Source organism: Senegalimassilia anaerobia JC110, assembly GCF_000236865.1.
Lineage (GTDB): Bacteria > Actinomycetota > Coriobacteriia > Coriobacteriales > Eggerthellaceae > Senegalimassilia > Senegalimassilia anaerobia.
This window is the reverse complement of sequence record NZ_HE611014.1, coordinates 1-57,671: the sequence shown is the minus strand read 5'-3', so window position 1 is coordinate 57,671 and position 57,671 is coordinate 1. Positions and strand designations below refer to the sequence as shown.

Sequence of the window (57,671 nt, the reverse complement as noted above, 5' to 3'; positions counted from 1 at the left end):
GGTTCGTCCGGTCTTCTGGCGGTGCTTGTGGCGCCTGCTGCCGAGACGAAAAAGCCACACAACCGACTGCTCGGTTGCGTGGCGAAAAGGTGGCTGGCGCCCAGAAAAATCCACGCGTTTTTAAACAGGGGCAAGGTACTACAACAGGGGAGATGCCGTCAAGACAAGCCGAGGAAAAAGCGAGTCTCTGCCCGCCGCACCTCCCTAGAAAAAATGACCGAAATTGGAGAAAATCAGGCGGAGTCTATTCCCTGGGAATAGACCTCCACGAAACGCTCTTTCATCGCTCTTCTCCTTCCTTGCCGTATCTTTATTCAAATATGCTAGGTCTCATCAAATGCGGAAATCGCCTCTTGACGGATCAGCCGATGAGCTTGAAAAGAAGGCTCGCAAGCCCCCATCCGAAGCAAAGCCCGACGAACGCGGCTATTACGGTTCTCGCGGCGAGTTTGCCCCACCACAGCCTTCCGGTCTTTCGGTTCCGCTCGTTTGCCACGTCGGGATCATCCCCGCGCATGAACGCCTCGACCGCGCGGTAGGTGAATAGCTCGTCCCTAACGCATGCGCTTTCCTCGCGTACATGACAGGGAAAACGCTACCGAAGGCAGTTTACGGAATTGTTTCAAACGCGATAACGCTCGTGTCGTGGCGTTAATTGCGTGCTACGCGGCGGGGAGAAGGGGCGGGCGCGAGGGTTCCAGCATCCATGACGTTCGGTTGAATGGCTGGCTCGCGCCGTTCGCGGCTCTGAGGGGCGCAAGGACGTGGTTCCCGAGGTTGCGGAAGAGGTTGAGGTCTAACCTTCGATACGGCTAACATCCTTGTTGGCTTTGCTTAATCTCGATGGGAGGGGAATGAGATGGGAAAAACAGGTGTTTTCGGAAAAAGCGCAGGTGCCGTAATCGCGATTGCGGTGGCGATGTGCGCGCTAGGCGCCGGTCTGGTGGGATGTGCCACGCAAAATTCCGGTAACGTGACGAGCGAGCAGGACGAGAACAGCGCCGTTGAGAAGGCGACCATCGCAACGCGCACGGTCACGTTCCCTGCTTTATTCTTCCAGGATACGGTAGCTGAGGATGTGCAAGCAAACCTTCAGGAGTGGGGCTGCACCGACATCGTCGCCAACGAGGACGGCTCTTATACCGCGACGATGCCTATAGATAAGTACAACGAGCTTGTGGACTCCTGGCATGATTCGACGGCAAAGCAGCTTGACGAGATGCCCAACAGCGAAACCTGGTCAACCATCACCGCCGTTGACTACGATGAACAGTTCTCCAAAGTGACCCTGACCACCAGCAACAGCCAGGTCGGGCTCAGCGAGGCTTTCGCCCCGTTGCAGGCGGGGCTGATCGCCTGCATATATCAGCAGTTCGCGGGGCAGCCGGTCAGCTGCGTTGTGAGCATCGTCGACCAGAGCGGCGCGGAACTTGCTAGCACGACCTATCCAGACGCGCTCGACCAAGACCAGCGCGATTCGCTCACGGCAAATTAGCAGGGAGACCATAATGAACCGATCGAAGATAATACTTGCCGCTGCCCTGGCCTGCGCTTTGGCCGCATGCGCAGCCATGTTTGCCGGCTGCGCTGAGCAGAACGGCCAAGATCAGCCCCGGTATGCGGACGAGGCGTTCATGCAATCGCTCGCAAAAGGCTACGAGGCGCGCGATGCCCTGGTGGAAAAGTCCACCAAGACTGACAAGTCTACCGAGTATTATGAGAAGCTGGTCGACGCCGAGCTGAATCAGGTAGAGAAGTATCAGAGCTTGCAGTTTGAGGACAGCAAGCTGCAGGAAAATGCTATCGCATACATCAATTCGCTGAAAGATCAGCGCGAAGCCGCGGAGTTGTGCGCGACAGATAACGAAAAGTTTCAGCAGGATTGGCAGAAAGCTTACGACAAGCGCACCACGCTGCTAAAAACGTTCGTGGACGAGTACGGGCTTACGGTGTCATCCTCATGCCAAGACAGCTTAGATAAATTGGTCAGCCACGGCAAGAAGGTGGAGCGCGACAATAACGAGAAGGCGGCAGTAGAATCGCTGGCAGGCACGATAAACCTTGAGTTTACCGAACAATACTCGACCTTCACGGGCCAAGCAACCGTCTCGAACAACACCGGATACGATTTCGACTACATCAACTTCAAGGTCGAGCTGTTCGATGCGAACGGCGTCAAAGTGGAGACGACGGGCCTGTACGCAAACCATTGGCTGAACGGCGAGACTATCGTGCTCAATTGTTACACGTCGCAGAAGGAGGCTCCGGCGACGGTGAAGATCGTAGCCGATGGCTACGAGATTGCCGATGCGTCATAGGTAAATCGGGAAAGCGATAGAAGGACGACTGTTTTGAGGCCGTGGATTAACTCCGCGGCCTCTGCGTTTGAGGCTGATTTGCATGCCAAAAAACGTTCCGCCCGCTGGTTGCTACGAGCTATTGCGACAAAGGCGTTGATTCGTGAGTAGAGCTTACTTCATCGTGCAGAACTGCTTAGCTTGCTCTTCGATTGTTTGACGCGATGGCTCCAGCGTATCGTGCAACAAAAAAGCCGCCCGATGGGCGGCTTGAACATTTGGTCGCGGGGGCAGGATTTGAACCTACGGCCTCCGGGTTATGAGCCCGGCGAGCTACCAGACTGCTCCACCCCGCAATATGCGACCCGCTTTTCGCGGAACTGAATGTTTCGGAAAAGCTGCGAGAAAGAACTATACGCGCCATCCAGTCTCAATGCAAGCAAATGATTTCCTGTCACAGAACCTTCACAAATGGATGGTGCTTCAGAGTAATGTCGCGCAACGCTAAAAGGGTCCCTATAGGCAAGGCTACGGCGAAGATATGGGAACCTTAACAGGCGATCTGCGGCATCTCTGCAGGCGATTCGGCGGAACCCCATAGGTGACGCAACGGCAATGCCACGAGGATCCTATGGGCAAACCCACGGCAAGCCTTATGAGCGACGCTTGTGCAAGTGCCCCGTCTACCGCTCGGGGAAAATTAGCGCCGCTGCCTTTGACACGAAACCGTTACCTCCTTACAATGCACCACTGGTTCGCGCAAATTCTGCTAGCGCAATCATTCTGCTATGGGCTTTCTGCCCGCATCCGACGCATTCTGCAAGGCGTCGATTTCGCCGCGCTTTGACGCGGCTTGCATTGTTTTCCGTTTCGAATGGCGTTTTGGGCGTGTTCTGCCTTGTCGTCCCCGCAGGCCTGTGGGCCCGTGCGTGCGCATGCGCGACGGAGGATCGAATGCGAACGATTCATCTTTATATATAGAAAGGGACTTCCTTGGATTTCCTCAACAGCAAAAAGGGCTTGGCCCTGGTCGGCGTGCTGGTCGGCCTCGGAATGGCGCTTCTGGCCTTCTCCGGCAACCCCGCCAACATGGCCATGTGCGCCGCGTGCTTCATCCGCGACATGGCGGGCTCCATGAAGCTGCAGACCACCGAGACGGTGCAGTACTTCCGTCCCGAGATCGTCGGCCTGGTCGTCGGCTCGTTCCTGATCGCCCTGGCCACGCGCGAGTACCGCTCTACGGCGGGTTCTTCTCCCATGACCCGATTCGTCCTGGGCTTCATCATGATGATCGGCGCCCTCATCTTCCTGGGCTGCCCGCTTCGCATGGTGCTGCGCATGGCCGCCGGCGACCTGAACGCCTGGGTCGGCCTCATCGGCTTCGTCCTGGGCGTCGCCACGGGCACGTTCTTCCTGAAGAAGGGCTACTCCCTGGGCCGCGAGCATGACACGAACAAGACGGCCGGCGCCGTCCTGCCCGTGCTGCTGATCATCGGCCTGTGCATCAGCGTCTTCGCCGGCGTGTTCGCCGTCAGCCAGGCCGGCCCGGGCTCCAAGCACGCTCCCGTGCTCATCGCCCTGGTGACCGCCCTTGTCATCGGCGCCCTGGCGCAGAAGGTCCGCATCTGCTTCGCCGGCTCCGTCCGCAACATCTTCCTCATGCGCGACTTCGACCTGATGCTCCCCATCGCCGGCCTGTTCGTGGTCATGGTGGTGTTCAACCTGGCCACCGGCGGCTTCAAGCTCAGCTTCGCTGGTCAGCCCATCGCCCACTCCCAGCACCTGTGGAACATCCTGGGCTTGTACGCCGTGGGCTTCGGCGCCACACTGGCCGGTGGCTGCCCGCTGCGCCAGATGACGCTGGCCGGCCAGGGCTCCTGCGACGCCGCCGTCACCTTCGTCGGCATGCTCATCGGCGCCGCCTTCGCCCACAACTTCGGCCTGGCGGGCGCTGCCGCCTCCGCCGCAACCGCCGAGAAGGCCGCCGTCCTGGGCGGCCCGAGCGTTGCGGGCCAGATCGTGCTCGTGTGCTGCATCGCGGTGCTGTTCGTCATCGCCATCGTGAACGTGCGCAAGCAGAAGACCGCCGCGTAGCGTATAAGCTGCAAGCGTATTTCCCCAGTTCATTTACCGAAAGGACTTCCAATGATCGAAGTTGACGCCCGAGGGCTCTCTTGCCCCGAACCGGTCATCCTGACCATGAACGCCATGAAGAAGGGCGGCTCCGAGCCCATCAAGGTGACGGTGAGCAACACCGTGGCGCGCGACAACATCTGTTCGCTGGCGAAGAAGCGCAAGCGCACGGCGACGGCGCAGCGCGTCGGCGACGATTTCGTGATCGAGATCGCCTAACCCATGGCGCGGCGGAAGGTGAAGACGGCGGTGGCGTCGTTCCATACCACCACTGACGCGCTCGCCTTCAAGCAGGCGGCCGCAGGCGAGGGCCTTCGCGGCCGCCTTGCGCCCATCCCGCGGCAGCTTTCGGCGGGATGCGGTATGGCATGGCTCGAGCCCGAGGCTGCGGCGGAGCTGCTGGATTCGCTGGCGCAGCGCAGCGGCATCGAGCTCGAGCAGGCCGTCGTACTCGAGCTGTGAGCCTCACGTGCCTATATAACGCGCCGAAAGGGCGTGCCTTCGCATATGCGGGGCCACGCCCTTTTGCGTTTGCGGCTTTTGCGCCGGAGGGCGGGTTCGCCCTGAGCGGCTGTCGCTTTCCGGGCGCTGTTTCGCGCCGCTCGGCCTTCGGGTTGGACGCAGGCTTCCCGATGGGGGCGGTGGCTCGGTGGCCGTGGCGCGTTCTCCCTTCGCCGCTTTCGCCCGGCCGTCGAGCTTGCCCCGCCGTGGCGCCGCCCGCCGTGGCGCGCCTGCGGCGGTTGGCGTACAATCGCTCGAAACGGCGGCAAGCCGCGTTCGCAATCATGAAGAAGGGGGCATCATGCAGATTATCACCGATCAGGTTTACGAATTCTCCAAGGACAACAAGCCTTGCGCCACGGCCAAGCCCGGCGAGGTGCTGCAGTTCAACACGCAGGACTGCTTCAGCAACCGCATTCCCGATGAGAACACCACCATGGCCGACCTTGATTACACGTACGGTTTCGCCAATCCCGCCGCGGGCCCCGTCTACATCGAGGGCGCCGAGCCCGGCGACGTGCTCGTGGTCGACATCTACGAGGTGAAGGTGGCCGACGAGGGCACCATCGCCACCGACGATCACTGCGGCCCGCTGTTCGAGACCACCGGCTACCGCACCAAGAAGATCCCCATCAAGGACGGCATGGCCACGTTCAACCAGGTCAGCTTCCCGATCAACCCCATGATCGGCGTCATCGGCACCGCGCCGTCCGGCCCCGACGTCATCGACGGCTTCGTGGGCAGCCACGGCGGCAACATGGACAACAAGAAGATCACCAAGGGCACGCGCCTGTACTTCCCCGTGCGCGTTCCCGGCGCGCTTCTGCAGATGGGCGACGTGCACGCCACCATGGGCGACGCCGAGCTGTGCGGCACCGGCATCGAGATCCCCGCTGAGATCACCGTTCGCGTGCAGCTGGTGAAGGGTTTCGAGCTGAACTGGCCGGTGCTCGAGACCTTCGGCCCCAACGGCAAGTGGTACGTGAACTGCAGCGGCACCCATTACGAGCAGGCGCTCATGAACGGCTCGAAGGAGCTGCAGCGTCTGCTGATGCGCGTTACCGGTTGGGATGCCGTGGAGACCTATATGTATATGTCCGTCCAAAGCGACGTCGAGGTGAGCCAGGGCTGCGAGCCGTGCGAGGTCGACGTGTCGCTGCGCATCGGGACGCCGAAGCTGTCGGAGTTCCCCGTTCTGATTCCTCAGCCGTAAATCCCTCAGCCGTAGGCACCGGCTGGTCTGATCGCGGGCTGCAACGATCGTTTACGGCGCCGGGGTGCTTCCGGTCAAGTGGCAAGGCCTGGCCGGATCACGCCGCGCAACGAGCGAAACACTATGCGTTCGCGCAACCGTTTATCGCCATAAATCTGCCGTTCGCCTTAGTTAGCAGAGGCTAAAATACACGGCAGTTCCGGTGTCGTCGATTTCGATATCTTATGCAAAATGCCCGGTTTCCCCAGGGAATCGGGCATTTTTCGTATCTCGTGAGCGCGTAGGGCCGCCTTTCGGCCCCAAAATCATGCACGGCATTGCTAGGAATTGCTATATTCACTCTACTCATGCGCTTTAACGTGCTAAAGTACGGGCTATTGCGTAGAGCCGGGAATCGCGCTTCTGGCCCTGCGCAATGCTTGTTTTCCCCGCAAGAAAGAAAGGAAAGGGAAATGGCAGAGCAAAAAGCTCCGGCGAAGGGTAACGCCGGGGACAACATCGAGCAGTTCGGCTACAAGCAAGAGCTGCGCCGCGGGATGGGCCTTTGGGACGTGGTGATGTACGGCGTCCTGTTCATGGTCATCATCGCCCCGCAATCCATCTTCGGCTCCATCCAGCTGAACAGCCACGGCATGACGCCGCTGGTCTACATCATCGGCTTCGTGGCCATCATGTTCACCGCTATGAGCTACATGCGCATGTCCGGCCGCTTCCCGATCGCCGGCTCCGTGTACTCCTACGTGCAGCGCGGCATCAACCCGCACGTCGGCTTCATCGCCGGCTGGCTGATCCTGTTGGACTACATCCTGGTTCCGTCCTTGCTCATCGTCATGGTCATGAACTGGGGCACCGCTCTGATCCCCAACAGCCCGGCATGGCTGTGGGCCGTGGTCTTCATCGCCTTCAACACGTTCGTGAACATCCGCGGCATCCAGATGAGCCGTGGCGTTGACTGGGTCATCTTCGTCATTGAGGTCCTGGCCGTCATCGCGTTCATCGCGCTCGGCTGCAACTTCATCATGGGCGGCGGCGGCGCCGGCGCCTTCGTCCTCGACCCGATTTATCAGGAAGGTCAGGTCGACGCCCACTTCATCGCCGCCGGCATCTCGCTGGCAGCGCTTTCCTTCCTGGGCTTCGACGGCATGTCCACGCTGGCCGAGGAAACCCACGAGCCCGAGAAGAACATCGGCCGCGGCATCCTGATCGCCCTGTGCGCCATCATCGTCGTGTTCGTCGCTCAGACCTACATCGCCGCCATCGTGCAGCCCGACTGGGCCAACACCGATCCTGACATGGGCTTCTTCGACTCCGTCATGCTGGTGGGCGGCCCGGTCTTCTACAAGATCATGCTGGTCATCAACATCATCGCCATCGGCATCGCCAACATCATGAACGCCCAGATGGCCTCCTCGCGCCTGCTGTACTCCATGGGCCGCGACGGCGTTATCCCGAAGGCGTTCGGCAAGGTCCACCCGAAGTACCAGACCCCCTGGTTCTCCGCCGTGTTCCTGGGCGTGGTCACCCTGTGCCTGTCCATCCCCATGGGCGACAAGATGACCCAGCTGGCCGGCTTGGTGAACTTCGGCGCCCTGGCTTCGTTCATCCTGTTGAACTTCGCCGTGTTCCTGTTCTTCTTCATCCGCGAGAAGAAGCGCAACACCTTCGGCGACATCGTGAAGTACCTGATCTGCCCCTGGATCGGCATCGCCATCCTGGTGTACGTGTTCACCGGCTTCGAGGCGATGACCTATATCGTCGGCGTCGTGTGGCTGATCCTCGGCCTGATCGTCGGCGCCGTGAAGTCCAAGGGCTTCAAGGAAGTGCCCGAGGCGTTCAAGCACCTGGAGGTGTAGCCGGCGAAAGCCCTCGCTTTGCGCGAACGGGGCGGTTCGCCTCCTCTCATCGCGATCGCGAAACGTTACAACATGGCAACGCCGTTTGCGCGAACGGCGTTTGCGGAAGCCCTGCGGCGATTGCCGCGGGGCTTCTTGCTATACTGGGGATAAAGCCTGATGGGGAAGGGTCCGCGGCGCTTGTACGCTGAGTTGCCTCAGCGGCCTGCGGAACACGTGCTGCACGCGGGGATACGCGCGCGGTTGCCGGGGATGCGCGGCGTTCGATGTTCGTCGCAATGCGCTACGTCGCCTTGCCTTCCTAGGTTCGACCGGTGAGAGAAGGGGGTTGCAATGCTCTACGATGCCGTTATGGTCCCGTTCGACGGGTCCGATTCCGCTTGTGCAGCGCTTGACGAGGCCGTGCGCTTCGCGAAGGAGGACGCCGGACTTGCGCTGCACGTCGTCCAGATCGTCGACCTGGAGCGAACCGCCGTGGCCAAGCTCGAGGCTCGCGGCGTGGATTTGATCGAAAGCGTCGTCCCCATGGGTATGCAAGAAGCCATGGAGGAGGCAACGGAGGAAGCGTCCGAGCGCCTGCATGCGCAGGTCGATGGGGTGATCCGCCCGCTTATGAACGAGAAACGCGTCTGCCTGCTGCCCGAGGTGCATCCGGGCGACCAGATCGTGAAGTACGCGCAGGAGAACGGCTGCGGGCTCATCATCATGGGCAGCCGCGGTCTGGGCGCTCTGCGCGGCATGCTGGGTAGCGTGAGCAGCTACGTGCTGCGAGAGGCCCAGGTTCCCGTGCTGGTGGTGAAGGCCCCCGAGAACGAGGAGTAGGCGGCGACGCTGCGCATCGGGCGACTCTTAGGCAAGGACGCCGCAGCGGTTGAGCGCATGCCCATGCGGCTCTCGAGGGCCGCAACGCTAGGATGCGAGCCTGTGGAGAAACGGCGAATGCCCGCTCGTTCGCCCGAAAAGTTGCATTTGCCCCTTGCGAAACGACAGGCTCTTCGGTATAGTTCATATTCGCGCTTCGCAAGAAGCCGTGTGCCAACGTGGCTCAGCTGGTAGAGCAGCGCTCTCGTAAAGCGCAGGTCACCGGTTCGAATCCGGTCGTTGGCTCCACGAATGTACGCGGGCCGGGCAGAAATGTCCGGCCCGCTTTCTTTTTTCTCAAAATCGCTCCCAAACAAAAAGCGCGGCGCCGGCTCCCATGCGTTTTCCTCGCACAGGGCCGGCGCCGCGCTTTCGCGTTCGCTTGCAGCAGGGGCGCTTCCGCGCCCGCCCGCATTCCAACGATCTGCCGCTACTTGGCTCCCAGCTTGTCGCACATGAAGGCGTTGGCGGCTTTCTCGGGCGCATCATCGAGCGGGGTCAGCTCGATCAGGGGCTGCCCGGTTCGCTTGGCGTTTCGCTCAAGTGCGCGAGCAAGCAGCCAGTCCGCGATCTGCGGGTTCTTTGCCAGAAGCGGGCCGTGCAGGTACGTGCCCAGCACGTTCTTGTAGCGCACGCCGTCCTGCTTGGTCTCCTCGTTGTTGCCCAAGCCCGTGTTGGAGACCACGGTGCCGAACGGCTCCACGCCCTCGTCAAGGTACGTGCGGCCTGCGTGGTTCTCGTAACCCACCACGGGTTCGTCGGCCAAGGGGCTGCGAAGGGCGATGTTGCTTACCAGTCGGTCGCCCGAGGTGCCGGGGCGTCCCGTGGTCATGCCCACCAAGCCCAGGCCGGGCACCTTCTCTCCGTCCACCAGCCACTCGCGGCCCAGCATCTGGTAGCTGCCGCAAATGGCAAGCAGCGGGCCCATGTCCTGTACGTATGCGTCAAGCTGGTCGCGCATGGCCACGATGTCGGCACTGGCCAGCTTCTGCTCGCGGTCGGGGCTGCCGCCCATCATGATCAGGTCGACGCCGGAAAGGTCGATGGCGTCGCCGTGGTTCACGCGGCGGATCTCCACGGGGATGCCGCGCCATGCCAGGCGCTGCTGCAGCACGCGCACGTTGCCGCCGTCGCCGTACAGGTTCAGCAGGTCGGGGAACAGGTGCGCGATGACCACGGGGTTTTGGCCGTTCGCCACATCTTCGCCGGCCGGCGCGCCGTCGGCGCCTTGGTTTCCGAAATCGCGCGGCGCGGGCGCCTCTCCCGTGGCGGGCTCGACTTCGCCGCCTGCGGCCACGGCTGCGTCCAGCGCGGCCTTGCACCCCGGCAGCGACGTGTAGTTCGCGATGATGTACGCGCTCACCTCGCGCGGCTGCTGCGCGATGCGATGCAGCAGGTCGTTGGCGTTGTCAACGGTTTGGGCGTCTATGCCGGCATACTTCAGGCGCACGGCCATGTCGCGCCCGCGGATGCCGCCGGCGTATGCCGTCAGCGGGCCCGCCTGCGCCAGCTCCTCGAAGTCGATGTCCCACAGCCACGACACGTCGCGCCCGTCGGCCTCCTTGTCATTGATGAAGAAGGCCACCACCTTCGGCGCTTGGTCCTGCGCCACGATCTTGAGGTTCTGGTTGAAGCCGGTGGGGTTCTTCGCCAGGTTCAGCAGGACGCGGCGGCCAGCAAGGTCGTAGGTCTGCAGGCGCCCGTTTTGCGGGTCGAACGCGTCGATGGCCTTCTGCAACGCCTCGTTCGTGCATCCCAGCAGGCTTGCGGCAACGCTCACGGCGGCAAGGTTGTACACCATATAGGCGCCGCTGAAGCGTGCCGTCACCGAGAACGCCCCTTCGCGCCCGGCATCGCCGGCGCCGGGCTTGGCAAGCGAGAACGCCAGCCCGTCGGCTCCCAGCTGCACGTTTTCGGCGGCGAAATCCAGCGCGGGGCGCGCGAAACCGCAGTTCGGGCAGCGCCATTCGCCCAGCTGCCCGTATTGGCGCCAGTCGTATTCGAACATGGTGGAGCAGCGCTGGCACATGGTGGCGTCGGAGACGGTGTTTTGCGCTAGGCCCATGCTCTCGGCCACGCCGAAGGCGATGGAGCGCGTGCCCTCGCGACCCGGCAGCTGCCCGGCGCGGTCGGCGATGGATGCGCACAGCGGGTCGTCGGCGTTATAGACCAGCACGGTTTCAGGCGAGCTGCCCAGCGCCTTGACGATGCTGTCCTGGATGCGGTCGATCTCGCCGCAGCGATCAAGCTGGTCGCGGAACAGGTTGAGCAGCACCACGTAGTTGGCGCGCAGCTGCGGCAGGATCTTCGCCAGCCACAGCTCGTCGCACTCGAACACGCCCCAGTCGGCCTTGCCGGCGTGCAGCAGCGCCGTGGACACGCCCGAATCCAGGTTCGCGCCCGTGCGGTTGCAGACGACCCGCTGGCCCGACGCTTCAAGCACGTCGGCAAGCAGGTTGGAAACGGTGGTCTTGCCGTTGGTCCCCACCACGCACACGCTACCGCGATCGAGCTTGCCGCGCAGATGCGCGATAAGCTGCGGGTCCACGTACAGGGCCATTTTGCCCGGGAAGTTCGCGGCGGGGCGGCGGAACACGTTTTTCAAGCCCCAAGTGGAGACGCCGCTGACGGCGCGGGCGGCGGTGAATCTCAATCCCATGGTTTCCTCGCTTACCTTCGTAAATGCATGCGCCCAGTATATCCCGCGCTCGGGCGGCCGCCGCGCATTGCAGCCTTTCAACGTTAAAACACGAGAAACTTTCCCCATGGTTCCGCATGGGGAAATCGGGTTTTGCTATAGTGGATTTTTGCGCGATTGCATAAGGATTTCGCGCGCTTTGGAGAAAGAAGGACCCGTGGAAAACAATGTAACCAAGGCGGTGGGATATGGATACTAGCCAGATCATTTCCGTCGCCATCTTCGTGGTGGCCATGATCGCCATCATGACCGAGAAGGTGCATCGCGCGCTTGTCGCCATCACCGGCGCCATGCTGCTGCTCATCCTGCACATCATGCCGTTCGAGACGGCTATCGGGCACATCGACTTCAATACGCTCGGCGTGCTGTTCGGCATGATGCTGTTCGTGGCCGTGGTGAAGCAGTCGGGCGTGTTCGAATTTTTGGCCATCAAGTGCGCGCGCGTGGCGAAGGGCAACCCCTGGACCATCATGGTGCTGTTCGTGCTGCTCACGGCCGTGCTGTCCGCCTTCTTGGACAACGTCACCACCGTGCTGCTCATCGGCCCCATGACCATCACCGTGTGCCGCCTGCTCGACATCGACCCGGTGCCGTTCTTCATGACGCAGATCCTGGCGTCCAACATCGGCGGCACGGCAACGCTCATCGGCGACCCGCCCAACATCATGATCGGCTCTGCCGCGGGTTACACCTTCGCCGACTTCATCGCCTATGATGCGCCTGCGGTCGTCATCATCCTGGCTGCCGTCATCGGCCTGTTCTACGTCATGTACGGCCGCAAGATCTCCGCCAACGAGGAGCACCGCAAGGCCATCATGGAGCTTGACGAGAACGATTACATCAAGGATGCGCGCCTGCTCAAGATCAGCGTCGCCATGGTCGTCCTCGTGGTCGTCGGCTTCATGACCCACGGCGCGCTCGGCCTGGAGTCCTGCGTCATCGCCCTTGCCGCCGCCGGCCTGATCCTGCTCATCTCCGGTGAGAGCATCGAAGAGGCGCTGCACGGCGTCGAATGGACCACGCTGTGCTTTTTCGCCGGCCTGTTCATCATCGTCGGCGCCATGTCCGAAACGGGCGTCATCGGCATGCTGGCACAGGGCCTTATCGACGTCACGGGCGGCAACCTCATGATCACCATGCTGGCGGTGCTGTTCGGCTCGGCCATCATCTCCAGCTTCCTGGACAACATCCCGTTCGTGGCAACCATGATCCCCATCATCCTGACGCTCGAGGCCGACGGCCTCGACGGCACGGCGCTGTGGTGGGCGCTGTCTCTGGGCGCTTGCCTGGGCGGCAACGGCACGCTCATCGGCGCATCCGCCAACGTGGTGCTGTCCGATATCAGCAAGAAGTTCGGGCATGAGATCACGTTCATGCAGTTCTTCAAACGCGGTTTCCCGATCATGTTGTTCACGGTGGCCATCGCCGCCATCTACATGGTCATCCGCTTCCCCGGCGGTTAAACGGTTCCGCCGGTCTGTCGGCTGGCGGACCGACTCGACGCTGCGGGGCTTGTGGCACCCGGCTTTCACCTTCAGCTTCGGCGGCATGGCCCAAAGGCTTATGCCGCCTTGCTTCAGGCGGATTCTGGGCACTATAGGGCCCTCGCTGACTGTGGCGGAGCCCCGGGTTTCCCGCCTTGAAGGCCTGGAACGCGAAATGCGTTCCAGGCCTTTCTTGTCCCTCGGACAGGCCGCCGTTTCCCCGCTCGTGCTCATATGGGCATTTCCCGCAAAGCGTGTGAGGTCGCTTGCATGGGGGCCGGGGGCCGTCACAATGACCGTATGGATAACAAACGCACAGGCTACGGGCGCGACCGTTACGGCGCGGGCCGAGCAAACACGAACCAACCATCCAACGGCAGGCGCGCAACCGCTGCAGACGTGCGCGCCCAAAACCGCTACGCGCGCGATAGCTACGGCGGAGACCGGCCGTCCGCTGGTCAAGGCGAGCCGTCGGCACGCCGCCTTTCGCGCGACGAGTACGCCAAAACCCACAAGCACAAAAAGCACGGCAAGCTGTTCTATGCCGGCATCGCGGCGCTTGCCGTCGTGGTCATCGCCGTCGGCGCGGCGTTCGCGTACGTGCAGGTGCTTTCCGGCAACCTTCACGCGGGCCTGGGCAACGTGGGGAAGTACCTGGTCAAAACCAACATGACCAAAGAGCCGTTCTATATGCTGCTCATGGGAACCGACGGCTCCGAGGAGCGCGACGAGTCCGGCGATTTTGGCGACAGCTACCGCACCGACAGCATCATGCTCGCGCGCATCGACCCCGTGAGCAAGAAGGTCACGCTGGTCTCGCTGCACCGCGACACCATGGTCGACATGGGCGAATACGGCGTGAACAAGCTCAATGCCGCGCACGTGTTCGGCGGTCCCGCGCTCTCGGTGCAAACGGTGTCGAAGCTGGCGGGCGTCGATATCTCGCACTACGCCGAGATCAACTTCGATGGCTTCCGGGATATCGTGGACGCGCTCGGCGGCATCGAGGTCGACGTCCCCATGACCATCGACGACGAGGACGCCGGCGGTCACCTGGACGCCGGCCCGCAAACGCTCAACGGCGACCAGGCCCTTATCCTGTGCCGCGCGCGCCACGCCTATGACGAGATCGGCCCGGGCGACGAGTATCGCGCCGCCAACCAGCGCCTGGTCATGTCGGCCATCGCCAAGAAACTGCTGTCGGCCGACGCTGCGTCCATGGCCTCCACCGTGCAGGCGCTCTCGAAGTACGTCACCACCGACCTGGGCGTTACCGACATCATCGGGCTCGCGCAGGCCATGCAGGGCCTCGACCCGTCCACCGACATCTATTCCGCCATGGAACCCACCACTTCCGAGTACATCGACGGCGTTTGGTACGAGGTGAACAACACCGCGGAATGGAAGGCCATGATGAAGCGCGTCGATGCGGGCCTGCCGCCCACTGAAGGCGACGTCGTCGACAAGACTTCGGGCACCATTCTGGCAACCACCGGCGACGGCGGCGCCACAAGCGGCGGCACGGCGGGCGAGGGCGCGGGCGCGGTCAAGCGCGGCGGCAGCGTGGCCATCCGCAACGGCAACGGCCTTGCGGGAGCCGGCCTCGACGCCACCGAGCGCATTCAGGGCCTTGGGTACAGCGTGAACACCAGCAATGCCGACAACTTCGACTACCAAGACACCGTGGTGGTGTACAACGATTCCTCCGACAAGGAAGCTGCCGAGGCCATCGTGAAGGCCCTCGGCGTGGGCAAGGCGGTGCAGAACTCGAACACCTACCTGTTCGAGGAGGACTTCCTCATCGTCCTGGGAGCCGACTGGAAATAAACGTCGCGTTCGTTCTTGGACGCTAGCGAAACGGCGAGGGCCGCTGCAATCGCGCAGCGACCCTCGTTGTCTTCCCGGCCCTCGCCGGCTTTTGCGGTCCCGCGCGCTACCCGACCTGCATCGGTCTTCGTGCGATCGCGGCGCGCTACCCGACGTGCGTCGATCCTCGTGCAGCTCCAAGCATCCTACCCGGTCACGGCGATGTTCCAGTCGCCCAGAAGCAGCCCCTTCGCCAATCCCAGCACGGCGATATGCGCGGGGTAGTACGCATAGAAGAACCATTTCATGGACCTGCCGCGCCCGCCGTTGTAAGCCCACAGCAGGGGAATCGTGGCGCTGCAGCCTACCAGCGGGTATAACGCGAACGCTAGGTTCTGCAGCGTGGGAAGCTCCATGAGCTGCATAAGCGCCGGCAGCCCTCCGGTGGCAATGGGCAGCAGCGCCGAGTACGCCACACGTTGCCTGCGGTCCTTCACCACATGGAGCGTGAGCACCATGCAGGGTGCTAGGATGCCCCAATCGCAAAACGCCGTCAGGGCGGTCACCAGCGCGAACGTCAGCCAAAACAGCCCGCGTCGTCGCATATGGTCGTACGCGTACAGCAGGCACAGGCACACGAACAGCGTGAACAGCACGTTCATCTCATGCGCCAGGAACAGCCCGTAGGGCACTTGAGCCACAAGGGCGAATATCAGCAGACGTCGGCCGTAACGCCGCACGCTCGACGTATGTCGATACCCTTCCACCAGCAGAAACGCCATGATGGGGAACGTCAGGCCGCCAAGCGCGAACAGCGCGCACAGAATCCCGGGCGGCAGATAGTCCCAGTAGATGTAGCAGGCGTGGTTGCACGTCATGCCGGCGATGGCCAGCGCTTTCAGGGGAAACGCGGTGAAACCGCGTTGGGGGCGCGGCTTTGCCGCGGCGGATGTTCCAGCTTGTTGTATCATGCGCACAGTATACCCTACGTGCCGGCTCGGCGTTTCGCCTCCGGCATGCATTCCCCGCGGGGCGCGCCCCGCGAAATCTGCGCTTGCGGCCCGCCCGCAAAGGATAGGAGCAACCATGGCAGCAATCATCAATCCTCGCAAGGTGGCCATCGTCGGCTGCGGGTTCGTGGGCTCGGCCAGCGCCTTCGCCCTCATGCAATCGGGCCTGTTCTCCGAGATGGTCCTCATCGACGTCGACCACGATCGCGCCGAGGGCGAGGCCCTCGACATCGCGCACGGCATGGCGTTCGGCAGCCCCATGAACATCTACGCGGGCGACTACTCCGATATCGACGATGCGGCCATCACCGTGATCACGGCCGGGGCGAACCAGGCGCCCGGCGAGACGCGCCTCGACCTGGTCAACAAGAACGTCGCCATCTTCAAGTCCATCATCCCGCAGATCGCCGAGCGCGATTACCAGGGCATTCTGCTGGTGGTCTCGAACCCCGTGGACATCCTGACCTACGTGGCCCTCAAGCTTTCCGGCATGCCCGCCAACCGCGTGCTCGGCAGCGGCACCACGCTCGACACCGCGCGCTTCAAGTACGCCCTGGGCGAGCACCTGGGCGTCGATCCGCGCAACGTGCACGCCCGTATCATCGGCGAGCACGGCGACAGCGAGATCGCGGCATGGAGCTTGGCTAACATCTCTGGCATTCCGCTCAACGACTTCTGCGAGCTGCGCGGCCACACCGACCACCAACGCAACATGGACCGCATCGCCGAGGAAGTGAAGAACGCGGCCTACGAGATCATCAAGAAGAAGCGCGCCACCTATTACGGCATCGCCATGACGGTCAAACGCATCTGCGAGGCCATCACCCGAGATGAGAAGCCTATTCTTCCCGTGTCCAACTACATCGACGGCGAGTACGGCCTGCACGACATCGTGCTGTCCATGCCCGCGGTCGTCGGCGCCAGCGGCATCGAGTACCAGGTGCCCATCAAGATCAACGAGACGGAAACCGAGCAGCTCAAGGCCTCGGCCGCCACGCTGCGATCGGTCATCGACAAGCTGGACCTGTAGCGCCCCGAGCCTGTTCGGCGCCGCCCGCGACCTCGCCCGCCGGCAACACGCGGGCGGGTCGCGCCGCTTTGCGCCCCGGGCGTCCTTTGCGGCGCCCGCTTTCCGCATCCGCCCGACCCATCGCCGCCGGCGAGCCGGCAATTCCTCGCGCCCGCGCCTGCACCCGCGCCTGCCCGTCCCCCTCCAACCGTATAAAGCACGCGCTATCCGCCCTAAACGCTGACCATTCCGCTTCCCCGTTCACAACTCCATCACACGGAGACGCCTAAACGGGGTACCATCTGCCACGGTTTGCTAGAATGCTGAATACTTACGCAGAAAGAAGGTGCTCATGCTGTCTGGAGATATGGAAAAGCTCTACCCCTCCGCCAAAACATTGGTGAAGGAATGCGTTGCCAGCCGCCTTCATGCGAAGGATGCAACGCTTTACGGCTTTTCCGACGAAGCGCAGGAATGCGCACAGAATTACATGGGGTGGACGGACCTCGCAACGAATCCGCCGTACCCGCTGCACGAGATTCAGGCATTTGCTGATTCCATCATCGCCCAGGGTTTGAAGTCCGTGGTGCTCATCGGCCAAGGCGGCTCCACCCAGGCGCCCATGACCATAACCAAGTACCACAAGCCGGACTCTTCCCTGGTGCGTTTCCGCACGCTTGATTCCGACTCCCCGGTCCGCGTGCGCGGCATCCTGTCGGAGATCGACCCTCGCACCACGCTGTTCATCGTGTCCTCCAAATCGGGCGGCACCATCGAGCCGCGCCTGGCGCTGCGCGCCGTTCGCGACGCTCTGGCCGACCAGATCTCGGACGAGGAAATGGTGCAGCATCTGGTTGCCATCACCGATCCCGGCTCCAAGCTCGAGCAGCAGGCTCGCGAGGAAGGCTGGGCTGCGGTGTTCTCCGGCGAGCCCACCGTGGGCGGCCGCTTCAGCGCCATGTCCGTGTTCGGCCTGCTGCCCGCCGCGCTCGTGGGCATCAACCTGCAGGAGTTCATGCAGCACGCCATCGAGGCAGAGCGCGCCTGCAGCGAGGACGCCATCGACAACCCGGCCATCGGCCTGGCCGCTTTCCTGTACGACAACTACGTGCAGGGCCGCAACAAGTTCAGCTTCCTCACGCAGAAGCGCGGCCGCGTGCTCGGCCTGTGGATCGAGCAGTTGGTCGCCGAGAGCGTCGGCAAGAACGGCCAGGGCATCCTGCCCAACATCGAGATCGACACGCTGCTGCTCAAGAAGGACCCGGGCGACCGCAGCGTCATCATGTACCAAACGAAGAACGACCTGTGGGACGAGCGCCACAACTTCGAGATGAGCCTGTCCTATATCGACCCCACCATCCCGCGCGCGGCGTTCAAGATCGAGTCCGTGTACGAGTTGCCCGAGCATTTCATCATGTGGGAGTACGCCATCGCCATGTGCGGCTACCTCATGAAGGTCTGCCCGTTCGACCAGCCCGACGTGGCGTCGGCCAAGGCCGCGGTGCTCGACATCCTGCGCGACGGCCAGCCCGAGCCCGACTATGTGCAGGACTTCATCGATGAGGTGCACATGGGTCAGGTCGAGGTGCGCCAGGCCCCGTGCTTCAAGGACTGCTCCGACGTGCGCGCATCGCTGCGCGCGCTGCTCGCCAGCATCCAACCTGGCGACTTCTTCGCGCTCAACGCCTTCCTCCCGTTCACGGGCGAAGGTCGCCGCGAGGCGCTCGAGACTATCCGCCACGGCGTGGCCGAGAAGCGCCGCGTGGTGTCGTGCCTTGAAGTCGGCCCGCGCTATCTGCACTCCACGGGCCAGCTGCAGAAGGGCGGCCCGAACTGCGGCGTGTTCCTCATCCTGTCGGCAGACGAGCTGAAGGACATCCCGCTGAAGGAAGAAGCCGAAAGTCTGGGCTCCTTGGCGAAGGCGCAGGCCTCGGGCGACCTGGTCACGCTCGCAAGCCGCGGTCGCCGCTGCGTGCATCTGCATCTGCCTGATAACTCGGGCGTCACCTTGCGCGCGCTTGCGGAAGTGGTGTGCGACATCTTGGAAGAGCTGCAGCAGGCATAAAGCCCCTCGGCTCAATGGCTGAAACCCAACGCGCGTCGGCAATCTCGCCGACGCGCGTTTTTTGGAATCGGCCGGCGGAAAAACGTAAACCTTAAATGAAAGGGCGTCGTATGATCGAAGCGCTCGACATACAGGTAAAAGGCATCGTGCAAGGGGTGGGCTTTCGCCCCTTCGTGTATCGTTTGGCGAAAAAGTACCAGCTCAACGGCTGGGTGCTCAATGCTGTTGAAGGCGTGTTCATCCACGCCGAGGGCGAGGCGAACCTGCTGGACAAGTTCGTCACCGAGCTGCATATGAACCCCCCGTCTGCCGCGAAGGTCAAGGAGATCGACCTCAAGGAGGCGCCGCTGGAGGGGTTCAACTCGTTCGACATCCGCTTCTCCGACGATCACGACGCCCAGCAGACCACGCTGGTTTCCCCCGACCTCGCCACCTGCGACGACTGCCTGGACGAGCTGTTCAACCCCTCAGACCGCCGCTATCGCTATCCGTTCATCAACTGCACGAACTGCGGCCCGCGCTTCACCATCATCGGGTCGTTGCCCTACGACCGCCCCGCAACGTCCATGAAGGATTTCCCCATGTGCCCGCGTTGCGCTGCCGAATACGCCGACCCGCTCGACCGCCGCTTCCATGCGCAGCCCGACGCCTGCTGGGATTGCGGTCCGCACATCAGCTGGGTGAACCTTGCGCAAGGCCGGCAGGAGCCGCAGTGGGGCAATACCCGCGAGGAATCCGACGCCATCTTCGCGGAAGCGGTCAAGCTGCTGCTCGACGGCGGCATCGTCGCGGTGAAGGGCCTCGGCGGCTTCCATCTGGTGTGTGACGCCTCGAACCCCGATGCGTTGGCGAAGCTGCGCCAACGCAAACGCCGTCAGGGCAAGGCGTTCGCCGTCATGGTTGCGGGCGCGGCCGACGCGCGTCGCGTGTGCCATGTCGACAAGGCGGAGCAGGGCGCGCTGGAATCCACTAAGCGCCCCATCGTGCTGCTGCGCAAGCGTGCCGAGGCGCAGTTCGCCGCCGGTCTGGCCGACAACCTTCCCGAGCTGGGCGTCATGCTGCCTTGCACGCCCGTCCAGCATCTGCTGCTCCACGATTTCGCGGAGGCGCTGCGTGCCCAGCAGGGTGATTCCGCGCTTCCCATGCTGGTCATGACCTCGGGAAACCTGCATAACGAACCTATCGTCACCGACGACGATCAGGCGCTGTCCAAGTTCGCCGGCATCGCCGATGCCGTCCTGGGCAACAACCGTCGCATCCTGTCGCGCTACGACGACTCGGTGCTGCGCGTGGTGCGCGTAGGCGACGAGCAGGCCATCCAGTTCGTCCGCCGCGCCCGCGGCTTCGCCCCGCTGCCCATCGCGCTCGATTGCCCCGAGGCGCAGCCCAAGCAGGAAACCCTGCTGGCCACGGGCTCGGAGCAGAAGGCCACGTTCACCTTGGTGCGCGCCGCCGCGGCCGACGACCAGCGCCCCGACGCGTTCGTCTCGCAGCACATCGGCGATGTTGAGAACGCGGAAACCTACGACGCCTGGCTCGAGGCCGAAGACCGTTATCGCCAGCTGTTCCAGGAAACGCCGCGCCGCCTCGCCTGCGATGCGCATCCCGAGTACCTCGCAAGCAAATGGGCCCGCGAGCAGGCGCAACGCAACAACCTGCCTTTGACCGAGGTGCAGCATCACCATGCGCACATCGCCTCGGTGCTGGGGGAGAACGGGCTGTTCGGGCCCGTGTGCGGCATCGCGTTCGACGGCACGGGCTACGGCGCCGACGGTCGCGTGTGGGGTGGCGAGGTCCTGCTCGCCAACCAGCAGGCCTACGAGCGTTTCGCCAACTTCGCCTACGTTCCCATGCCCGGCGGCGCCGCGGCGGTGCGCAATCCGCTGCGCATGGCGTACGGCGTGCTGTACGAGTTCAATCTGCTGGAGCATCCCGGCGCCGCCGATGCGCTGCTGGCGTTGGGCGACCAGGCCGAGGTGTGCGACCAGATGATCGAGCGCGGCCTGAACACGCCCTACACCTCCTCGGTCGGGCGCCTGTTCGACGCGGCCAGTGCCCTGCTCGGCGTGTGTCGCCAGCCGTCCTACGACGGCCAGCCGGCCATCGAGCTCGAGGCGGCCATGGGCGCGGTCCCCGAGGGGTTGCCGGCCACCGACGCCTACCATATAGATGTCGTGAAGAATACGGCCACCGAAACCAGCACTGCGCTCGATACGTCGGTCCTGCTGTTCGACGCGGCGCCGGCGTTCAAGGCGCTCCTCGACGACATCGCCTCCGGCGTTCCCGTGGCAACCATCGCGCGCCGCTTCCACGATGCGTTCGTGAACGCCATCGTTATGGCTGCTCAGCTGGTGCAAAGCCTGTACGGCATCACTACGGTGGCGCTGTCGGGCGGCGTGTTTCTCAACCGCTACCTGCTCGAGCACGCCGTGCCGGCGCTGCAGGGCAGCGGCTTCACGGTGGCGCTCAACCGCGACCTGCCGCCCAGCGACGGCTGCATCTCCTACGGGCAGGCTGTGGTAGCATGGGCAGCAAGACAAACGGACGAGACGGCGGGGAAGTAGCAGCTCGGAAGGCGTGCAAGCGCCTGGCGGCGCATCCCCAAAACGTCTCATCATGGAAGGAAGAAGGCAGCGAATGTGCCTAGCTATTCCCGCGAAGATCGCGCAGCTTGACGGCGACGGCATGGCCACGGTGGACATTCTCGGCGTCACGCGCAGCGTGTCCATCGACCTCACGCCGCAGGCGGGCGTCGGCGATTTCGTGCTCGTGCACGCCGGCTTCGCCATCGAGGTTGTCGATCCCGACTACGCGCAGGAAACCATCGACCTCATCAAGGAGTTCCCCGACCTGGCGGGCGACGAGCTGCCCGCCGCCACGGCGTAGGCAACGCCCAACCGGCCGATCGCTTGCAGCCTTCCGGCGCGCAGGCGGTCGGCTTTTCGCATTTCGCCCCTCGTACCAAGGAATCTCATCATGCAACCCCAGAACATACATCGCAGCCGCACGGTCGACGCCGGCACCATGCAAAACGAGCTGGCGGCGTTCAAGGACCCGAAGCTCGCCCGCGGCCTCATCGAGTCCATAGGCAAACTCGCGCCGGAAGGAGGCGCTACGCTCATGGAGGTGTGCGGCACGCACACCGTGGCCATCGCGCGCAACGGCATCCGCAACCTCATGCCCGACAGCGTGCGCCTCTCGTCCGGCCCGGGCTGCCCCGTATGCGTCACCTCGAACCGCGATATCGACGCCGTCATCGCCCTTGCCCGCACCCCCAACGTGACCATAGCCACGTTCGGCGACATGACGCGCGTGCCCGGCAGCACGTCGAGCCTGCTCAAAGAGCAGGCGGCAGGGCGCAGCGTGCAGATCTGCTACTCGCCGCTGGACGCGCTGGCCCTGGCGAAGGCCAACCCCGATCGCCAGATCGTGTTCGTGGGCGTGGGCTTCGAGACCACCACGCCGCTGGTGGCCATGGCCATCAAGCGCGCCGCGGCCATGGGCCTGAAGAACTTCAGCGTGTTCGCCGCGCACAAGAACATGCCCGGCGCCCTGGAAACCCTGGTGAAGGACCCGGACCTCAAGCTGGACGCGCTCATCCTGCCAGGTCACGTGGGCACCATCACGGGCACCAAACCCTTTGAGTTCCTAGCGAAGGAATACGGCATCCCCGGCGTGGTCACGGGCTTCGAACCCGTCGACGTGCTCCAGGGCATCGCCATGATTATGCGCCAGCTGCACGAGGGAAGGGCGGAGATAGAGATCGCCTACGCCCGCGGCGTCATGCCGCAGGGCAACCCCGTGGCCCTGGCCGCCATCGACGAGGTCTTCGAAACCTGCACCGCCACCTGGCGCGGCCTGGGCGATATCCCCGGCAGCGGATACCGCATCCGCGAGGAGTTCGCGCAATTCGACGCGCTTAAACGTTTCCAGCCGGAAATCGAGCCCACCATCAACCCCAAGGGCTGCCGCTGCGGCGACGTCCTGCGTGCTCGCATGGAGCCCAGCGATTGCCCGCTGTTCCGCAAGGTGTGCACGCCCGAGAACCCCGTCGGCCCATGCATGGTCAGCAGCGAGGGCAGCTGCGCCGCCTACTATAGGTACTATTAAAGCGAAACCGGGAACATCGTCGCATCAGAGGGCGGCGCAGCAAGCAAGCTGCGCCGCCTTTTTGCGTAGCGGGGCGGGTAATCGGCCCGAACACAGCCTCGGGAAGCGTTGCGGTGTCGAATAACGACGGCTATGCCCTTCAATGACGGCAGCCGAGTTTCCAGAACGGGCTACAGGTCGGATTGCGAGTCGAGGATCGAACGCATCGCGCAATCGCGAAGTCTCATACGGAGCTCCAGCCGGCTAAAAGCGACCAAGGTGGCGAACGATACCGTAGACCTGTCCTTTTATCGACTGTGCACCGTCCATATCACGAAACGGGAAGCATGAAAACGGTCAAATAACGGCAATATCTGCTGCTTAAGCGAGTGCTCAAGCAGCAAAGCCTCAGATCAAGAACGAAAAGCCGTTAAGTGCTTCAGGAAAACCGTTCGCGGCCTCTAGGCGAGGATTGCTACGCAGATGCAATAACAGAAAACCGATAGACCAAGGTTATCAGAGGGCGCTTTTCCCATTGGTTGTGCAAATATGAGCGCTCTGGCGAAACATAGACTTGACCATATAAATGCATGCAAATTCGATTCGTACCGATAATCATTCGTGCAAATCGGTTCAATCAAGGAAAATATCCAATAATCGGACGAAAAATGCATAAACGAGTATTTCGGCTGTGTTACAGATTTTTGTGCAGCTGAACAATGAACTTGTGCAAAGTGCCTGAAAATACGTGTAAATGACCTATTGCAGGCGCACAACTCTGGTGTTATAAATATCTCGTCGGCAAAACCGGAACACGAAATGAAACGAACTTACAGGGTTGCCAAGTGATCTTTCCCTCTTAGCGAATTTCAAATCAAAAGGCCGGTTGAGCCAAAGGGTACACAATAGGTAGTGTGCATCGTCGAAGGTGTAGGAAGCACCTTCAAAGAAAGGAGACAGTCATGGCGAAGATTGTCAACTCTTGGAACGACTGGGATCCGTTGAAGCGCGTCATCGTTGGCCGCTGCGATAACTCCATGATCCCGCCCGAGGAGCCCGCAACCTCTGAGAAGGTGCCGGTTGACTCCGAGATGCGCGGCATGTGGGGCCTGCGCCCGCTGCGCACCGTCGAGCGTGGCAACGAGTGCCTCGAGAACCTGGTCAAGGCCGTTGAGGAGCGCGGTGTCGTCGTCGACCGCCCGACCCCTCTGCAGTGGAACCAGGCCATCGGTACGCCGGACTTCCGCAACGATTCCATGATGACTTGCATGCCTCCGCGCGACATCCTGCTGACCGTCGGCAACGAGATCATGGCTTCCGCCAACTCCTTCCGCTGCCGTTACTTCGAGTACCTGGCCTACTGGCCGCTCATGAAGCAGTACTTCGATGAGGATCCCGAGTTCCTGTGGACCCAGGCTCCCCGTCCTCGTCTGACCGACGCTTCCTACAAGCACAACTACTACGACGAGAAGATCACCCTGGAAGAGCGCCTCGTCCGTACCGCCAACAAGGACTTCGTGACCACCGAAGTCGAGCCGATGTGGGACGCCGCTGACCTCATGCGCATGGGCAAGGATATCTTCATCCAGCATGGTCTGACCACCAACCGCACCGCCATGGAGTGGTTCCAGCGCTACTATCCCGAGTATCGCATCCATGCCATGAACTTCCCGGGCGACCCGTACCCGATCCACATCGACGCCACCTTCGTGCCGCTGCGTCCGGGCCTGATCATCAACAACCCGCATCGTCATCCTGCCGAGGGCCAGAAGGAGATCTTCGAGGCCAACGATTGGCAGATCGTCGACGCCGCTCAGCCTGCTCATGACGAGCCGCCCGCGCTGTGCTACAGCTCCGTGTGGCTGTCCATGAACTGCCTGGTTCTGGATCCCTCCACGGTCATCGTTGAGGCTTCTGAGGTCCACGAGCAGGAGCAGATGGACCAGCTCGGCATGAACGTCATCCCCGTTGACCTGCGCGACGCCTATCCGTTCGGTGGCGGCCTGCACTGCTCCACGGCTGACGTTTACCGCGAGGGCGAGTGCCTCGACTACTTCCCGAACCGCGTCAAGGACTGCACGCTCATCCACCCGGAGATGTGGGAGGACTAGGCTATCGGCCTAAATCAGAATCTACTTCGGTAGAACTCTGAACATGTAATAGAAAGGGGGCCTGGCAAGACAAGTTCAGCCAGGTCCCCTTTTTTTAGTTCGCCTTCCAATCCAGTCAACAAGGGTTTTCGATTCGACCGGACAGGATCGAGCTTAGATAGGGGTATCAAAACAAGCACGACCTAGTTTGGTCAGAACCGAAATTGGGTGAATTGGAGGCACCTGTACATGCTACTGGTTTTTTAAGGAGGAACCAATGGCAGACGAAATCAACACTAAGGGCCAGGGGGATGGCTCTCAAGACTATCAGATGAATCGCAAAATCGGCACTATCTTCATGCTGATTTCTGCAACGGGCATGGGTCTGGTGCCGCTGTTCAGCCGCTGGGGTACGCGTACCGACATGTTCGACGCTACCCAGGGTTTGAACGGCTCCGACTCCATCGGCGCAATTATGGCGCTTGGTCGCATGGCCATGGGTGTGCTGTTCTTCGTGATTCTCATGGTTGCCACCCATAAGGTAACCACTTTCAAGAAGCTTAAGCTTACTCCCGCAATCGCACTGGGTGGCTTGATGATCGGCATGTCCCTGGCATGCTACGTCACCTCTACGCTGATGACCACCGTCGCGAACGCCGTTATGTTCATCTACACCGGCCCGGTTATCTGCGTGTTGCTGGCTCGTATCTTCCGTAAAGAGCCGATGAGCCCGCTGCAGTGGGTATGCCTCTGCGTCGTGTTCGTTGGTATGCTGTTCGGCGAGAGCCTCCTCGGCTTCGGCGTCGGCGGCAACGTCTTCGGCCTGGACTTCAACCTGGCCCCCTCCACTCCGGAATTCCCGCAGAAGATGGTTGGCGACATCTTCGGTCTGCTGTCCGGCGTGTTCTACGGCGCTTCCATGTTCTTCAACGGCTACCGCAAGGATGCTGACACCACCGCACGTGGTGTGTACAACTTCATTTTCGCCGTTATCGGTGCAGGTGTTATCGCTATCCTGATGAACGTTGTCGGCATGGCTACGGGCCAGACCAACTGGATTACCGAGATTCACTTCACCGCCTTCAACTGGGTGGGTGCCGTGCTGCTGTGGATCGTTTGCGGTCCTATCGCTCTGGGCTGCCTGCTGGTCGCTGGCCGCAACCTGCCGGCAATGGACTACAGCACCATCGCCTACTGGGAGGTTCCTGTCGCTCTGTTCATTGGCCTGGTTGTGTTCAGCGAGCCCGTTACGCTCAACACTGCAATCGGTATCATCTTGATCGTTGGCGGCGGCGCATTCCCGACCGTCAAGGCCATGATCCAGGGTTCCAAGATGGAGAAGCAGCAGCAAGTTGCTGAGAATCTGTCTGAACGCCTCGCCGAAGAGGCTGCCAAGGAGGAGGAGCGCTAGCATCTGCTAGTGCCGGACGTAGGTGCCTTTGAAAGGAGGCTGCGTCATGAAGGTTACGAATCGCTTAACCCATATCGCAACGAAGGTTGACTTTGAAGCCGCAATGACCGAGGACCAGCTGAAGGCTGCGTTCGAGGCAAAGGGCATCGCCGGGTTCCCCGCAATGCTCGACATCAAAGAGCGTACGGAGGAGCATGTCCAGTTCATCGCGCTTGATGACCTGCTGGCGTTTGCCAAGGCTTCCGGTGTTGCTGCCGTCACGTATGACGTTACGTATTTCCCGCATGCTGATCAGGGCGAGGTTGAGCGCCAGCTCAAGCAGCTCGGTCACGACCTGGAAATCAGCGCTGAAGTCATCAAGGACGTGTGCGCAACCGAGATTCAGGAGTATCTGGATCTTGATGCCAAGCGTGATGTGGCGGTTCCCGTCCATAGCATCGTCGAGTGCTATGTCAACGGTACGGCTTTCGCGTGGTATGGCCTGAACGACTATCCTCGCCTGAAGGGTGTTGTGCTGCAGAAGCTCGCCCGTGGCGGCCAGAAGGCAAAGCATGACTTCATCATGCGCGCCAGCCGTGCTCAGGTTGACCTGATGGACGAGGACGACATTCCCGCGGACGTTGTTTTGCGGTAATAGCTAATTATGGTGGACTGTGCTTATATAAGGGAAGGTGCAGTCCACCATTTTTTATCGGTAGCGGAACGTAAGTCATGAGGGATAGCGTTTCGCCTGATGAGGGCCTCTATGAAACGGCGAAATCATAGGAGGGGAGCCCTCGAAGAGGAGATTGTGATGGGGATATTCAATACTATTGGATTGGGTTCGTGCTCGAGCGATCTGAAATGGTTCCAGGGTGATTTCCATGAAAGATAACGCTCGGTTCGACGCGGAAAAGAGCAAGACCGTACGCAAAGTGGCAACGGCGTCATTTTTCTGCAACTTCATTGAATGGTTCGACTATGCCACGTATTCGTACTTCGCGGTTGTTATCGCGCAAGTGTTCTTTCCGAACGATGATCCTGCGTTAGCGTTGATTCAAACGTTTGCAGTGTTCGCTTTGTCGTTCTTGCTTCGTCCTATCGGTGCTATTTTCTGGGGCAACATGGGCGACAAGAAGGGCCGTAAATGGTCGCTGACTGTTTCGGTCTTCATGATGGCCGGTGCCACGTTCTGCATCGGCTTGCTTCCCGGGTATGCTGCCTTGGGCATTTGCGCTCCGGCTTTGCTGCTTCTGCTCCGCATGATCCAGGGCTTCTCCGCTTCTGGCGAGTATGCGGGTGCGGCAACGTTCTTGGCCGAGTATGCGCCCACGGACAAACGTGGCATGTATTGCTCTATCGTTCCCGCTTCCACGGCCATTGGCTTGCTGGTCGGCAGCGCTTTTGCGACTGTTATGTACACCATCATGCCGGAAGCTGCGGTGAACGAGTGGGGCTGGCGCATCCCGTTCATCCTTGCCGGTCCTTTGGGTATCGGCGCGTATTTCGTGAACATCCAGCTTGAGGATTCTCCTACGTACCAGGCGATGCAGCGTGCGCTCAAAGACGCTGAGGCTTCTGGCGCCGCCGGTGCTCCGGAGCGTCCGATTCACTGCCTGTTCACGAAGCATCTGCGCAAGCTCATCATCTCCATCGGCGCTGCAATGCTGAACGCCGTTGGCTTCTATGTGGTGCTTACCTACCTTCCGGTATACCTGGAGACGGCCGTCATGATGCCGAAGAACGAGGCGTCGTTGATCACCACCATCGCGTTGGTAACCTACGTCGCTTTCATTTTTGCGAGCGGGCATCTGTCCGACAAGTTCGGTCGCAAGAAGATGTTGATCACCGCATGTGTGTGCTTCATCGTCTTCACCATTCCGGCGTTCATCCTGATGAGCACTGCGAATTTCGTGACTGTCCTGGTGGTCGAGCTGATTATGTGCTTGATCCTCACCATCAACGACGGTACCCTTTCCAGCTACTTGAGCGAGACGTTCCCCACCCAAGTGCGTTACTCGGGCTTTGCCCTTAGCTTCAATATGGCTAACGCGCTGTTCGGTGGCACGGCATCGTTCATCTGCACGTCGCTGATCACGGCGACGGGCTCCACCCTTGCTCCTGCGTTCTATATGGTTGCGGTTTCCTGTGTAGCGCTGGTTGCCATGATCATGTCGCATGAGCACTCGAACAAGGATTTGTCCGAGATTTAGAGAGGTTCGATTAGGCGATTAAGGACTCCTCCTACCGCGATCGCCTGGTCATAGCAGGCAAGTTGTTGAAGAATTATTAATTTGGGATCGCGTTTTGCCGACGCGTTTACTTGAGACGATTCTTCATCGGGCTACGTTGCCGAAAGGTAACAACTTGCCTGCAAATGGCTAACATTGATAAGCGCACGGTATCATCTTCTTATCCGCCAGTGCATAGGTGGGGCCGGATTCGGCCCCACCTAGAGGGTAAGGAGGTTGAAATGCGAAACAACATCGCTTCAAGGGGAGGCGATGAACTGCCGTGTGCTGCAGTCGGTTTCAGTCTCAAAGCCGCTGCACTGTTCTTAGGGGAAAATCATGAATGCTGACCAACCGAGACCGATTCAGAACGAAACCGAACTTTCCGAGGCTGAAAAGCATAAAACGCTGAAGAAGGTTGTGTTCTCCTCGTTCCTGGGCAACTTCATCGAGTGGTTCGACTATGCCAGCTACTCCTACCTTGCCACCGTCATCGCTTTGGTGTTCTTCCCGGGCGAAGACAAAATGGTCTCAACTATGATGACGTTCGGCGTGTTCGCGCTGGCGTTCTTGGTCCGTCCTCTCGGTGCCATCTTCTGGGGCAACATGGGCGATAAGAAGGGCCGCAAATGGGCTCTGTCCATCTCCATCCTCATGATGTCCGGCGCCACCTTCCTTATCGGCTGCCTGCCCGGTTACGCCGTAATCGGCGTTGGCGCCCCGCTGCTGCTCCTGCTTATGCGCATGGTGCAGAGCTTCTCTGCTTCCGGTGAATATGCCGGCGCTGCCACGTTCATTGCCGAGTATTCGCCGAAGAACCACCGTGGTTTCTACTGCTCCATGGTTCCCGCCTCCACGGCCGTTGGCCTGCTGGTGGGCTCCCTGTTCGCTACCTGGATGTTTAACACGTTCGGCGCCTCGTCCGACTTCGTGGTGAACTGGGGCTGGCGTATCCCGTTCTGGCTGGCTGGTCCTCTGGGCTACATCACGCACTACATCCGCGAGCATCTGGAAGATTCCCCGGTGTATGCGAAGATGCAGGCCGAGCTTGCCGAGAAGGGCATGAAGAGCGAAGACAAGCCGATCCGCACCCTGTTCAAGAAGCACTTCCGCGTGCTGGCCATCTCCTTCGGCGCATGCGTGCTGAACGCTGTGGGCTTCTACGCTGTTCTGACCTACCTGCCGAACTACCTTGAGGCTACGCTGAACTACGATCCGGGTCAGGCGTCCATCATCACCACCATCGTGCTGATCGTCTACATCGGCTTCATCTTCCTGTCCGGCCGCATCTCCGACAAGTTCGGTCGCAAGAAGATGCTCATCGCGGCTGCCGCGGGTTTCGTGATCTTCACCATCCCCGCGTTCTGGCTACTGAACACGCTGGACTTCTTCACCATCCTGGTGGTCGAGCTGGTCATGTGCCTGCTGCTCACCATCAACGACGGCACGCTTTCCAGCTACCTGTGCGAGACGTTCCCGACCGATGTGCGTTACTCCGGCTTCGCGTTGAGCTTCAACCTGGCTAACGCCATCTTCGGCGGTTCCGCTTCCTACATCTCCTTCGCCCTGATCAACTTCACGGGCGACCCGATTGCTCCTGCGTACTACATGGTATTCATCGCCGTTCTGGCCCTGGGCGCCATGATCGCATCGCACGAGCACACCGGCAAGGACCTGTCCGAGGTGTAATGCGTCCGAGCATAACGGCAATCCAAAGATTTGCCTGATGAATGCCGCTCGAGGGTCTACCCTCGAGCGGCATTTCCTTTACAATAGGACCATTGGGTTTTTGCGTAAAGGAGACCGATGTGAGTGAGGCGAATCAAACCCCTAAATCGTTGAAGGCTCAGATCACGCGCACGTCGCTTGTGCTTGCCGCTGCGGCACTTTTGCGCGAACAGGGCCCGAAGGCAGTCACGTATCGTAAAGTTGCGCAATGGGCGGGGGCCGCATCCTCATCGGTTGGATATTATTTCGAATCTACCAATCAGCTTCTGTATGAGGCCGGTCGTTACAACATCCAGCTTTGGGCCGAGCGTGCTGAAAATGCCGCGGCCACGGCCGAGTCCATGGATCAGGCCGATTGCCGTAAGCATTTGATCAACCTGCTCATCAGCGCCAGCCTGCCCGATGATTCCGTTAATCCTGCCGCTCACTACATGCAGTTGCTTGCCGCATCCGAGTCCGAGGACGTTACCGAGGCGTATCGCAACGGTCGCGTGCAGCTTGACCAGGCGGTAGGGCGGATCCTTAAGCATGCGGGCGTGGGGATGCCTGCGCATGTAGTGGGGGTCGTCGTCGACGGAGCGGCCGTCGCGGCAATCTCCGAAGGCCGTGAAGTCAGGGAAATCGCAGCCGAACTCTTGGAGAGCCTTGTGGCGGCGTACGAGGGCTAGGGTATGTTTGCGCGTTGACTCGCGGGCCTGTCCTGTCGTGTGTGGTCTGGATACATGCAAAACATTGCGATGCTTGCTCGGTCTGGTCCGCAATAAGAGCATCGTTCCAGTGTGCAAGGATTAGGGAAGTGCTATTTGCGCTGACTCGCAGGTCTGCTTAAGCGCTTGCGAAGTTTCGGTCCTGGTGCGACGAAACGATGAGTGCCTATGCGTTCTCGTTTCGCAATGTGAATAGCTGCGATCCGCATTGGGATGCTATCCAGGGTTTCTTTGACAAGTGCTTACGAGTTCCTGCTCCGCAATGCTTGTAGTTTGGTTAAGCGGCTATCTGGTGTCACCGTGCTCTGAAATACGCTGAAACATGAAAAAGACCCGGACCATATGGTCCGGGTCTTTCTGCATCTTGCGAAGGAGGGGGGATTTCGCTTAGATGCCGATCACGCCCATGCCGACCAGCACCAGGGCTGCGACGCCGAGTGCGGACACAACGCCCATGCCGACCTTCTCGCCGTTCGTCAGAGCGTAGCCGCGGTCCTTGCGAGCCTTGGCGTACACGAAGAAGCCGGGGATGTAGCCCACGCAGGTGAGCAGCAGGAACGACCAGCCGTTGTACAGCACGCCGACAACCTGGAAGGCCAGGGCGATGACGCCGATGGTGATCTGGGCCGCGTTCTTGTCCTCCTTGGCGGAGAACTTGATCTGGTACAGCGCGATGAAGGCCCAGGTGATCACGATGGAGACGGTGCACATGCTGAAGGCGAAGTTGTAGGCATCCTCGCTGAACATCAGCACGATCAGGAACACCTGAATGCAAGCGCCTACGAGCAGCAGGCTCATCTGCGGAGCGCCCTTGCTGTTCAGCTTGCCCCAGGACTCGGGGAGCAGGTGACGCTCGGCCATCTCGGAGGTGGTCTCAGCGGGCAGCATGGTGAAGGACAGCCAAGCACCTGCAACGCCCACGATGATGGCGATGCTGATGAACGCGCCGCCCCAGCCGGGAGCCATGGAATCGAACACGTAGAGCATTGCGGGGTAGTCGAGCTGAGCGATCTCGGTGTAGCTCATGTAGCCGTAGGGGAGCACGGAGCAGCCGATGTAGATGAGCAGCAGGCAGATCAGGCCGATAACGGTAGCCTTGCCAACTTCGTGCTTGTTACGGGCACGGGAGCTCATGACTGCTGCGCCCTCGATGCCGATGAACACCCACATCATGATGATCATGCAGTTCATGACCTGCTCGAACAGACCGCCCATGCTGGCGGCGTCGGCGCCCATCTCGCCAGCGGCGACGGCGTTGTTGTACACGTTGCCCCAGAAGTCGGCGGTGAAGATGCCGGCGTTGAACATGAAGATGGCGAAGATCAGGAAGATGCCCAGGGAGGCAACCTTCGCAACCATGACGATAGCGTTCAGGAAGGAAGCGCTCTCAACGCCGCGGATGACCAGGAAGGTCAGCGCCCACATGAACAGCGAGGCGACGATTACGCACGGCAGGGTGTTGCCAGGGAGGAAGGTGGGGAAGAAGTAGCCCAGCGTGGACATCATCATCGTGGCGAACGCGATGTTGCCCAGCCATGCGGACAGCCAGTAACCCCAGCCGGAAATGAAGCCGGCAAGCGGACCGAAGCCCTCCTCGGCGTACTGGAAGATGCCCTTGAGCTCGGGCTTCTTGGCGCCCAGGTTGTTCAGCGACAGGGCAAGGGCGGCGAAGCCGATACCGACGACGGCCCAGGCCACCAGCACGGCGCCGGGGCTGGCAACGCCTGCAAGCTGGCCGGTGATGGCGAACACGCCGGAACCGATGCAGGAACTGACGACCATGCCGATCAGCCCGAACAGGCCGATACCTTTAGCTTTCTCGCTCATGATTTCCCTCCTTAGTAGAAATCAATCGTTTGGTTTCGCCACTGGACTCCGCTCGTTTAGCCGGACATACCGAACCTGCTTACGGTGGCGAATCCCGTTTACAGGCTCAAACGGAACGCAGAGGCGAAACCGATGGAAACAGCGGGCAGCGCGTCGTTTCGCAAGCTGCCCAAAAGGGAGGCCGATCGATCCGGCGGCCTCCCTTTATAAAAACGATTAGTCCTCGCGCACGACCGGCATGCTCATGCAGCGCGGGCCGCCACGGCCGCGGGACAGCTCGGCCGAGGGGATCTCGATGACGTCGATGTTGTTCTTGCGCAGCACGGCGTTCGTGACGTCGTTGCGCTCGTAAACAACCACGCGACCGGGAGCGATGCACAGCGTGTTGGAGCCGTCGTTCCACTGCTCGCGCTCGGCGGCGATACGGTCGCCACCGCCGCAGGGGATCAGCGTCACCGGCATGCCGATGTACTTCTCCAGGATCTGCTCGAGCGGGGCGTTGATCTCATGCACCTTGATGCCGTCGCCTTCGGGCGTGATCTCGAACACGGACAGCGGGCCCATGATGCCGGGATGGATGGTGAACTTGTCCACGTCGATCTGGGTGAACACGGTGTCCAGGTGCATCATGGCGCGGTTGTTCGGGATGTTGAACGCCAGGATAGTGTCGACCGGGGAGGTGGGGTCGTTGAAGATGTTGTGGGCGATGCCGTCGATGGCGTCGGGCTCGGTGCGCTGGGAGATGCCGATGGCCAGCACGTGCTCGTTGATGTTGAGGATGTCGCCGCCCTCGATGTGGAAGGTGTTGTAGCGGCTGTAGTACTGCGGGGTGCCCTGGAAGTCCGGGTGATAGTTGAAGATGTACTCGCCGTAGATGGTCTCACGGTTGCGGGTGACGGAGTACATGCGGTTGATGGAGACGCCGTTGCCGATCATCGCGAAGGGGTCGCGGGTGAAGTACAGGTTCGGCATCGGGGCGACGACCATCTTGGAGGCCTCGGACACCAGGTCGACCAGCGAGTTGGACTTGTCGGTGTGCAGCTCGGTGAGGTTGATGCCCTCCATGGTCTTCAGAACGAAGTCCTTGGCGTCAGGGTAGTTCTCCTGCATGTAATCGAAGATGATCTTGCGATAACGCTCGGTCTTGATGCCGGCTTCGTCGATCCACTGCAGCAGGAACTTCTCGCGCAGCTCGGGGTCGGCGGCCAGAACCTCGGCCGTCAGATCCTCCAGGTACACGACCTCGACGCCGTTGTCGCGCAGGGCCTGTGCGAAGGCGTCGTGCTCCTCTTGGGCAACCTTCAAGAACGGGATGTCGTCGAACAGCAGCTCCTCGAGCGTGTTCGGGGTGAGGTTCAGCAGCTCCTTGCCGGGACGGTGCAGCAGCACCTTCTTGAGCGGCTTGATCTCGCTTTTGACGTTCACGCCAGCCATTGCAAACCTTCTTTCGTCTCGTGGGATGAAGACTATCTTCGCCGTGCAAGCCTTCCAGCGCTTCTTGGCCTAACGCTTTGGGCTTGCGAGTGGGGCGTTTTCGGTGCCCCGTTCCGTTGACTCCACTTTGCAACCTCCACGTAAAATCCGGAAGGTCTAACGCGGATTTAACGACCCCTGTTTAGAGGTGGAACCAAGGACTATCGCAAAGCGAAACTTCCTAAACCCGCGATAAACCCCTGATGGAGAGCTTGTGGTATGGTATGGGGAAAACCTGGTAAATCGAGTCGACTCTCTTCGGTTTAGTTGACTTCGGCGCTCATCGTTTCTGTAAACAGGGTGGCGAATCGGGGTTGAGGGTAAAATGGGTGCGGGTAAGTGATTACAATACCGAGGATTGCCTTGGCCGGCTGCGGGAGGCTGGCGGCAAAGCGTTCTACGGAGGGGCCTGTGGAGCTTGCATTGTTCTATTACACGCTGCTGATGCTGCTCGTTTCCATTTTGGTGGCGGCGGTGTGCTTGTCCTCGTATCTGGTGTCGCGCAAGAAGACCATGCTGTTCCTTTCGGTCGCCTTCGCGTTCTACTTCTTCGACATTTCCTTGGTGTTTCAAGACGAGTTCATCGTCCGCTCAAGCGGGGATACGCTCACCTCCGGATATCTCCTCGTCCGTTCGCTTGCCTCGGTGTTGACCGGAGGCGGGTTCGTCACTGCGTTCTGGGTCTTGCTTTGCGACTATCTGAACGAAGCGCGCCGCAGCATGTTCGCGGTACCGCCGGCGGTTTTCGCGATCGCCAGCATTGCCACGCTGGTGGTTCTTCCCGATGGTGATGTGCAACGCTTCTGGTTCTGGTCCATACGCCAGTTCTATATGTATTGGATCCTGCTGTATGCGGGATATAGCTTCTTGCGTCAGAAAGATGACGCCGAGCGCGCCCGCATGTGGCGGCATCGGGGCCTGTATGCGGTGGCATGGGTACTGGGCCTGATCGTGTTGGCCGAGGATGCCGCTTCCTTCCTGGTGCTGGACTTGCCGTCGGTTAACCTGGGCTTGATCATCTTCAGCGCCGAGCGCAGCTATGCCGAGAATCTGCTGATGCTGGTCATCGGCGTTGCCGCGGTGCGCAACGGGGTTCGTATGCTTTCGCTTCGTTTCGAGCGTCCTCCTGCGCAGGGTGGTAGCAAGCAGCAGGAGCAGCAAATCGTCGAGAACCTGAACGTGTTCGCCACGCGCCATAAGCTCTCCCAGCGCGAGCGCGAGGTGCTTTACCTTATCCTGCTGGGCAAGGATAACCAGAACATCGCATCCGAGATGTCGCTGGCGCTTTCCACGGTGAAGGTGCACGTGCACAACATCTTGAAGAAAACGGGCGATGCCAGCCGACAGGAATTGATCCAAAACTTCTGGAAGATGTCGTAAGGCGCGCGCCGGTTTCGCCGTCCGTCCCTGAAAACCTACCCTCCACCGTCGCTGGACCGCGTGCTGTGTTACGGCCGTGTATCGAAACGGCGTCACAAACGCTTTCGCATGCTAAAGTGTCCCTCATATACCACAAGGAGGGGCGGGGATGCCCCGGTAGGAAAGGAGGGAACGATGGCAAGCTCGATTACCGAGAAACTGAAGAACATCGGCCCCGGTGCTTTGGTCGCAGCTGGTTTCGTCGGTCCTGGCACGGTCACCACGTGCACGGTCTCTGGTGCAAGCTATGGCTTCACCATGTTGTGGGCGCTGCTGTTCGCCACCGTTGCGACTATTATCTTCCAGGAGATGGCGGCCCGTATCGGCATCGTCACGCAGGAGGGTCTGGGTGAGAACATCCGCGATCGCATTTCGCATCCGGTGCTGAAGTGGATTGCAATCGTGATTGTTATCATCGCCATCTTCATCGGCAACACCGCATATGAGACGGGCAACATCACGGGCGGTATCTTGGGCATCCAAGCGGTGGTCAATGTTCCCATGATCCCCATCGTCATCGTGTTGGGCATTTTGGCTTTCGCCGCCATGTGGGTCGGTTCTTACAAGCTGGTCGAGAAGATCCTCACGGGCATCGTCATCTTCATGGGCCTGGTGTTCCTTATCACCGCTTTCGCTTCTCCTGTCGACTGGGGTGCTGTCGCGGCCGGTCTGTTCACGCCTTCTCTGCCCGAGGGCCAGGCTGGTGCCAAGGGTATCCTGACCGCCGTGGGCCTGATCGGTACCACCATCGTGCCGTACAACCTGTTCCTGCATGCTTCCGGCGCATCCGAGCGCTTTAAGGATCCCGAGCAGATCGCCGACGCACGTTTCGACTGCGTTCTGTCCATCGGCCTGGGCGGTATCATCTCCATGGCCATCCTCGTCTGCGCTGCGGCTAATATGCACGCTGCCGGCATCACCGTCACCAACGGCAAGGACATGGCCGTCGCCTTGCAGCCGCTGCTGGGCAACTGGGCCACGGTGCTCATCGGCGTCGGTCTGCTGGCTGCCGGTTTCTCCAGCGCCATCACCGCTCCGCTTTCCGCTGCTTACGCCGTCAACGGCGTGCTCGGCTGGGGCAAGACGCTGAAGGACCTCAAGTTCAAGGTCGTGTGGGTCATCGTGCTGGTGGCTGGCTGCTTGATGGCCGTGCTGCTGGGCAAGAGCCCCACGGAGCTGATTCTGGTGGCTCAGGCGGCCAACGCCATTCTGCTGCCTATCATGGCGTTCTTCGTGATGTACGTTGCCAACGGCAAGAGCCTGGGCAAGTGGCGCAACCATGCGTTCTCCAACATCTGCGGCGTCATCTTCATCTGCATCACGCTGTTCATGTGCTGGCGCAATATGTCCAGCTTCCTGACCACGCTGCAAACGCTTATCGGCGCATAGCGGCTTCGGCAACGGAAAGCATGTGCAAGGGCCTGTCGGACGAAAGTCCGACAGGCCTTTTTCATCGTTGGGATGTGCTCGGCTTTACCTGCTTATCACCCCTCGAGCCTCTTTCGGCATCCTGTGGACCGCATATACTGATAGGGTGCAAAAGGAACGGCTTTCACGCGGCGACTGCGCCTCTTCGCAGGCAAACCTAGTTTGGCTGCGAAGGTCGCAAAGCCCGTGCCAGCCCGTGCTGGAAGACGGCCGCAGGTTCGGCTGAAGAAGCTGGCAGGGATGTATCGACTGGGTATGGCGATGCGCCGCCGAAGTAAGGAGCGCCCGATGAATATTCTGGCAATCAACGGCAGCCCTAAGGGTAAACGTAGCAATACCTGGCGCTTGACCAGCGCTTTCCTCGATGGAATCATTGCTTGGGAAGAAAACGGGCGCAAACAGGCGCCGGCAATCGAAACCCTTAACGTCAACGCGCTCGATATCAAGCCTTGCCTAGGCTGCTTTTCCTGCTGGAGCAAGACGCCGGGCATGTGCTGCATCCATGACGACATGCAGGCGGTCATCGAGAAGATCTTATGGGCCGACGTCATCATCTGGAGCTTCCCCTTGTATTACTTCGGGCTGCCCGGCCAGCTGAAGAACCTGATCGACCGCCAGCTTCCCATGTCGCTGCCCTTTATGAGCGCGGAAACGGAAAGCGGCGGGCATCCTTCCCGCTACGACATGAGCGGCAAGCGCACGGTGGTGGTCTCGACCTGCGGTTTCTATACGGCGAAGGGCAACTACGACTGCGTGACCAGCTTGTTCGATCGGCTTTGCGGGAAGGGTGATTACGCGGCGATCTTCTGCGGGCAGGGCGAGCTGTTCAGGGTGAAGGAGCTGGCGGATCGCACCAACGAGTACCTTTCCTGGGTTCGGAAGGCTGGGGAGGAGTTCGCTTCCGGCGAAATATCGGGGGAGACCCGCGATAAGCTTGATCGGAACCTGTTCCCGCGCGATGTCTTCGAGGCGATGGCGGATGCCAGCTGGGGGGTTGGCGAGTCGGGCGAAAAGGAAGACCCTAGCCTGGTGTTCACCCGGCAGATGGCGGCCTTGTATCGTAAGCAGGCATGGCCGGGGCGGGATATCGCGCTCGACATGAACTATACCGATATCGGCAAGACTTACCGCATCGTCCTCGAGGAAAGTGGGAGCCGTGTTGAGACGGAACCCGCTGAAGGCTTCTCTGCGGGTTTCACCACGCGCATCAACACGCCTTTGAGTGTTTGGCGCTCGATCGCCAGCGGGGAGATCGCCGGCGACGAGGCGCTTATGAAGCATCTGTACTCGGTCGAGGGCGATTTCGATCTGATGATGCGTTGGGATGATTATTTCGGCGCAGCGAGCGGTGCGGATGGCGGCGAAATGGATGCTGGCGAATCGGACGCCGTTGCGGGCGGAGGCCCTGCCGCGGGCGCGAACGCAAGCGAGCCGAAAACCAATATGCTGCTGCTTTTGATTCCTTGGATCGTCTTTTGGGTTGCGGCTGCAATCGATGGCTTCTGGGGAAGCTTGGTCAGCATTGCGGTATGCGTCTTGCTGCCCGTTCTGATGCGACGGACGAAGGCGACCGTGTACGACCAGGTTTCCGCTCTGGCAGTTGCAGCGTGCTCCATCGCGTTGCTGACGGGAGCGCACCCTGCCCTGGTCATTCCGGCGTCGTACTTCCTGTTCGGGGCGATGTGGACAGTCACCTGCTTTGCCGAAGTGCCGCTGACCGCGCATTACTCGAAGAACAGCTACAACGGGGAAGCGGCATTGCGCAATCCGATCTTCATGAGGACGAACCGCATCCTGACCGCGGCGTGGGGCGTGCTGTACTTGATCACGCCCATCTGGACGTACTTCATCATGCAAACGGATGCAGCCAGCTTCGTCGGCGCGATCAACTCCATCCTCCCCGCGCTGATGGGCGTGTTCACCGCCTGGTTCCAAAAGTGGTATCCCCGGCACATCGCGCGTGGGTAGCCGAGATTTGGGAATCGAAGAGTTGTGGGGCAGCGCCCTTGAGGCTACCTTGCCCGTGCGTGTACCTGCGCTTTCGCCTGAGCGCGAAGGGCGCTTCTCGGTCTATTGATAATAGTTGCGGGTAGTTTCGAGCGGATTCTCCCCGGCGCATCCGCTTTGCCGGGAAATGAGGCCTCTCAGGAAATGAAAAGGCCATCGGCTTGAGCCGATGGCCTGGTGTTTCATGGTGCCCCAGATACGATTCGAACGTACGACACCCGCTTTAGGAGAGCGGTGCTCTATCCCCTGAGCTACTGAGGCGCGCACATCATTGTAGCATTAAACCTTTTGGCTCGATGCTCGCACATGCCAATATCACGGGTTAAGCTTCGCGGCTGCTACGCCCTCGCGAACTCAAGCAGCTGCGCAGGGTCGGAGATGATCGCGCCCGCCTGGGCCTCAACCAGGGTGCTCGCCGGGTTGTAGCCCCAGTCGACGCCGATCGCGTATGTTCCGGCATTGTGGGCAACGCGCATGTCGCCGGCCGAGTCGCCCACATAGGCGGTGCGCTCGGGAGCGCTACCCAACTCGCGGATGGTTCGCAGCAAGCCGGTAGGGGCGGGCTTGCGGGGAATGCCTTCGCATTCTCCATGTAGCACCTCGAAAAGGTCGGGGAGGAATCGCGGGATGACATCCTTCACGCCGCCCTCGTATTTGTTCGAGAGCACCGCAAGCTTGCATCCTCGCGCTTTCAGCTCGGCCAGCGTCTCAGGCATATGCGCGTAATGGCGTGTGCGAGCATGCCCGGTTTGGGGGTACAGTGCCTTCCAATATTCAAGCGCCTCGGCGCACACGGCGTCAGGGGTTCCTTCGGGAAGGGCGCGATAGATCAGGCGTTGCGCGCCGTCGCCCACGAAGCTGTGGATAGCAGCGTCGGTGTGGGTGGGGTAGCCGAAATGAGCGAGCGTTTCATTGGTGACGTGGATGAGGTCTGGCATAGTGTCCAGGATCGTTCCGTCCAGGTCGAAGATGAACGTGTCGAATACCGGATGCGATTCGGTCATCGTTGCCTCCTGAAAATGAAAACGACGGCTCTCGGCCGTCGTTGATGATCGATGGAGCGGGTGACGGGACTCGAACCCGCGAATGCGAGCTTGGGAAGCTCGTGCCTTACCACTTGGCGACACCCGCATACTTGGCAGGCGCTCCTTGCCATACCGTGTGGGCATTATAGCCTAAAACGCGCGAATGAGGGTAGGGAATGGTAAACGCATGCGAAATTCCCCACACCTAGGCATTGGCAACGCGATTGCACCGAATCATGAATGTGGATCGAACTGCCAATCAGGGGCTTTGCGCGGGATGGCGATGCTTGTCGGATCGAACCGCTCGAACAGCAGCTTCTCCGGCGTGGTCTCAAGCGCATCCGCAAGCTCTTCGACCATCGAAAGGCGGACATTCGCCGTGCCTTTCTCGATCTTGTTGAGCTGCGGTCTGCCGATGCCGACCATGGCGGCGAAGCAGGTCTTGTTGATCCGGCCCCGTTCACGAAGGCGCTTCACGTTGCGGCCGAGCGTGACGGCCATCTTCGGCTCGTCGCTCGGCGTATTCGCCAGCTCATTGATATGTGGGGCGGAAGTCTGCATGCATCGAGCGTAACGGCGCGATTACGCAACGCTGTAACCTGGCGGTTACGTTCCAGGAGATTTTTTCAAGAAAAGGAAGCGTTGCGACCTATATATATGAGTGGGAGAGCGCGAGTTCCCGTGAACACCCTGTTTCGGCCGCATGCCATTTTTATGGTTGTCAATCTGGGATGATACAATGCACGATGATTAATTGGGGCTTGGTGCACGGTTGTGGCCGTTCGTCAAGCCGCTGAAGGAAAGTTGAAATCGGGTAGCGTAGGCACCATGCCGGTGGGGAGCCGCATGGAATCTGTGCGGTGCGGAAGAAGGTAACGCATGCCCGAACGGACTGCTGTGAGGAGATCTTGCATGGCATTCAAAAAGAACCGCCGTCCCCAAGCGAACGATCCGCTAGCTTCCCAGGTGCCCGCCGGCTATCGTCCGGCGTTCACTCCCGGCTCCCAAGGCCCTGGCGCAAACAACGCGTTTCGCAATCAGGCGGGCGCGTCGCAGTATTCGCGTTCGAACCCACAGTATTCGGCACAGCGTTCGCGCAAGTCTGCCAAGGGTAAGAAGATCGCCCTTGGCGTGTGCTGCGCGCTGATCGTCGCCCTTATCGGATGCGGAACCGCGTTCGCCGTTTGGTACAACAACGTGAACAGCCAGCTGAATACGGGCGGCAAAACGTCCGAGGAGCTGGAGAGCATCAACGAGCAGTTGGTTAACTCCAGCTTCAACGAGCCGTTCTACATGATGCTGATCGGCTCGGATAAGCGCGAGGGCGATGACGAAGGCGGCGCACGTTCCGACACGAACATCGTCGTGCGCGTCGACCCGACTTCCAACCAGGCAACGCTCGTGTCCATTCCCCGTGACACCATGATCGATATCGACGGCTACGGCACCAACAAGTTCAACGCTGCGTACAATTACGGCGGCGCTGCGGCGACCATCCGCGAGGCAACCCAGCTCACCGGCGCCAGCATCTCGCATTATGCCGAAGTCAACTTCGAGGAGCTGGTCAGCCTGGTCGACGCCGTCGGAGGCGTCGACGTCATGGTCGACGAGCGCATCGACGACACCGATGCCGACAACACCACCGACCACCCCGAGAACCCGCGCATCATCATCGAGGCCGGCGAGCAGCACCTTAACGGCGAGCAGGCCCTGGTGTTCGCGCGTAGCCGCGCCTATGTCGACGGCGACTTCACGCGTACGGCCAACCAGCGCAAGCTCATCCAGGCTCTGGTGGACAAGGTGCTGGCCCTGCCCGTCACCGAGCTGCCCGGCGTTATCCAGGCTGCGTCGAAGTGCGTTACCACCGACATGAAGGTCAACGACATCATCTCGCTGGCGCAGCAGTTCAAAGATGACGGCGATCTGCTCATGTATTCCGCCATGCTGCCCTCTATCACCGGTTATGTCGACGGCGTTTCCTATGTGTTCGCCGATGAGGACAAGGTCACCGAGATGATGAAGGTCGTCGACCAGGGCGGCGATCCCAGCGGCATCACCGGCTCCACCAGCAAGCTTGCGCAGAAATATAGCGCCGGCTCCTCTGCGGGCGGCTCTTCCACGGGCGGTACCGCTACGGGTGGCGGGATGTATGCCGGCAATGATTACGATACGGGCGGCGCATCCGCCTATAGCGGCGGTTACTCCTCAAGCGGAACCGGCTCTTCGTCTTACTACGGCGGCGCAACGGGCGGTGCCACGGGCGGCTATGCCGATACGTCGTCCAGCGCATCCGGTGCTGGAACGGGCTATTCCGGAGCGGCATCCACCGGCGGTTCTGCTGGCTCGTATGGCACGGGCGGCTACGCATCCGGTGCGGGAACCGGCGGCTACGCAACGGGAACCGGCGTGGGTTCTGCCTACTAGCGCTTTTTCGATCTTCAAAGGGACGCGGTTTAAAGCTGCGTCCCTTTTTACTTCCTAATGAAAAGGGCTCGCAATCCGAATGGGATTGCGAGCCCTTGTGCGATCTGCGGCGGGTAACGGGTTACTGCTCGGTGGCGTATCCGTCGGGGTTCATGGATTGCCAACGCCAGCTGTCGGCGCACATACGGTCAAGGTCGTACTCGGCGACCCAGCCCAGCTCGGTGCGCGCCTTGTCGCAAGCAGCGTAGTTGGTGGCAACGTCGCCGGCACGGCGCGGCTTGATCTGGTAGGGGATCTCGTGGCCGCAAGCCTTCTCGAATGCGTGCACGACATCGAGCACGCTCGAGCCCTTGCCGGTGCCAAGGTTGAAGATGCCCACGCCGCGGCGGCTGCCGTCGGCGGCTGCTTCGCCTTCCAGCGATCCCAGGCCCAGCGCCTTGCCGGTGCCAACTTTGCCGCCCATCCATTCAAGTGCCGCCACATGGCCGCGGGCCAGGTCGACCACATGGATGTAGTCGCGCACGCCCGTGCCGTCCGGGGTGTCGTAGTCGTCGCCGAACACGCCGACGCACTCCAGCTTGCTCACGGCAACCTGCGCGACGTAGGGCAGCAGGTTGTTCGGGATGCCCTTCGGATCCTCGCCGATCAGGCCGCTCTCATGCGCGCCGATGGGGTTGAAGTAACGCAGCAGCACGACGTTCCACTCGTTGTCGCCCACGTACAGGTCGGTGAGCACCTGCTCGAGCATGCTCTTGGTCCATCCGTAGGGGTTGGTGCAGTCGTGCTTGGGGCACTCCTCGGTGATCGGGATGAACTCGGGCTCGCCGTACACCGTTGCGCTGCTGGAGAACACGATGTTCTTCACGCCGTGGTTGCGCGCCACATCGCACAGCACCAGCGTGCCGGCGATGTTGTTCCAGTAGTACTCCAGCGGCTTCTGCACGCTTTCGCCAACTGCCTTGAAGCCGGCGAAGTGGATGATGGCGTCAACGTCGTTTTCGGCGAAGATGGCGTCAAGCGCTTCTCGGTCCAAGATGTTCTGCTTGTAGAAACGCAGCTGGGCGTCGTCGGCGTCGATGCCGCAGATCTTGCGGATGCGGTCGACGGCGATCTGGCTGGAATTGCTCAGATCGTCCACGATGACCACGCTGTAGCCTCGCTGGATCAGCTCGACGCAGGTATGGCTGCCGATGAATCCGGCACCGCCCGTGACCAGGATGCTCAGGTCCTTCTGGTCTTTCGCCAGTCCTTTGTTTGCCATGAAAGCTCCTTATCCTTTGAGCAGGTCTTCCCTGTACGCGCAAGCGCGTTCTCATGTGCTTCATGGTAGCAGTCCGGCGGTCTCTTACGGGTAAAGAGTTCGAAAGCAACACGCGCGTATGAGCGTGTCGAAGACAACGGCAGCGCTCATGGCTGATAAGCCGCCGTTCGGAATGAGTTCAAAGATTATTCTTGACCTAGAACAATTATGTCGCTATTCTGTTCTCAGTTGGAGACAACGCTTCTCGATATCTCCTCCCCCTCGTTTCACTCGTCTGACGAAAGGCCGCCTCCCCCGCGGCCTTTCGTCATTTTTGGGGATATCGAAGCGGGGGTGCCTGCTACGTTCCGAGGCTCCGATGAAGTAAATGCTAGGCGACCATTGATTTGCGGTTTGCGCAATCACCTGGCGCGATCATCCCCGCTTGTCCCCGAATTTCGGCAGCTTTTTCAGCAAAGCCCAGGCGATTTGCTTATCCTGGGGCGTTTGTAAAAGGGACCCGAAGTCAAGAAACGATATCGCGGTGCGGCCAAGCAGGCGGGTTGCCTTCCCGGAGGGAACGGCAAGGTGATACGCCTGCCCGAGGAGCGCGGCGCTTTTGCCGTCCGCGGCTACGATGCAGATCGGGTCCAAGCCCTCGATCAGAACGAACAGGGCCTGCTGGTCAAGATCGCCGGGCACGACGTATGTGCACGCATCATGCCCGTGCCCCAAAGCCGCCAATGAACTGTTCAGCGCTTTTTCGGCAGCCTCCGAAAGCGGTTCGGAGCTGATGACGCAGCACAGCCCAGCGCGGGTGCCGCTCATGTACTGACCGAACAGCTCCCAGGTTTCGTCCAATGCGACCTCGTATTTGTTACCGCTCATGGTTTTTTTCACACCCGCTCTTGCCCTCGAAACGCGTTCGCCGTATAACCGAATCATACCAAGAACGCAAATAGCCGCGAATGGCGTGGAGCCATCGTCGCGGAAACAAAGGAGGACGTTATGTGCACTAACGGCATCAACACCGGTCAGTTCGAGATGATGATCGAGCAGATCGACGACCATTTGAAGCTCGAGCGCCGTTGGGCCCACACGCTGGGTCACAAGGCGGGCGACGCCGGCTATGAGAATGTTTCCAAGAAGCTGCACGAGGCGCAGGCGCTCATCGACGATGTGCGCGCGCTGCTCGACGAGGCGAAGGATGCGCTGGAAGACGATGCGGAGGCCGCCGGCGGCGTTACGGTCGAGCTGGTGTAGCCCGGTATGGCGAACGACCTGATGCGGTTCTCGGTCGCCATGCCTGAGGACCTGCTGGTAAGCTTCGATCGCCTGGTATCGCGACGGGGGCTGGCGAAGAACCGCAGCGAAGTGGTGCGCGACCTGGTCCGCGATGCGCTGGTCGAGGACGAGTGCGCGATGCCCGGCGTCGAGGTTGCGGGGTCGTTGACCATCGTGTTCGACCACCACGCAAACGACCTGCAGGAAAAGCTGCATGCCATCCAGCACGAGTACTTCGGCAACATCGTGTCGTCAATGCATGTGCACCTCGATGAGCACATGTGCTTGGAGGTCATCGTGCTGCGCGGCTATACGGAGCTGGTTCAGAGCATTGCGAACTTGATCCTCGGAACCAAGGGCGTGCAAAACGGCAAGCTCGTGCTCACCGTCGCCGAACATCACCACGAACATCATTAAGCGATCATCGGCCGTGCGGATCGAACGCCGTGCGGCCGTTCACATATATAAGGAGCAATGCAATGGATACTACGGTCATGCTCGGCCATGGCAGCGGCGGCACCATGATGAAGCGCATCATTGACGAGGTGTTCTTCGCCGCCTATGCAGGCGAAGAGCTTTTGCGCGGCGATGACGCGGCGGTGCTGCCCGCGCCGGCGCAAGGCGAGCGCCTGGCGTTTTCCACGGATGGCTTCGTGGTCACACCGCACTTCTTCCCGGGTGGCGATATCGGCCGTTTGGCCGTGTGCGGCACGGTGAACGACGTCGCCACCAGCGGCGCCACCCCGCGCTACCTGAGCTGCGGCTTCGTGTTGGAAGAGGGCTTCCCCATCGAGGACCTCAAGCGCATTTGCACCAGCATGGCCGAAGTGGCGAAGGAGGCCGGCGTGCATCTGGTCACGGGAGACACCAAGGTGGTTAACCGCGGCCACGGCGACGGCGTGTACATCAACACCGCGGGCATCGGCACGCTGCGCGAGGGAGTGAACCTGGGCGGCGCGCAGTGCAAGCCGGGTGACAAGGTGCTGGTCAGCGGCACGTTGGGCGACCACGGCATCACCATCATGAGCTGCCGCGAGTCGCTGTCGTTCAAGGCCGACCTGCAAAGCGACGCTGCGCCCCTGAACCACCTCATCGCCGAGGTGCTGGCGGCGGCGCCGGGCGCGCGTTGCTTCCGCGATCCCACGCGCGGCGGCCTTGCCTCCACGCTCAACGAGCTGGCGGCGCAATCCGGCACCGACATCACGGTAGAGGAGGATGCCGTCCCCGTGAAGCCCGCCGTGCAGGGCGCGTGCGACATGCTCGGCTATGATGTGCTGCAGGTGGCCAACGAGGGCAAGATGGTATGCGTCGTCGCCCCCGAGGACGCCGACGCGGCGCTTGCGGCCATGCGCGCGAACAAGTACGGCGCTGATGCCGCTATCATCGGCGAAGTGTCCGAAGCGCAGCCCGAGCGCGGCTCGAAGGTCTTCCTGCGCACGGCCTTCGGTGGAACGCGCATCCTGGATATGCTGGTGGGCGAGCAGCTGCCGCGCATCTGCTAGACGCGTCTGGACGATAACCGGTCGGCTTGGCCCCGCTTCTCCTCGGGAAGTGGGGCTTTTTGTGTGTTCGGTTGGCGGATTAGGCGTCAAGCTTGATGCGACGCACGGGTTAAACGTCGTTGCGAAAGCGCCGTCGTAACCGCTCCCCGGGTATTTTCCTGATTCGTATTGCAATCATCGGCAGTAGTGGTATTGTGCCTGCATTGCTTAATTGGGGTATGACCCGGTAGCATTTCGCCGGGGCTTATAGACGAGAAGGAGTTACCATGGCACATCCGGTTATTGTGGCTGACGAGTGCATCGGCTGCGGCATTTGCGTTGACGCCTGCCCGCAGGAGGTCCTGGAGGTCAACGGTGGCGTTGTCGAGGCTGTGAACGAGGAGAACTGCATCGCTTGCGGCGACTGCGTCGAGGAGTGCCCCATGGGCGCCATCCCCGAGGTCGTCGAAGAGTAACCTCTGTCGTTGATCGCGTTGAACGAGGCCCTTGCCTATATATAGGCAAGGGCCTCGTTGCGTATGGGGGTTCGATACGGGAGGGTTGGGCCGAGCTGCAAGGCGGGCTCGACCTTCAGCGTCCGACGGCCGAAACGTGCGTTGCGAAGACGGAAGGGCGTCTCCGGCGCCTGCGTTTGAGCGGGCGTGGGGGTCTTGTGCCAAACGCCCTTTGAGAATCTATTGCATAGCGACTGAGATCTTGCGAGTTGCATTACATTCGCGATCAAGCCGCGATTCCGTGCCAGCATGGGCGTCATTTTCCGGAAGAGGATATTGTTTTCCCAGTTCAAAAGCTTGATAGAGAAATTTCAACCTATCTGACATTTTGGTGTTGACAAAACGTAACATTATATTTCTCAAATAACTTGACATGCCAAGACTTAGATTTTATAGTACGAATCGTCGGAAAAAGGTTAAGCCCTTAGAGCCTAGCCGCAGTACCTGATTTCGGTTACATAACTCCAAGTGAGAGGAAGCAATCATATGAGCAAGATTCTGGGTATCGACCTTGGCACCACCAACTCCGCCATGGCCGTCATGGAGGGATCCGAGCCCGAGATCCTCGTGAACGCCGAGGGCGACCGCACCACTCCGTCCGTCGAGGGCTTCCGCAAGGACGGCGAGCGCGTGGTCGGCAAGGCCGCTAAGAACCAGGCCGTCACCAACCCTGAGAACACCGTCTCCTCCGTCAAGCGCTTCATCGGCCGCTCCTTCGCCGAAACCCAGGCAGAGCAGGCGAAGGTCAGCTACAAGGTGCAGGCAGGCAAGGACGGCCGCACCGTCGTCGACATCGACGGTAAGGACTACACGCCTGAGGAAATCTCCGCAATGGTCCTGCAGAAGTTGAAGAACGATGCTGAGAAGCAGGTCGGCTCGCCCATCACGCAGGCCGTCATCACCGTCCCGGCATACTTCAACGACGCTCAGCGTCAGGCCACCAAGGATGCCGGTAAGATCGCCGGCCTCGAGGTCCTGCGCATCATCAACGAGCCTACGGCAGCTGCTCTGGCATACGGCCTCGACAAGACGAACAAGGATGAGAAGATCCTCGTGTTCGACCTGGGCGGCGGCACGTTCGACGTGTCCATCCTGGAGCTCGGCGACGGCGTCTTCGAGGTCGCCGCTACCGCAGGTGACAACCAGCTGGGCGGCGATGACTGGGATCATCGCGTCATCGATTGGCTGGCTGACAAGTTCGCAAAGGACAACGGCGGCATCGACCTGCGCAAGGACAAGATGGCCCTGCAGCGTCTGAAGGAAGCTGCCGAGAAGGCCAAGATGGAGCTGTCCAGCACCACGCAGGCCAACATCAACCTGCCGTTCATCACCGCTGACGCCACCGGCCCGAAGCACCTGGACTACACGCTTACCCGCGCTGAGTTCGAGTCCATCACCAAGGACCTTCTGGACCGTTGCCGCAAGCCTGTTGAGCAGGCGCTGCGCGATGCCGGCATGTCCCAGGGCGACATCGACGAGGTCATCCTCGTTGGCGGCTCCACCCGTATGCCCGCCGTGCAGGAGCTGGTGAAGCGCATGACCGGCAAGCAGCCGAACATGTCCGTGAACCCCGATGAGGTCGTGGCCATGGGCGCTGCCGTTCAGGGCGGCGTGCTCGCCGGCGACGTCGAGGGCATCCTGCTGCTGGACGTCACGCCCCTGTCCCTGGGCGTGGAGACCATGGGCGGCATCATGACGAAGATGATCGACCGCAACACCACCATCCCCACCCGCAAGACCGAGGTGTACTCCACGGCGGCCGACAACCAGACCTCCGTTGAGATCCACGTGCTGCAGGGCGAGCGCCAGATGGCCAAGGATAACAAGACGCTGGGCAAGTTCCAGCTGGCCGGCATCCCGGCTGCCCGCCGCGGCGTGCCGCAGATCGAGGTCACGTTCGACATCGACGCCAACGGCATCGTGAACGTTTCCGCTAAGGACCTGGGCACCGGCAAGCAGCAGCAGATCACCATCAGCGGCTCCACGGCTCTGAACGACGAGGAAGTCGACCGCATGGTCAAGGATGCCGAGGCTCATGCCGAGGAAGACAAGAAGCACAAGGAAGAGGTCGAGACCCGCAACAACTGCGATGCGTTGGTTAACGCCACCGAGCAGACCCTGAACGAGTTGGGCGACAAGGTGCCCGCGGACTCCAAGTCCGCCGCCGAGGAGGCCATCAACGAGGCGAAGACGGCTCTGGCCGGCTCCGATATCGAGGCCATCAAGGCTGCCACCGAGAAGCTGCAGCAGGCGGGCTACAAGCTGGCCGAGGTCGCGTACAGCCAGCAGCAGGGCGCCGATCAGGCGGCCGGCGCCGCAGCGGGCGCTCAGTCCGATGACGGCCCCATCGAGGCCGACTACGAGGTCGTCGACGATAAGGAAGGGAAGTAAGCGCCATGACGATGCAGAGCACGCCCGAGCCTGAGCGCGCAACGCAGGATCAGGGCACCCAGATTCCCATTCAGGACGAAGCGTCCGACGTGAAGCAGGAAGGCGTCGCCCAGCAGGGCGCCGCCCCCGAGGCGGATCCCGCCGCATCCGATACGGTCGCGGAGGCCGAGGAAGTGCTCGAGGCCCAGGCCGAAGAGGCTCCCACCAACGACGAGCTGGTGGAGAAGGCCCAGGCAGAGGCGAAGGACTGGCAGGACAAATACCTGCGCCTGCATGCCGAATGGGATACGTACCGTCGTCGTACGGCGGAGCAGCGCGAGCAGGAGCGCCTCCGCGCCGGTGAGAAGCTGGTTGAGAAGCTGCTGCCCGTCATCGACGATTTCGAGCGCACCATCGACTACGCCGAGAAGAACGGCGAGGCCGGCTTGATCGACGGTGTGAAGGCCGTGCACAGCAAGTTCGTGAACGTGCTGGAAACCGGCGGCGTGCAGGTCATCAACCCTGCCGGCCAGGCTTTCGATGCGCTCGAGTGCCAGGCGGTCGCCACGGTCGACGATGCGTCCGTGCCGGACGAGACGGTGCATGAGGTGTACCAGAAGGGCTACAAGATGGGGACGAAGGTTCTCCGAGCCGCAATGGTCACCGTCACCACGGGCGGTCCGAAGAGGCCCAAGCCCGAGAGCGAAGACGAATAGATAGCTTTTGCGAGGGCGGGCGGTATGGTCCGCCCTCGTGCTTACTTAAGAAAGGAAGGTGGAGCGCATGCCGGCTACTCCGGATTACTACAAAACGCTGGGCGTTCCGCGCACGGCGACCACCGACGAGATTAAGAAGGCGTTCCGCAAACTAGCGCGCAAGCACCACCCCGATGCGGGTGGCAGCGAGGCCAAGTTCAAGGAGATCAACGAAGCCTACGAGGTCTTGTCAGACGATAAGAAGCGCAAGCTGTACGACCAATACGGCACCGCGAACGAGAATCAGATTCCCCGAGGATGGGGCGGTGGGTCCGTGAACGTCGAGGATATCTTCGGCGGCGCCGGTGCAGGTGGTTTCGGCAGCTGGGCCGATATCCTCGAAAGCATCCGCCGTGGCGAGGGTGCATTCGGCTCGAACTGGGATTTCAACGGCGCCGGCGCTAGCGGCTTTGCGGGCCGCCAACCGCGTCCGCGCAAGGGCCAGGACATGAACGTTACCCTGAACGTTACGTTCGAAGAGGCGTTTTCCGGTACGGAGAAGCGCGTTACCGTTCGCGTGCCCGGTCGCGCCGATTCGGAAACGCTTACCGTCAAGGTCCCTGCGGGCGCCGTCGATGGCGGGCGTTTGCGCTTCCGCGGCAAGGGCGCACCTGGTGAATCGGGCGGTGAGGCCGGCGACCTGCTGGTCACTACCCGCATTCAGGATCATCCGTACTTCAAGCGCGATGGGGCCGATGTGCTCATCGATGTGCCCGTCAACGTGGCGGAAGCCGCGTTGGGCGCCAGCGTCGTAGTGCCTGCTCCCGATGGCACGAAGGTGCGCGTGAAGGTGCCTGCCGGAACCCAAGACCAAACGGTCATGTCGGTTCGCGGTAAGGGGGCGCCGAAGGTGAAGGGCTCCGGCAACGGCGACCTGAAGATCACCATCAAAGTGCAGGTTCCCAAGTCTATGAACCCGCAGCAGCAAAAGGCCATGGAGGCGTTCTTGGAGGCGTCGCCCGATGACGTGAGGAGCTGGTAAGCATGCCCGAATGGAACGATCGCAACCGGCCCCTGTATATGATCGGCGTAGCTGCCGAACTGGCAGGCGTGCACCCTCAAACCCTTCGAGCATACGAGCAGAAGGGCCTGGTAACGCCCCAGCGCACCAGCGGCAATACCCGCATGTACTCGCAGGCGGATATCGAGCGCCTGTCCCTTATCAACGAGCTCACCGGCGAGGGCATCAACCTTGCCGGGGTCATCCGCATCCTCGATCTGCAGGGCCGCCTGGTCGATCGCGATCAGGAAATCGACGACCTGCACAAACGGGTTCGCCGCCTTGCCGATCGCGTGCACGAGCTGGAAACGCGCGAAAGCGTGAACTCCCTCGTGCAGTCGCCTACGGCGATCGTCGTTCGTCGTCCCAGCTCGCTTTTGTAAACAAATGCGTTGAACCGATTCAAAGGAGGTTCGCATGAGATTAGATAAACTTGCCGTTACCGCTCAGGAGGCCTTCCAGGCCTCGATGGGCGTTGCCGGCGATGCGCAATCCAGCACCATCGAGCCCATTCACTTGCTCAAGGCCATGCTGGACGCATCGGAGAACAATCTGTCCGCCATCATCAAGCGCATCGGCGCCGATCCGGCGCAGCTGTCGCAAAACGTCGACGCCGCCATCGCCGCCATGCCGAAGGCCAGCGGCTCCACCATGCCTATGGCCATGCCCAGCAACAACCTTATGAAGGTCATCGACAACGCCGTGAAGGCAGCGGAGCGCATGGGCGACAGCTACGCAACCACCGAGCACCTGCTCATCGCCTTGGCTCAGGACAAGGGCGACGCCGGCCGCGTGCTCAACGGCCTCGGCATCACGGGGAAAACCGTCGAGGAGGCGTACAGCTCCCTGCGCGGTTCCACCCGCGTCACCGATCAGCAAAGCAAGCCTGAGCTCGACGCCTTGAACCAGTACGGCCAGAACCTTACGCAGAAGGCGCGCGAGGGCAAGCTCGACCCGGTCATCGGCCGTTCCGAGGAGATTCGTCGCACCATCCAGGTGCTCAGCCGCCGCACGAAGAACAACCCCGTGCTTATCGGCGAACCCGGCGTCGGCAAAACCGCCATCGTCGAAGGCCTGGCGCAGCGCATCGTCGCAGGCGATGTCCCGTCCGGCTTGAAGGACCACGACGTCATCGCGCTCGACCTGGGCGCCATGGTCGCAGGCGCTAAGTACCGCGGCGAGTTCGAGGACCGCTTGAAGGCGGTTCTGCGCGAGGTCAAGGAGTCGAACGGCCAGATCATCCTCTTCATCGACGAGCTGCATACCATCGTGGGCGCCGGCTCCACGGGCGATAGCTCCATGGATGCGGGCAACATGCTCAAGCCGGCCCTGGCGCGCGGCGAGCTGCACGCCATCGGCGCAACCACGCTCGATGAGTACCGCAAGTACATCGAAAAGGATGCCGCTCTTGAGCGTCGTTTTCAGACGGTCATGGTCAGCGAGCCCACGGTCGAGGACACCATCGCCATCCTTCGCGGCCTGAAGGAGAAGTACGAGATCCATCATGGCGTGCGCATCACCGATGCCGCCATCGTCGCCTGCGCGGAGCTGTCGAACCGCTACATCTCCGACCGCTTCCTGCCCGACAAGGCCATCGACCTCATGGACGAGGCCGCCAGCCGTCTGCGCATCGAGATCGACAGCATGCCCGAAGAGGTCGATCTGGCGGAGCGCAAGCTTACCCAGATGCAGATCGAGGAGCAGGCGCTTATGAAGGAGACGGACGAGGTCAGCCGCGAACGCCTTGAGCATCTGCGCAAGGAAATCGCCGACGCTCAGGATGCATTGTCGAAGCGCAAGGCCGAATGGCAAAACGAAAAGGACGTTATCGAGGACGTCCAAACGCTCAAAGCCGACCTCGAAGCCGCGCAGACCGAAGAGGAGCGCGCAACCCGCGAAGGCGATTTGGTGAAGGCCTCCGAGATCCGCTACGGCCGCATCCCCGAGCTGCAGCGCAAGCTGGATCAGGCCGAACAGGCCCTGAACGACAAGCAAGAGGACGGCGCGATTCTCAAGGAGGAGGTGTCGCAGGAGGAAATCGCCGAGGTGGTGTCCACCTGGACCGGCATCCCCGTGTCCAAGATGATGCAGGGCGAGATGGAGAAGCTCGTCGACCTCGAGGACAAGCTGCATGAGCGCGTTATCGGCCAGGACGAGGCCGTCTCGGCGGTCGCCGGCGCTATCCGCCGCAACCGCGCAGGCCTGTCCGACCCGAACAAGCCTATCGGCAGCTTCCTGTTCCTCGGTCCCACTGGCGTGGGCAAGACGGAGCTGGCGAAGGCGCTGGCGGAATACCTGTTCGACAGCGAGAAGGCCATGGTGCGCATCGACATGTCGGAGTACATGGAGAAATTCAGCGTGCAGCGCCTGATCGGTGCCCCTCCGGGATACGTCGGTTACGACGAGGGCGGTCAGCTTACCGAGGCGGTGCGTCGTCGTCCGTATAGCGTCATCTTGCTCGATGAGGTGGAGAAGGCCCATCCCGATGTCTTCAACATCTTGCTGCAGGTTCTCGATGACGGCCGCTTGACGGATGGTCAGGGTCGTTTGGTGTCGTTCAAGAACGCCATCATCATCATGACCAGCAACATCGGCTCCCAAGCCATTCGCGAATACGAAAGTGCGAACGCCCAGAAGGAGACCATGGGCGACGTCATGGAAAACGTCATGAAGGGCGATGTGGAAACGGCGGCGAAGAGCTTGGCGGAGCTGTCCAACAAGATCAACGACGCGCTGCGTAACACCTTCCGCCCCGAGTTCCTCAACCGTATCGATGAGGTCATCACGTTCCATGCGCTGTCCATCGCCAACATGGAGCCCATCGTCGAGCTGCAGCTTAACGACGTGCGTCAGCGTTTGGCCGATCGTCGCGTCACGCTCGACGTCACGCCCGCCGCTATGGACCATCTGTCCATCGACGGTTTCGATCCGGTGTATGGCGCTCGTCCCTGCAAGCGTTTGGTGCAGCGCGAGATCGTCGATCGCATTGCACAGAAGATCGTCGAGGGCAAGCTGCCCGATCGCAGCCATGTGCTCATCGACATCGACGAGGCAACCGACGAGTACGTATGTCGCGTCGAGCCGCCGTTGGAGCTTGACGCCGTGCCGGTTGACTAGCCGAGCGGCCGTGCGTTGCGGTTATCGCGACGCAGCTGTAAGCGTGTAACGAAAAAGAGCGCCTGCCGAGTTTTATCTTGGCAGGCGCTCTTCGTTTGTATGCGAGATCATCGTTTCAAGTCATTCGCCCTTCGGCTGCATGAGTGGCGCAGGGCTTAGCGTTCAACCAGGTCAAGCAGCTCTTGCTTGCTATGCACATCTAGTTTCGAGTAGATATGCTTCGTGTGGCCCTTCACGGTGTTCTCGGTCAGGTACAGCGTCTCGGCGATGTACGCCTTCGTGCGTCCCTTGCACAGCAGCTGCATGATCTCAAGTTCGCGTGGCGTCAGCTTGTGCTGCTTGCCAACCTCCTCGCAGTGCTCCTCAAGGCTTCGGTAATCCGCGGGCGCGCTTACCGGTTCGCCGCGCAATTCCGCGAACAACCACTTCGTATCCTGGTCGCGCATTTCCAAGCAGAACGAGGACACCAGCAGCAGCACGAACATCAAGGCGACCACGATCACGGCATCGTGTTCGCCGCCTGAATACGCGGGGGGCATCATCGATCCGATGGCGAACGGCGCCGTATAGCAGGCCCAGCCGATGCCGAAGACCCACGGGGCGGGAAGCTTCGAATGCTGTGCCACGTCGGACAGGGTCAACCAGGCGAATAGCACGATAAGGTCCCAAGCACTGCTTTCCACGCATCGAAGCACGGTCATTTCAGGGAATGTGGCCTGACTGAGCATGTCTAGAGCAAGCACCAAAAGCGCGATACGCCACAATTGCGAGAAGTTAAAAGGCTTGTTCAGCTTCACTACTACGAATAGTACGATGCCCGAGATGACCATTTCCAATAAACGCCCAAGCAAGAAGTCGACAGCGGGCACCTGGGACTGGTTTCCCGAGAACCGGCTTACCAGGAACGCGGCCACGAAGCTGAACGCGGCAATGGTCACAGCTACCTTCCATAGCCCTCGCATGTTGTGGGAGTCAAAGCGAATGACGGCCTTTTCTGCGCTGGCGTTCTCCATGCTGCTGAGCGCGACGCGGCACATCCACACCGAGGCGATGGGTAGCAGCATGGCGAACACGCATTGGACCTCAAAGGGGACGAAATGCGTGAGCGCCTTCAGCGTCGACCCCCCGATGTTGGCCAGCAGCAGGTAAACCACCGCATGGCGCAAATCGAGCTTCGCATAGAACGTTCCCCACTGCAGGTATAGCCAGCCAAGAACGCATGCGCATAGGGCCATGGCGGCAAATTGGAGCGGAATCGAGGGGATTGCAGTAAATGTGAGTGCGAGCAGCAGCGCGCCTAGCGCGCCGAACGCGCCGACAACCGCTGCGGAAATCCCAGAGGTGAAGAACGTTGGCGCTTTGCGTGAAACGGCAGCGAACAGCAAAACGGCAACCGCCAGCAGAAGGTAGGAAAACGTCCAGGGAAGCTGGGCGGAGGGGCTTACTCCTCCGAATGCGTTGATCAAAAAGCCCCAAGCCAGCGGACACGCTATGCCCGTTGATGCAAACGCGGTCATCTTGGCGCTAAAGCGCGGCTTGCCGCCGGCAGGTTTATGGTTCAACTCCGGTTTTGCTGATGCTGCAGTTTTCATTTCGCCCCTTCTCTCAGGGGGAATGGTAACATACGCGGTTAACAATGAGCCTGCGCCCCAAGAAAAAGAAGCATAACAATCTGACCAGCGGAAATACCCGAGACACCCCTTTCGGGTAAGTAAAGAAAACCGTGCAGCGAGCCGAAAATGACCATCTAAGGGTGGCGCGCGGCTACCTGACCCGGCGTACTATCCATGTTGTCGGGAGCGAAGCCGCACCTTGGTCTTGGCCGAAATAAAGTTTCAGCCGGGACCGTTTCGCCAACTGTTTGCGGCTTGCGCTCATGCGACGAAAGAGATGGAGCGTTGACAATCGATAACACATCCGCGGAAGCTCGCAACGCCGAACGACCAACCCCCTCCGGTCGAGCGCACCCCATAACGCGCAGGCGAATCCCCTCACTAAGCGTTGCTTCCGAATCTCCTCCATGGCCCGCGAGCCCCCTTCTCGCGGGCCTCTTCTTTTTCAGGGGGTAAGCCGTTCAGGTAAGGAAACGTAGTTCGAGCGCCGACAAGCAAGCATGTTCGGGCAGCGATAAACGGGCATAGGAAGAGAACCAAGCGCAAGAGCAGCGGTCGCATGAGGCGAACCTCTTCTATATATCTGTATATCAATATCGCGGCATCGAACGCTGTTCGGCCGAACGAGCGAATCCAGCGCGAGCGAAAGAGCCCAGCCTCGCAATGTCTCAAGGGCGCTCCTCTAAAGCTAGTCATATTAAAACCGCCCCCTTGCTCCATTTGAACTGCCTCTCATTTCTCATGTTCAAGAAAAGGAGGCGGTTCAGGAATGGAGCAAGGGGGCTTGCCGCTATACAGTGAACCGAGCGGAATCGGGGGGTTGCTGATTGGGTTCCCCTCTTTGTGCGTATAGGCGAAAAAGGCAGCGCAACCTTCTATGCTCGAATCTATGAAGCCTTGCTGTGCCCGGCCGAATGTCCCTTTGCGTTCTCGACACGGTCGAAGAGAACGCATATCGCAAATGCGGGAAGTGGGCCGGGCTCTCTGCTCCCCGTCAAACCGCTCGTCTTCGCTGCCATGAGATGTCGCGATGGCTTGGCTAACGCTTTCTGCTCTAAAGTCCCGCAGTCTGCCGATTCGCCATAAGGGCGCACTGAGAGTCCGGGCATTGCTCCGCGACGCATCTACCTATAGGCCATCGAATCGCAAGGAGGCAGAGCGCAAAAGCGGCAAATCGTTTCGCCGGGATCCACCCCATGCTGCCCAACGCTCTGTGCCCCGCCGCTGCGAGCGCTGCCATGTCGGGCAGAGCCCCGCGCTCCCGTCGCCGCGGCTCGACCCAACGCCTTCTGGTCCAAGCTCCACTGCCCGTCGATATGCCTGCGGAGAGCAGCAGGATCGCGTGCCGCGCCGCAGCGCATACGCGTATAGGCCGTCCAGGTGCGGGGAAGGCCGCGTGCCTCGCGTTCCGTCTCCCGCCGTCACGGCTTGCGGCTGCACAGTGCAACGTGCCCTGCCCAGGGCGCCGTGGACCGTCCATATATAAGGAAGGGCGCAACGCGCCCTCGAGCCTCTTCCGAACCCCAGA

Annotated in this window: 43 protein-coding genes and 4 tRNA genes; 35 read left to right on the top strand and 12 right to left on the bottom strand. The window is 61.0% G+C overall.

Annotation, left to right across the window (positions count from 1 at the left end; genetic code table 11):
• Window positions 1-859 precede the first annotated feature (859 nt).
• Entirely contained in the window at window positions 860-1,495 is a 636-nt protein-coding gene (locus SFHG_RS00320; protein ID WP_148514771.1) for a hypothetical protein, read from the top strand.
• 13 nt (window positions 1,496-1,508) lie between these two features.
• On the top strand, window positions 1,509-2,318 hold the full coding sequence (locus SFHG_RS00315) for an FxLYD domain-containing protein (RefSeq protein ID WP_042432102.1): 810 nt from the start codon (window positions 1,509-1,511) through the stop codon (window positions 2,316-2,318).
• 258 nt (window positions 2,319-2,576) lie between these two features.
• Here the strand turns inward: SFHG_RS00315 and SFHG_RS00310 are convergent.
• Window positions 2,577-2,653: transfer RNA gene (locus SFHG_RS00310), tRNA-Met, on the bottom strand.
• 637 nt (window positions 2,654-3,290) lie between these two features.
• Between SFHG_RS00310 and yedE the strand changes: the two genes are divergently transcribed.
• The 7 genes from yedE to SFHG_RS00275 all read left to right on the top strand — a co-directional run bounded on the left by yedE (window position 3,291) and on the right by SFHG_RS00275 (window position 9,107).
• Complete coding sequence (yedE, locus tag SFHG_RS00305; RefSeq protein WP_042432099.1) at window positions 3,291-4,391, top strand: YedE family putative selenium transporter; 1,101 nt, start codon at window positions 3,291-3,293, stop codon at window positions 4,389-4,391.
• A gap of 51 nt (window positions 4,392-4,442) precedes the next feature.
• Window positions 4,443-4,649 carry a sulfurtransferase TusA family protein gene (locus SFHG_RS00300; RefSeq protein WP_042432096.1) on the top strand — a complete coding sequence of 69 codons (207 nt, stop codon included), beginning with the start codon at window positions 4,443-4,445 and terminating at the stop codon, window positions 4,647-4,649.
• A gap of 3 nt (window positions 4,650-4,652) precedes the next feature.
• On the top strand, window positions 4,653-4,892 hold the full coding sequence (locus SFHG_RS00295; protein ID WP_042432093.1) for a putative Se/S carrier protein: 240 nt from the start codon (window positions 4,653-4,655) through the stop codon (window positions 4,890-4,892).
• A gap of 340 nt (window positions 4,893-5,232) precedes the next feature.
• Window positions 5,233-6,144 carry an acetamidase/formamidase family protein gene (locus SFHG_RS00290; RefSeq protein ID WP_042432090.1) on the top strand — a complete coding sequence of 304 codons (912 nt, stop codon included), beginning with the start codon at window positions 5,233-5,235 and terminating at the stop codon, window positions 6,142-6,144.
• A 452-nt stretch (window positions 6,145-6,596) separates the two neighbouring features.
• Window positions 6,597-7,997, top strand: coding sequence for an APC family permease (locus SFHG_RS00285; protein WP_042432088.1), 1,401 nt, complete (start codon window positions 6,597-6,599; stop codon window positions 7,995-7,997).
• 333 nt (window positions 7,998-8,330) lie between these two features.
• Complete coding sequence (locus SFHG_RS00280) at window positions 8,331-8,819, top strand: universal stress protein (protein WP_042432086.1); 489 nt, start codon at window positions 8,331-8,333, stop codon at window positions 8,817-8,819.
• A gap of 212 nt (window positions 8,820-9,031) precedes the next feature.
• A tRNA-Thr gene (locus SFHG_RS00275) sits at window positions 9,032-9,107 on the top strand.
• A gap of 181 nt (window positions 9,108-9,288) precedes the next feature.
• On the opposite strand, the gene SFHG_RS11060 is transcribed toward SFHG_RS00275, so the two are convergent.
• On the bottom strand, window positions 9,289-11,517 hold the full coding sequence (locus tag SFHG_RS11060; protein ID WP_042432084.1) for a MurT ligase domain-containing protein: 2,229 nt from the start codon (window positions 11,515-11,517) through the stop codon (window positions 9,289-9,291).
• Between the two features lie 227 nt (window positions 11,518-11,744).
• Here SFHG_RS11060 and SFHG_RS00265 point away from each other — a divergent pair, with 227 nt between their 5' ends.
• Both SFHG_RS00265 and SFHG_RS00260 read left to right on the top strand, forming a co-directional pair.
• The gene (locus tag SFHG_RS00265; protein WP_042432081.1) at window positions 11,745-13,019 is read left to right on the top strand and encodes an ArsB/NhaD family transporter; all 1,275 of its coding nucleotides are present in this window, start codon (window positions 11,745-11,747) and stop codon (window positions 13,017-13,019) included.
• A 321-nt stretch (window positions 13,020-13,340) separates the two neighbouring features.
• A complete protein-coding gene (locus tag SFHG_RS00260; protein WP_081468845.1) occupies window positions 13,341-14,867 on the top strand; it encodes an LCP family protein in 1,527 nt (508 codons plus the stop codon).
• Between the two features lie 185 nt (window positions 14,868-15,052).
• On the opposite strand, the gene SFHG_RS00255 is transcribed toward SFHG_RS00260, so the two are convergent.
• A complete protein-coding gene (locus SFHG_RS00255; RefSeq protein WP_042432078.1) occupies window positions 15,053-15,817 on the bottom strand; it encodes a TraX family protein in 765 nt (254 codons plus the stop codon).
• A 115-nt stretch (window positions 15,818-15,932) separates the two neighbouring features.
• Between SFHG_RS00255 and SFHG_RS00250 the strand changes: the two genes are divergently transcribed.
• From SFHG_RS00250 to SFHG_RS00200, 11 genes are all read left to right on the top strand, one after another.
• Window positions 15,933-16,886 (top strand): L-lactate dehydrogenase, encoded by a 954-nt coding sequence (locus SFHG_RS00250; protein WP_042432075.1) that lies wholly within the window; start codon window positions 15,933-15,935, stop codon window positions 16,884-16,886.
• A gap of 331 nt (window positions 16,887-17,217) precedes the next feature.
• Window positions 17,218-18,930, top strand: coding sequence for a glucose-6-phosphate isomerase (locus tag SFHG_RS00245; protein WP_042432073.1), 1,713 nt, complete (start codon window positions 17,218-17,220; stop codon window positions 18,928-18,930).
• Between the two features lie 110 nt (window positions 18,931-19,040).
• Window positions 19,041-21,494, top strand: coding sequence for a carbamoyltransferase HypF (gene hypF, locus SFHG_RS00240; protein WP_042432070.1), 2,454 nt, complete (start codon window positions 19,041-19,043; stop codon window positions 21,492-21,494).
• Between the two features lie 73 nt (window positions 21,495-21,567).
• Window positions 21,568-21,816: a HypC/HybG/HupF family hydrogenase formation chaperone gene (locus SFHG_RS00235; protein ID WP_042432068.1), complete on the top strand. Its 249-nt coding sequence runs from the start codon at window positions 21,568-21,570 to the stop codon at window positions 21,814-21,816.
• 90 nt (window positions 21,817-21,906) lie between these two features.
• Entirely contained in the window at window positions 21,907-23,040 is a 1,134-nt protein-coding gene (hypD, locus tag SFHG_RS00230; protein WP_042432066.1) for a hydrogenase formation protein HypD, read from the top strand.
• Between the two features lie 941 nt (window positions 23,041-23,981).
• The gene (locus tag SFHG_RS00225; protein WP_042432063.1) at window positions 23,982-25,130 is read left to right on the top strand and encodes a serine/threonine protein kinase; all 1,149 of its coding nucleotides are present in this window, start codon (window positions 23,982-23,984) and stop codon (window positions 25,128-25,130) included.
• Between the two features lie 256 nt (window positions 25,131-25,386).
• Complete coding sequence (locus SFHG_RS00220; protein ID WP_042432061.1) at window positions 25,387-26,520, top strand: DMT family transporter; 1,134 nt, start codon at window positions 25,387-25,389, stop codon at window positions 26,518-26,520.
• Between the two features lie 46 nt (window positions 26,521-26,566).
• Window positions 26,567-27,154 (top strand): hypothetical protein, encoded by a 588-nt coding sequence (locus tag SFHG_RS00215; protein ID WP_042432058.1) that lies wholly within the window; start codon window positions 26,567-26,569, stop codon window positions 27,152-27,154.
• A gap of 229 nt (window positions 27,155-27,383) precedes the next feature.
• A complete protein-coding gene (locus SFHG_RS00210) occupies window positions 27,384-28,712 on the top strand; it encodes an MFS transporter (RefSeq protein ID WP_042432056.1) in 1,329 nt (442 codons plus the stop codon).
• A gap of 357 nt (window positions 28,713-29,069) precedes the next feature.
• The gene (locus SFHG_RS00205) at window positions 29,070-30,419 is read left to right on the top strand and encodes an MFS transporter (RefSeq protein ID WP_042432053.1); all 1,350 of its coding nucleotides are present in this window, start codon (window positions 29,070-29,072) and stop codon (window positions 30,417-30,419) included.
• 119 nt (window positions 30,420-30,538) lie between these two features.
• Window positions 30,539-31,126 (top strand): TetR/AcrR family transcriptional regulator, encoded by a 588-nt coding sequence (locus SFHG_RS00200; RefSeq protein ID WP_042432051.1) that lies wholly within the window; start codon window positions 30,539-30,541, stop codon window positions 31,124-31,126.
• A gap of 426 nt (window positions 31,127-31,552) precedes the next feature.
• On the opposite strand, the gene SFHG_RS00195 is transcribed toward SFHG_RS00200, so the two are convergent.
• Together SFHG_RS00195 and arcA are read right to left on the bottom strand one after the other, a co-directional pair.
• Entirely contained in the window at window positions 31,553-32,992 is a 1,440-nt protein-coding gene (locus tag SFHG_RS00195) for a basic amino acid/polyamine antiporter (protein WP_042432048.1), read from the bottom strand.
• 216 nt (window positions 32,993-33,208) lie between these two features.
• Window positions 33,209-34,426: an arginine deiminase gene (gene arcA / locus SFHG_RS00190; RefSeq protein WP_042432045.1), complete on the bottom strand. Its 1,218-nt coding sequence runs from the start codon at window positions 34,424-34,426 to the stop codon at window positions 33,209-33,211.
• Between the two features lie 450 nt (window positions 34,427-34,876).
• On the opposite strand from arcA, the gene SFHG_RS00185 reads away from it, so the two are divergent.
• The 3 genes from SFHG_RS00185 (at window position 34,877) to SFHG_RS00175 (ending at window position 39,280) form a co-directional block, all read left to right on the top strand.
• Window positions 34,877-35,845: a helix-turn-helix transcriptional regulator gene (locus tag SFHG_RS00185; RefSeq protein ID WP_148514770.1), complete on the top strand. Its 969-nt coding sequence runs from the start codon at window positions 34,877-34,879 to the stop codon at window positions 35,843-35,845.
• Between the two features lie 174 nt (window positions 35,846-36,019).
• Window positions 36,020-37,273, top strand: coding sequence for an Nramp family divalent metal transporter (locus SFHG_RS00180; RefSeq protein ID WP_042432042.1), 1,254 nt, complete (start codon window positions 36,020-36,022; stop codon window positions 37,271-37,273).
• 327 nt (window positions 37,274-37,600) lie between these two features.
• Window positions 37,601-39,280, top strand: coding sequence for a flavodoxin family protein (locus SFHG_RS00175; protein ID WP_042432040.1), 1,680 nt, complete (start codon window positions 37,601-37,603; stop codon window positions 39,278-39,280).
• Window positions 39,281-39,504: 224 nt separating this feature from the next.
• Here the strand turns inward: SFHG_RS00175 and SFHG_RS00170 are convergent.
• The 4 genes from SFHG_RS00170 to SFHG_RS00155 all read right to left on the bottom strand — a co-directional run bounded on the left by SFHG_RS00170 (window position 39,505) and on the right by SFHG_RS00155 (window position 40,845).
• A tRNA-Arg gene (locus SFHG_RS00170) sits at window positions 39,505-39,580 on the bottom strand.
• Between the two features lie 77 nt (window positions 39,581-39,657).
• On the bottom strand, window positions 39,658-40,323 hold the full coding sequence (locus SFHG_RS00165) for an HAD family hydrolase (protein ID WP_042432037.1): 666 nt from the start codon (window positions 40,321-40,323) through the stop codon (window positions 39,658-39,660).
• Between the two features lie 52 nt (window positions 40,324-40,375).
• Window positions 40,376-40,450 (bottom strand) — tRNA-Gly (locus SFHG_RS00160).
• Between the two features lie 128 nt (window positions 40,451-40,578).
• Window positions 40,579-40,845, bottom strand: a complete 267-nt coding sequence (locus SFHG_RS00155) for a helix-turn-helix transcriptional regulator (RefSeq protein WP_081468844.1) — start codon at window positions 40,843-40,845, stop codon at window positions 40,579-40,581.
• 411 nt (window positions 40,846-41,256) lie between these two features.
• On the opposite strand from SFHG_RS00155, the gene SFHG_RS10300 reads away from it, so the two are divergent.
• Window positions 41,257-42,768, top strand: coding sequence for an LCP family protein (locus SFHG_RS10300; RefSeq protein ID WP_081468843.1), 1,512 nt, complete (start codon window positions 41,257-41,259; stop codon window positions 42,766-42,768).
• A gap of 121 nt (window positions 42,769-42,889) precedes the next feature.
• Here SFHG_RS10300 and galE read toward each other — a convergent pair whose 3' ends face one another.
• Window positions 42,890-44,029: a UDP-glucose 4-epimerase GalE gene (gene galE, locus SFHG_RS00145; RefSeq protein WP_081468842.1), complete on the bottom strand. Its 1,140-nt coding sequence runs from the start codon at window positions 44,027-44,029 to the stop codon at window positions 42,890-42,892.
• A gap of 414 nt (window positions 44,030-44,443) precedes the next feature.
• Complete coding sequence (locus SFHG_RS00140) at window positions 44,444-44,896, bottom strand: hypothetical protein (protein WP_202898019.1); 453 nt, start codon at window positions 44,894-44,896, stop codon at window positions 44,444-44,446.
• A gap of 120 nt (window positions 44,897-45,016) precedes the next feature.
• Here SFHG_RS00140 and SFHG_RS00135 point away from each other — a divergent pair, with 120 nt between their 5' ends.
• The 9 genes from SFHG_RS00135 to clpB all read left to right on the top strand — a co-directional run bounded on the left by SFHG_RS00135 (window position 45,017) and on the right by clpB (window position 54,530).
• Complete coding sequence (locus tag SFHG_RS00135; RefSeq protein WP_042432031.1) at window positions 45,017-45,271, top strand: hypothetical protein; 255 nt, start codon at window positions 45,017-45,019, stop codon at window positions 45,269-45,271.
• 6 nt (window positions 45,272-45,277) lie between these two features.
• Window positions 45,278-45,709: a nickel-responsive transcriptional regulator NikR gene (gene nikR / locus SFHG_RS00130; RefSeq protein ID WP_042432029.1), complete on the top strand. Its 432-nt coding sequence runs from the start codon at window positions 45,278-45,280 to the stop codon at window positions 45,707-45,709.
• A gap of 62 nt (window positions 45,710-45,771) precedes the next feature.
• Window positions 45,772-46,794 (top strand): hydrogenase expression/formation protein HypE, encoded by a 1,023-nt coding sequence (hypE, locus tag SFHG_RS00125; RefSeq protein WP_042432026.1) that lies wholly within the window; start codon window positions 45,772-45,774, stop codon window positions 46,792-46,794.
• Window positions 46,795-47,060: 266 nt separating this feature from the next.
• On the top strand, window positions 47,061-47,249 hold the full coding sequence (locus SFHG_RS00120; protein WP_042432023.1) for a 4Fe-4S binding protein: 189 nt from the start codon (window positions 47,061-47,063) through the stop codon (window positions 47,247-47,249).
• A 525-nt stretch (window positions 47,250-47,774) separates the two neighbouring features.
• On the top strand, window positions 47,775-49,679 hold the full coding sequence (gene dnaK, locus SFHG_RS00115; protein ID WP_042432020.1) for a molecular chaperone DnaK: 1,905 nt from the start codon (window positions 47,775-47,777) through the stop codon (window positions 49,677-49,679).
• Between the two features lie 5 nt (window positions 49,680-49,684).
• The gene (locus tag SFHG_RS00110) at window positions 49,685-50,374 is read left to right on the top strand and encodes a nucleotide exchange factor GrpE (RefSeq protein WP_042432017.1); all 690 of its coding nucleotides are present in this window, start codon (window positions 49,685-49,687) and stop codon (window positions 50,372-50,374) included.
• A 67-nt stretch (window positions 50,375-50,441) separates the two neighbouring features.
• On the top strand, window positions 50,442-51,395 hold the full coding sequence (locus SFHG_RS00105; protein ID WP_042432014.1) for a DnaJ C-terminal domain-containing protein: 954 nt from the start codon (window positions 50,442-50,444) through the stop codon (window positions 51,393-51,395).
• A gap of 2 nt (window positions 51,396-51,397) precedes the next feature.
• The gene (locus SFHG_RS00100; RefSeq protein WP_042432011.1) at window positions 51,398-51,796 is read left to right on the top strand and encodes a heat shock protein transcriptional repressor HspR; all 399 of its coding nucleotides are present in this window, start codon (window positions 51,398-51,400) and stop codon (window positions 51,794-51,796) included.
• Between the two features lie 34 nt (window positions 51,797-51,830).
• Window positions 51,831-54,530 (top strand): ATP-dependent chaperone ClpB, encoded by a 2,700-nt coding sequence (clpB, locus tag SFHG_RS00095; RefSeq protein ID WP_042432008.1) that lies wholly within the window; start codon window positions 51,831-51,833, stop codon window positions 54,528-54,530.
• 155 nt (window positions 54,531-54,685) lie between these two features.
• Here the strand turns inward: clpB and SFHG_RS00090 are convergent, their stop codons facing one another.
• Entirely contained in the window at window positions 54,686-56,122 is a 1,437-nt protein-coding gene (locus tag SFHG_RS00090; protein ID WP_052297728.1) for a helix-turn-helix transcriptional regulator, read from the bottom strand.
• Between the last annotated feature and the right edge of the window lie 1,549 nt (window positions 56,123-57,671).

Bases quoted from the DNA above. Each gene is read 5' to 3' on its own strand.
- SFHG_RS00255 (WP_042432078.1), bottom strand. From the start codon at position 15,817: ATGATACAACAAGCTGGAACATCCGCCGCGGCAAAGCCGCGCCCCCAA.
- SFHG_RS10300 (WP_081468843.1), top strand. From the start codon at position 41,257: ATGGCATTCAAAAAGAACCGCCGTCCCCAAGCGAACGATCCGCTAGCT.
- nikR (WP_042432029.1), top strand. From the start codon at position 45,278: ATGGCGAACGACCTGATGCGGTTCTCGGTCGCCATGCCTGAGGACCTG.
- SFHG_RS00315 (WP_042432102.1), top strand. From the start codon at position 1,509: ATGAACCGATCGAAGATAATACTTGCCGCTGCCCTGGCCTGCGCTTTG.
- SFHG_RS00285 (WP_042432088.1), top strand. From the start codon at position 6,597: ATGGCAGAGCAAAAAGCTCCGGCGAAGGGTAACGCCGGGGACAACATC.
- SFHG_RS00220 (WP_042432061.1), top strand. From the start codon at position 25,387: ATGGCAGACGAAATCAACACTAAGGGCCAGGGGGATGGCTCTCAAGAC.
- SFHG_RS00265 (WP_042432081.1), top strand. From the start codon at position 11,745: ATGGATACTAGCCAGATCATTTCCGTCGCCATCTTCGTGGTGGCCATG.
- hypE (WP_042432026.1), top strand. From the start codon at position 45,772: ATGGATACTACGGTCATGCTCGGCCATGGCAGCGGCGGCACCATGATG.
- SFHG_RS00210 (WP_042432056.1), top strand. From the start codon at position 27,384: ATGAAAGATAACGCTCGGTTCGACGCGGAAAAGAGCAAGACCGTACGC.
- hypF (WP_042432070.1), top strand. From the start codon at position 19,041: ATGATCGAAGCGCTCGACATACAGGTAAAAGGCATCGTGCAAGGGGTG.
- SFHG_RS11060 (WP_042432084.1), bottom strand. From the start codon at position 11,517: ATGGGATTGAGATTCACCGCCGCCCGCGCCGTCAGCGGCGTCTCCACT.
- SFHG_RS00120 (WP_042432023.1), top strand. From the start codon at position 47,061: ATGGCACATCCGGTTATTGTGGCTGACGAGTGCATCGGCTGCGGCATT.
- clpB (WP_042432008.1), top strand. From the start codon at position 51,831: ATGAGATTAGATAAACTTGCCGTTACCGCTCAGGAGGCCTTCCAGGCC.
- SFHG_RS00215 (WP_042432058.1), top strand. From the start codon at position 26,567: ATGAAGGTTACGAATCGCTTAACCCATATCGCAACGAAGGTTGACTTT.
- SFHG_RS00300 (WP_042432096.1), top strand. From the start codon at position 4,443: ATGATCGAAGTTGACGCCCGAGGGCTCTCTTGCCCCGAACCGGTCATC.
- SFHG_RS00175 (WP_042432040.1), top strand. From the start codon at position 37,601: ATGAATATTCTGGCAATCAACGGCAGCCCTAAGGGTAAACGTAGCAAT.
- SFHG_RS00100 (WP_042432011.1), top strand. From the start codon at position 51,398: ATGCCCGAATGGAACGATCGCAACCGGCCCCTGTATATGATCGGCGTA.
- SFHG_RS00165 (WP_042432037.1), bottom strand. From the start codon at position 40,323: ATGACCGAATCGCATCCGGTATTCGACACGTTCATCTTCGACCTGGAC.
- arcA (WP_042432045.1), bottom strand. From the start codon at position 34,426: ATGGCTGGCGTGAACGTCAAAAGCGAGATCAAGCCGCTCAAGAAGGTG.
- SFHG_RS00290 (WP_042432090.1), top strand. From the start codon at position 5,233: ATGCAGATTATCACCGATCAGGTTTACGAATTCTCCAAGGACAACAAG.
- SFHG_RS00155 (WP_081468844.1), bottom strand. From the start codon at position 40,845: ATGGCCGTCACGCTCGGCCGCAACGTGAAGCGCCTTCGTGAACGGGGC.
- SFHG_RS00105 (WP_042432014.1), top strand. From the start codon at position 50,442: ATGCCGGCTACTCCGGATTACTACAAAACGCTGGGCGTTCCGCGCACG.
- SFHG_RS00135 (WP_042432031.1), top strand. From the start codon at position 45,017: ATGTGCACTAACGGCATCAACACCGGTCAGTTCGAGATGATGATCGAG.
- SFHG_RS00245 (WP_042432073.1), top strand. From the start codon at position 17,218: ATGCTGTCTGGAGATATGGAAAAGCTCTACCCCTCCGCCAAAACATTG.
- SFHG_RS00205 (WP_042432053.1), top strand. From the start codon at position 29,070: ATGAATGCTGACCAACCGAGACCGATTCAGAACGAAACCGAACTTTCC.
- SFHG_RS00140 (WP_202898019.1), bottom strand. From the start codon at position 44,896: ATGAGCGGTAACAAATACGAGGTCGCATTGGACGAAACCTGGGAGCTG.
- SFHG_RS00295 (WP_042432093.1), top strand. From the start codon at position 4,653: ATGGCGCGGCGGAAGGTGAAGACGGCGGTGGCGTCGTTCCATACCACC.
- SFHG_RS00235 (WP_042432068.1), top strand. From the start codon at position 21,568: ATGTGCCTAGCTATTCCCGCGAAGATCGCGCAGCTTGACGGCGACGGC.
- SFHG_RS00110 (WP_042432017.1), top strand. From the start codon at position 49,685: ATGACGATGCAGAGCACGCCCGAGCCTGAGCGCGCAACGCAGGATCAG.
- hypD (WP_042432066.1), top strand. From the start codon at position 21,907: ATGCAACCCCAGAACATACATCGCAGCCGCACGGTCGACGCCGGCACC.
- SFHG_RS00225 (WP_042432063.1), top strand. From the start codon at position 23,982: ATGGCGAAGATTGTCAACTCTTGGAACGACTGGGATCCGTTGAAGCGC.
- SFHG_RS00180 (WP_042432042.1), top strand. From the start codon at position 36,020: ATGGCAAGCTCGATTACCGAGAAACTGAAGAACATCGGCCCCGGTGCT.
- SFHG_RS00280 (WP_042432086.1), top strand. From the start codon at position 8,331: ATGCTCTACGATGCCGTTATGGTCCCGTTCGACGGGTCCGATTCCGCT.
- SFHG_RS00320 (WP_148514771.1), top strand. From the start codon at position 860: ATGGGAAAAACAGGTGTTTTCGGAAAAAGCGCAGGTGCCGTAATCGCG.
- dnaK (WP_042432020.1), top strand. From the start codon at position 47,775: ATGAGCAAGATTCTGGGTATCGACCTTGGCACCACCAACTCCGCCATG.
- galE (WP_081468842.1), bottom strand. From the start codon at position 44,029: ATGGCAAACAAAGGACTGGCGAAAGACCAGAAGGACCTGAGCATCCTG.
- SFHG_RS00195 (WP_042432048.1), bottom strand. From the start codon at position 32,992: ATGAGCGAGAAAGCTAAAGGTATCGGCCTGTTCGGGCTGATCGGCATG.
- SFHG_RS00260 (WP_081468845.1), top strand. From the start codon at position 13,341: ATGGATAACAAACGCACAGGCTACGGGCGCGACCGTTACGGCGCGGGC.
- SFHG_RS00250 (WP_042432075.1), top strand. From the start codon at position 15,933: ATGGCAGCAATCATCAATCCTCGCAAGGTGGCCATCGTCGGCTGCGGG.
- SFHG_RS00090 (WP_052297728.1), bottom strand. From the start codon at position 56,122: ATGAAAACTGCAGCATCAGCAAAACCGGAGTTGAACCATAAACCTGCC.